This window comes from Cupriavidus basilensis, assembly GCF_000876015.1.
Classification (GTDB): domain Bacteria; phylum Pseudomonadota; class Gammaproteobacteria; order Burkholderiales; family Burkholderiaceae; genus Cupriavidus; species Cupriavidus basilensis_B.
Genome location: NZ_BBQM01000019.1, coordinates 1 through 56,320 on the forward strand (window position 1 = coordinate 1; position 56,320 = coordinate 56,320).

The following is a 56,320-nucleotide window of genomic DNA, read 5'->3' on the forward strand; positions in this document are numbered from 1 at the left end:
CGGAATGGCTCTTGTAGCCGTCTCCACCGATGGGGCTGCCCCTGAGATGTACTCGGTTTGGGGCGAACCGCGGCCTACCTATCGTGCTAGGAGGAAGTCATGATGATTGACGAAAAGGATATGCAGAGCGAGCCGAGCGCCGGCGCGCAACAGGCGGAGCCGGTAGCGCCCTCAGCAGGCGATAACTATCTCTGCAAGGCTTGGGGTGAGACCGATTTTCCTGCGGCGGCAATCGTCACCGGCCTGGACGGTGTGCGCGCTTTCCTGGTCGCGGAATGGCTTGGCTCGGAAGATCATCAGGACGACGATGGAACGAACTCGCTCGATGCCGCACTGCAAGATATGCAAGAGCAGTGGGCACTGGAGGGCGAAGCCTGGGAATGGTCCATCGAGTTCGAGATCGGCGGCGTCAGCGTGCAGAAGGTCGGTCATGCCGCCCCTGCGCCGAGCGCATCGCCTGCTGCGCTGACGGATGCACTGGCACAGATTGGCGCGATCCTCGGCCCGGGCTCTAATGAGCTTGGCACCCTTCTGGTGTGCATTCGCAACGTCAAGCATTTCGCTGACTGTCTCGATGCGGTCGAGCGCGAGTTCTTCATGGTGCCGGGTGAGCCGGACGAGGACGATCCTGACAGCGAGCCAAGCGACGAATGCCTGCTGAATCGTTGGGGTTCCACGGTTGAGCAATACGTCGAGCAGTTCCGCACCGCCATCCCCCACCTGCTCGCCGCATCGCCTGACTACAAAGCGCGCTTTGAGACGATGGTCTACATGATCGGTGAGATTTCCAACGCGCTTGGCATCCCCGACGACGAAGCGTCCTGCGCAAATGGTAATGACCTGATCTTGTCAGCTATAGCAAAGCTTCGTGCCACGGCACCCGCTGCGCAGGCGCATGCGTGGATTGTTGTAAAAGAACACGTGTGGGAACATGGGGATGGACAGCGGCCAACGCTGGCGTATTTGTGGCCCAGCGAATTTGGGCAAGAAGTATTTCCGTCTTACGAGGCAGCGATCAAGTTCATTCGTGACGGGGACTGGCCGCTAGGATTCGTAGCAATGCGCATTGGCGTGCCGGCCGCACAGCAATCCGCCATCCGGGCAGAGGCCACTACCCCACAACCGAGCGCCAAGGCGCTGACGGATGCGCTGCATTATCTGCGTATGGGCATGGAAAACCTGGCGCTGAACAATGGCGTACACATGGTTGACTTCCGGAATGCTGAACGGGCCCTTCTGGCCGCAGAGCAGCCCAGCGAGGACAAGCGCGATGCGGGGCGGTATCGGTGGCTGCGAGAGCGCAACTGGAACGAATCGGCGCTCTTCGTAGTGCAGGGCCTCACTCCCTGGTCCGGCTGGGCACGGACTGCCCCAGTGGCGAGCGCCTGGACGCCGCCATCGACGCCGCAATCGCCAAGGGAGGCCAGCCATGACTGAGAGCGCAGAGCTGAAGCCGTGTCCGTTTTGCGGTGCTCGGCCGACCCTGAAGCGGCTGGATGAAATCGTCGGAATCTCATGTGGCGAGGAATCCGGTTGCGACAACACTGGACTATTCATTGCCTTCGCCGCAAGCCAGGAGACAGAAGCCATCGCTGCCTGGAACCGCCGACCCGCTGTCGATGCACCAGAGGGCTGGCGCACCCTCGTTAAAGACCTGGCCGACGAACTCGAAGAACAAGTGTGCTATCGCTACCAAGGCTACCCACCCGACGACCGCCGCTTCGTTCGCGACATGCTGACGGTGAAGGAAGCGAGGGCCATGCTTGCGGGAGGGGCAGCCCCATCCAACATCACCACCAGCCAAGCGGAAGGCGGTGCAGCATGAGCGAGAGCAGCAAAATCGAGTGGGCCGACTACAGGAGGTTCAAAGCATGAAATCCTTCGACCAGTGGATGGCGGATCAGACGCTCGCCGACGAGCCTGAGGTTTGGTTGAAATGCCATTGCGGCGCGCGCGAGACGGTGAAGATCGCCGCGCTGCACAACAGCGATTCACGCTGGCACACCGCCGACGACCTCGACACCCTGACAGGTGGCGACGTGGTGCGCGGCATGTGCTGCGGCAACCCGCGGTGCATGCCATGAAGCACCTGACCGAAACCACCCTCGACAGCGCGCCATACTTCCCGTTCACACCGCCGCTCGGCCGACTGGGCTTCTTCGATGTACCGCCCGAAATCGCAGCAATGGCAACCAGCCCGGCAAAGACCGTGGCCGCCATCGCGTAGGCGCAAAGCATTCAGAAATTGGGGTTCTCCGGGTCTGCAGCATTCCGCCAAGCACGGCGGATCGGAGAAGAAAATGAGCGAAGTTGATTTGATTGAGCGCTTAGCTGCCGCCGTCGCGGAGCGTGTACAGCCAAGCGTGCCATTCAACGTGCAGTTGTGGAGCACCGAAGCGATCGCAGCGTACCTTCAGCGGCCGGCGCAAGTAGTGCGCGAGCGCATCGTTTGCCTCCCGGGTTTCCCGACGCCCATCCGCCTTCCGGTATCTGCTGGCAGCAAGGCAACAGCGCACCCGCGGTGGAAAGCCTCCGAGGTGATCGCATGGACCGAATCACATCGTGAGAAGACAGTTGGCCGCCCACGCAAGGCGGTCTAGCCCAGCCGCTTCGCAATATCGGAGGCGGTGGCGTTGTAGTAGGTCAGCAGTTCGGAGAGGTTTGTGTGCCCGGTCATTCGGGCTAGATCCAGCGGCTGGAGCTTCATTGCCAGCCGCGTGATGGCCTCATGGCGCGTGTCATGGAACGTCAGACCCTTGATTCTAGACCTGTCACGGCCCTTTCGAAACAGCACGTCACGGCTGAAGTCGGTAAGATCAAAGAGGGGCTTACCGGGCTCGACAGTAGGCAACATGCCGAGCAACTCGACCGCGCGCACTGACAGCGGCACGTCACGCGCACCGCCATTCTTCGTGAGGGGAAGGTGTGCGACCTGCTTTTTCTTGTCGACGGTCATGCTGGTCAACCCCAGGATTTCGCCAGACCGCATAGCCGTCTCGATGGCAAACAAGAAGGCCACGGCCACTCTTTGGATCGGCAGCACAACCGGTTGCCCCTCTATGAACCCAAGGGATTGGATAATGGCCTCGATCTCGGCATCGGAAATCCTGCGCTCGCGTGGTGGACCTTCTGCCGGCCTGGTCACATTCTTCATCGGGTCAGTCGTGATCCAACCCCATTCCTCGCGGGCAACTTTGAACGCGTGCGACAGCAGCGACATCTCCCGAGATACAGATGATCCGGATACCTCGCGCTCGCGCGCGTCGCGCCATGCAGCGATGTGGTTGGGCTTGAGATCGGCGAGGCGGATTTCGCGGAATGGATTACCCTCGATCTCCTTTCGGCCAATCAGTTCAAGCCGGATGATTTCCCATCGGCTGCCGCGCTTCTTCGGGCTGACATCTTTTTGGTAAGTGTCGAGCACATCTCCGACCGTGTGCGTCTTGCTACCATGCCCATCTGCTAGCGAGCGGATCTCGGTCTCACGCTTCGCCGCCCAAGCCTGCGCTTCGGCCTTGGTGTGAAATGTGCCTGTATCCCGCACACCATTCACATGCACCGATGCTCGCCAGGATGTTCCTCGCTTCGTAAATGAAGCCATCGCGTCGCTACCCCGTAGAGTTGGAGAGGCGTGGGGCAGCCCAAGCTATCGCCCACGCAATGTGGCGGCGAGTATAGCAGTTGGTGTAATGGTGGTGCAGATTTGGTGTAACGCGAAGAATTTTGGTGTGGTTTTGCGTGGTGTTTCAGTGTCAACAAACGACGACAAAAACCAAGGAAAACCCAATAAAATCAATGTCTTGTGTTGCTGATTGGCATACCTTGGAATTGGGTGGTGGTGCGAGGGAGGGGACTCGAACCCCTACACCATTGCTGGCGTCAGGACCTAAACCTGGTGCGTCTACCAATTCCGCCACCCTCGCAGTCCCTGCGGGCGCATCCCTGGCGGGAGGCCGCTTTGCTCGCTAGCGTGCCGGGCGGCATGTGAAGCCACATGAGCAAGGAGAAGCCCAAAGCAAAACAGGCGGCTTGGACTGCCCGCCTGGCTTGTGTTCCTGTGCTGCCGGCGCACTTTGCGCATGCAGCGCAACGAGGCAGCGGATTCTAGCGCAAAGCGCGCGGGGAATCCAGCCCTCCCCGCGGTCCTCGCCGGGGTCTTCCCCGCGCGGGCGCGCCGGGCGCCGGTTTCAGCGCTTGACCTTGATGCAGGCCAGCACCAGCACGGTGGCGCAGGCTTCCAGCGCGGCGACGAAGTACAGGCCGGAGGAAAGCTGGCCGGTGCTGGTCTTGAACCAGCCGATCATGTACGGGGCGACGAAACCGGCGAGGTTGCCGATGGAGTTGATCAGGGCGATGCCGCCGGCGGCCGCGGTGCCGGCCAGGAAGGCGGACGGCAGCGACCAGAACACCGGGAAGGCGGCGAGGATGCCGATCGAGGCGATGGTCAGCGCGATCAGCGCCAGCACCGCGCTGTGCAGCCACATGCCGGTGAGCACGAGGCCGGCGGCGGCCATCAGGGTGGCCAGGGCGCAGTGCAGGCGGCGTTCGCCGGTGCGGTCGGAGTGGATGCCGTTCCAGATCATGGCTAGGGTGCCGGCGATGAACGGGATGGCGGAGACCAGGCCGATCTGGAGGTTGCCTTGCACGCCGAGCTCCTTGATGATCGACGGCGACCAGAACGCGATGGTGGCGTTGCCGCTGACCACGCAGAAGTAGATGGCGGCGCAGATCCAGACGCGGGCGTTGGCGAAGGCGTCGCGCAGCGACGAGTGCTTGGCGGGGTCGCGGTTCTCGGCGTCGATCTCGCGCGTGACGAGGTCGCGCTCGCCCGCCGTGAGCCAGCCGGCGCCGGCCGGCTTCTCGGGCAGGAACATGAGCACGGCGATGCCGGCGAGCACCGACGGGATGCCTTCGATGACGAACAGTCATTGCCAGTTGGCTAGACCCTCGACGCCTTCCATGCGGCTCATGATGAAGCCGGCCAGCGGGCCGCCGATCACGCCGGCGATGGCGAACGAGGTCATGAACAGGCCGTTGATGCGGGCGCGGCGATGGGCGGGGAACCAGTAGGTGAGATAAAGCACCACGCCCGGGAAGAAGCCGGCCTCGAAGATGCCGAGCAGGAAGCGCAGCGCGTAGAACTGCATGGGGGTCTTGACGAAGATCATCGCCATCGACGCCAGGCCCCACAGGATGGTGATGCGCGCGAGCGTGCGGCGCGCGCCGATCTTTTCCAGCAGCAGGTTGCTGGGCACTTCGAACAGGAAGTAGCCGATGAAGAAGATGCCGGCGCCGAAGCCGTACACGGCTTCGCTGAATTGCAGGTCCTGCAGCATCTGCAGCTTGGCGAAGCCGACGTTGACGCGGTCGATCCAGGCGAGCACGAACAGGAAGACCAGGAAGGGAACCAGCCGCGCCGCGATCTTGCGGTAGGCATGGTCGCGCTCGGCGGCGCTGGGCGCGGCGTGCCCTGCGGTGTCGGGGGTGTCGGGGGCGCCGGTCATCACGGTAGTCATCGGTACAACTCCTTGGATAGGGATGGCGGGGCCGCGCTGCGTCGGCGCGGCCCTCTCGGTTCGTCGTGGCTGGCTGGATTGCTGGCGGGGTTGCTGGTGAGGTTGCCGAACTACCGGAGCACGGCCTCGATGGCGCCGGCCACCTGCAGCACGCGCGCATCCTGGCCGCCGAGCCCGCACACGCCGAGGCCGATGCCCCGCTCCGCCGCTGGCAGCGGCAGCGAAACCGCGCAACCGTCGAGGAAATTGATCACGCTCGGGTTGCGCAGCACCAGGCCGTTGGTGGCGAAGAAGGCTTCGTCGCTGTCCAGCGCGTCGAGCCGCGGCGGGCGCACCGCCACCGTGGGCATCAGCCAGGCATCGGCTTCGCGCAGCAGGCCGGCGGCGCGCGCCTGCATGGCGCGGCGCGCGGCCAGCAGGTCGAGGTAGTCGGCGGCGCCGAGCTTTTCGCCGCGGCGGATGCGCATGGCCACGCGCGGGTCGTAGGCGTCGCCGCGTTCGGCCAATAGCTGTTTGTGCCAGTGCCACGACTCGGCCGCGGTCAGGCCACCGCCGGCGTTGATGTCCGGCAGGCGCCTGAGTTCGGGAAAGTCGAACGGCACGATGCGCGCGCCGAGGCGCGACAGCGTTTCCAGCGTGGCCTCGAACGCCTGCGCGACCGCCGCCTCCAGGCTGTCGCAGACGAAGTCGCGCGTGACCAGCAGGCGCAGCCCGGCCAGCGGCGCGGGATGGCTGTCGAGCGTCTCGCCGCTGAGGATGGCGTCGAGCGCGGCGCAGCAGGCCACCGAGCGCGCCAGCGGGCCGGCGGAATCGAGCGAGGTGGACAGCGGCACGCCACCGTCGAGCGGCACGCGGCGCGCGCTGGGCTTGAAGCCGGTCAGGCCGCAGAACGCGCTGGGAATGCGGATGGAGCCGCCGGTGTCGGTGCCGAGCGCGGCCACCGCCATGCCCTGCGCCACGCTGACCGCGCCGCCGGAGGTCGAGCCGCCGGCGATGCGCGCCGGGTCGAACGGGGTGCGCGGCGTGCCGTAGTGCGGGTTCAGGCCAAGCCCGGAGAACGCGAACTCGCTCATGTTGGTGCGCCCGATCAGCACGGCGCCGGCCGCGCGCAAGCGCGCCACGGCGACAGCGTCGGCGCTGGCGGGCGCGCCGGCCAGCGCCTTCGATCCGGCCCGCGTCACCTGCCCTTTGACGTCGAACAGGTCCTTGACGGAGACCGGCAGCCCCGCCAGCGGCGAGGCCACCAGCCCGGCGGCGCGCGCCTGGTCGGCCGCGCGCGCGGCGGCCAGCGCGCCGGCCGCGTCCACTTCCAGGAAGGCCGTGCCGCCCTGGCGGCGATGGTCTGCGATGCGCGCCAGCGCCTGTTCGGTCAACGCCACGCTGGTGGCGCGCCCCGCGGCGAGGTCGGCGGCGAGCGCGGCGATGGTCGGGTGCGCGCCGCTCATGGCGCCACCGCCAGGCAGGCCACGCGATAGGCATGGCGCAAGGTGCGCTGGCGCACCGGGTCGTGCAACTCCACTTCGAACGCTTCGCCGCTGCCGAGTTCGCCGATCACCGCCTGGGTGCCGCAGAACATGGCGGTGCCGGGCGGCAGCGCGTCTTCGCCGGTCAGGCGCCGGATCAGGTCGCGCGGGTCGAGCAGGCGCGTCACCAGCCCTTCCTGGTACAGCTCGCGCCGGCCGCCGCGGGTGCGCCAGCAGCGCATCTGCAACTGGTCCCAGTGGTCCGCCACCTCGGCGAAGCGCCACAGTTCGGTGCCGAGCGGCTTGGCGCACATCTGCTTGGAGACGGTGACGTCGTAGGCCTCGACCTTGCGGTCGGTATGGTCCGAGCCGACGCCGATGTAGAGATCGTCCGGACCGGCCAGCAGCACGAATTCGATCTCGCCCGAGGAATCCTCGCGCGGCACCTCGAGCAGCGTGCCGGTGGTCAGCAGCGAGGCCGCCAGCGGGTAGAAGCACGGCACGGTCGAGGGTGGCCTGACGCCGATCGCCTCGAGCTCGCGGATGTGATGGTTGACGGCGTCGGCGTCGCGGCCGGTCCAGCCGGCGATGATGAGGCGCTGGATGTCGAGGGCGAGCGCGCCCTCGCCGGCGACCTGGAATTGCAGTGTCGGCATGTTCGTACTACCTGTTACCTGTGGCGGAAGAAAACTGTCGGTGGTTCAGATGGTCCGGATGATGTTCTTCCGGAATTCGTCGATGTGTTCGCGGATGGCCTCGCGCACGGCCGGGATGTCGCGGCGTTCGAGCGCGTCGACGATCTCCAGATGTTCCTGGTAGACCTTCTCGAGGTGCTGCGGGTCGGACAGCGAGAGGAACCAGAAGCGCGCCTGCTTCTCGTGCAGGTTGCGCAGCAGGTCGGCCAGCACGCGGTTGCGCGAGGCGGCCGACATGGCGGTATGAAACTTGAGGTCGAGCGAGGCCAGCCCGGCGATGTCGCGCCGCGCCAGCAGGTCGGGCGTGCGGTCCACGATCTCGCGCATGGCCATGAAATCGCTCTCGTGGCCGCGTTCGGCGGCGAGCGTGGCGCACAGGACCTCGTTGGTCGCGCGCACCTCGATCATGTCGAGCACTTCGTTGAGCGACAGCGGCGTCACCAGCACGCCCTTGCGCGGCAGGATCGACACCAGCCCTTCCACTTCCAGCCGGTGCAGCGCCTGGTGGACCGGCGTGCGGCCCAGCCCGAGCAGGCCGGCGACCTGGGCTTCGTTGAGCGGCTCGCCGGGGCGGAACTCGCAGGCGATGATGCGGCGCTTGATCTCGGCGTAGGCCTGCTCGCGCATGGCGGCGCCGGTGGCGGCGCGGCTCGTGCCGCCGTCCGCCGCGGCGCCGGTGCCGGTGCCGGCGGTGCCGACCAGCCTGATCGGATGGGCCATGATGCGTTCCACGGGTGTTGAAGTTGTTGTAATACTAGTCTGATATTTCACTGATCGTCAACACGGCCAGGATTGGGGTAAACGCTAGAGCGAGATGACTGGTTTCCCGGCAGGCATCTGGAACAGGCTCGATAGCGAACGGCCCCGAAACACCAGTTCACGCCTCGCAAAGCCTTTGCGGACAAGGCTTTTCGGCCTGCTTGCCGGCCTCCCGCCCATCGCCGCGCCACAGCGCGCCCTCGCCCGCTATTCCCAAAACAACGCCATCCTTTTATGATGGACGCATCGGCGACGAATCGATAATCGATTCAGTCGTATATTGGTGCAATATGCATTCATCGTGGTGCAGGGCATCCCAGCGTTGGTGCCGGGCGCCGGCGCCGCGGACTCGACGGAACAGCGGAAATGACCGTGCAGGACATCGAATACCAGGGCGGCGGCGTGCCGCCGCAAGCCGCGGAAAGCGGCGAATACACCACCCGGCCCGACCCTTTGTTCAACCAGTCGCTGGAGAAGGGCCTGGACGTCCTGCGCGCCTTCAGCGTCGTCCACCGCACGCTCACGCTGGCGGAGCTGGCCGCGCTTACCGGCATGACCAAGAGTTCGGCGCAGCGCACCGTGCATACGCTGGAAAAGCTCGGCTACGTGGCCAAGCACCCGCAGACGCGGCGCTTCCGCCTGACGCCCAAGGTGATGGAGATCGGCTACAACTACCTGTCCGCCGACGCCCTGATCCAGGCCGCCAGCCCTTACCTGTCGCAGCTTGCCAATGCCAGCGGCGAGACCGCCAACCTGACCGAGCCGGTCGGGCTGGACATGGTCTACGTGGCGCAGTTGATGACGTCGAAATACATCCCGGTCCTGACCCCGGTAGGCATGCGCATTCCAATGTACTGCACCAGCAGCGGCCGCGCCTACCTGAGCACGCTGCCGGACGAGCAGGTCATGGCCATGCTGGAAAGCTCGGCGCGCGTGGCGCGCACGCCGGCCACGCTGACCGACGTGCGCGCGATCTTCGAGACCGTGGCGGCCTGCCGCAAGGTGGGTTATGCGTGCAACAACGAGGAGCTGTTCCTCGGCGACATGGGCATCGGCGCGGCCATCGTCAACAGCCAGGGCCAGCCGGTGGGCGCCGTGCACGTGTCGCCGCCGGCCAGCCGCTGGAGCATGGCCGAGGCGCAGAAGAAGCTGGCGCCGATGGTGATCGAGTGCGCGTGGGCGATTTCCCGCTCCATCGCGCACTGAGAGCGCGGCCAGATTACCGCGCGTGCTCCAGCATGGCCTGCAGCAGCACGTTGGCGCCGGCCTCGATATGCTCGGGCAGCGCGTCTTCCAGCTCGTTGTGGCTGATGCCGTCCTTGCACGGCACGAAGATCATGCCGGTCGGCGCGCGCTGCGCCACGTAGACCGCGTCGTGGCCGGCGCCGCTGACCACGTCCATGTGCGGCAGCCCCAGCGCCGCGGCCGCGCGCCGCACGCTGTCCACGCAGGCGGGCGCGAATGCGCACGGCTCGAACTTCACCACCTGGCGGATCTCCACCGCGACTCCGCCCTGCTGCGCGATCTGCCCGAACGCCGCGCGCATGGCCGCGTCCATGCGGTCCAGCCCCGGCTGCGACAGGTTGCGGAAGTCCACCGAGAAATCGACGCGGCCCGGGATCACGTTGCGCGAGTTGGGCGCCACGTTCACGTAGCCGACCGTGCCGCGGCCGTGCGGGGCCTCCGCCACGGCGATGCGGTTGACCTCTTCGATCATGCGCGCGGCCGCCAGCATGGCGTCGTGGCGCAGCGCCAGCGGCGTGGGGCCGGCGTGGGCGTCCTGCCCGGTCACGGTCACGTCGTACCACTGCTGGCCGAGCGCGCCCGAGACCACGCCGATCGGCAGCCCGGCGGCTTCCAGCACCGGCCCCTGCTCGATATGGGCCTCGAAATAGGCCGCGAACATGCCGCCCGGCACCTCGCCCGCCGCGTGCTCGCCGCGGTAGCCGATCTGCTCGAGCGCCTCGCCCACGCTGATGCCGTCGAGGTCGCGCTGGGCGCGCACGAATTCGGCCTCGAACACGCCGGCGAAGGTGCCCGAGCCCATCATCACGGGCGTGAAGCGCGTGCCTTCCTCGTTGGTCCAGAACGCCAGCTCCAGCGGCGCGCGCGTGACGACGCCGTGGTCGTTGAGCGTGCGCATGACCTCCAGGCCCGCCAGCACGCCGAAATTGCCGTCGAACTTGCCGCCCGAGGGCTGGGTGTCGATATGGCTGCCGGTGGCCACGGCGGGCGCGTCCGGGTCGCTGCCGGCGCGGCGCGCGAACACGTTGCCCACTTCGTCGGTCCGCACCGCGAGCCCGGCCTCGCGGCACCAGCCCGTCACGAGGTCGCGGCCCTGCTTGTCGAGCTCGGTCAGGGCGATGCGGCACACGCCGCCCTTGGGCGTCGCGCCTATCCTGGCGAGTTCCATCAGCGATTGCCAGAGGCGGTCTGCATTGATGCGGGGGAGGTGTTGCTGGTCCATGTCGGAAAACCGGTTGGTTGGGAAACGAAAGGACAGGTCAGCAAAAAGCAGGCCATGAGAAAAGCGCGGCCGGGACGCGCCCGGCGCCCCGCCCGGACGGCAACTGGCACATGACTTGCTTGGAGGAATTCGTCCGTCTCCCCTTCCCCCACCCAGGAGTCCTGCCCGTGACCGTTTTTTCTTCCTCCGCCACCGGAAGCACGAAACCCAGCCTGAAAACCGTCGCCACGACCACCGCGCTCGCCGCGCTCGCCTCGCTGTCCCTGCTCGCGCTGCCCGGCGCGGCCCACGCCGAGAAGGTGCTGCGCATCGGCATGACCGCCGCCGACATCCCGCGCACGCTGGGCCAGCCCGACCAGGGCTTCGAAGGCAACCGCTTCACCGGCATCCCGATGTACGACGGCCTGACCCAGTGGGACCTGTCCAAGGCCAACGGCCCGAGCCTGCTGATCCCCGACCTGGCCACGGAATGGAAGGTGGACGCCAAGGACAAGACCAAGTGGGTCTTCAAGCTGCGCCCCGGCGTCAAGTTCCATGACGGCTCCGCGTTCAACGCCGACGCCGTGGTGTGGAACGTCAACAAGGTGCTCGACAAGACCGCCAAGCAGTTCGACCCCAGCCAGGTCGGCGTGACCGCCTCGCGCATGCCCACGCTGCGCTCGGCGAAGAAGATCGACGACCTGACCGTCGAGCTGGTCACGTCGGAACCCGACTCGTTCCTGCCCTACAACCTCAGCAACCTGTTCATGGCCTCGCCCACGCAGTGGGAGAAGAAGCTGGCCGCGGTGCCGGCCTCCGTGACCGACGCGGCCGAGCGCAGCAAGCAGGCCTGGGTGGCGTTCGCCGCCGACGCCTCCGGCACCGGCCCGTTCAAGATGAGCCGCTTCGTGCCGCGCGAGCGGCTGGAAGTGGTGAAGAACGCGAGCTACTGGGACGCCAAGCGCGTGCCCAAGATCGACAAGGTGGTGATGCTGCCGATGCCGGAAGCCAACGCGCGCACCGCCGCGCTGCTGTCCGGCCAGGTGGACTGGATCGAGGCGCCGGCGCCCGACGCCGTGGCGCAGATCAAGAGCCGCGGCTTCGAGGTCTACGCCAACGCGCAGCCGCACATGTGGCCGTGGCAGGTGTCGTTCGCGCCCGGCTCGCCCTGGCTCGACAAGCGCGTGCGCGAGGCCGCCAACCTGTGCGTCAACCGCTCCGGCCTGAAGACGCTGCTGGGCGGCTACATGGCCGAGGCCAAGGGCATCGTCGAGCCCGGCAACCCGTGGTGGGGCAATCCCAAGTTCGACATCAAGTACGACCCCAGCGCCGCGCGCAAGCTGATGACCGAGGCCGGCTACTCGGCCGCCAAGCCGGTCAAGGTCAAGGTGCAGGTATCGGCCTCGGGCTCGGGCCAGATGCAGCCGCTGCCGATGAACGAGTACGTGCAGCAGAACCTGAAGGAGTGCTTCTTCGACGTGGACTTCGACGTGGTCGAGTGGAACACGCTGTTTACCAACTGGCGCATCGGCGCCAAGGACCCGAGCGCGCACGGCGCCAACGCCATCAACGTGAGCTTCGCGGCGATGGACCCGTTCTTCGCGATGGTCCGCTTCGTCAGCACCAAGACGCAGCCGCCGGTCTCCAACAACTGGGGCTACTTCGGCAACGCCGAGTTCGATAAGCTGATCGAGACCGCGCGCACCTCCTTCGACGACAAGGCGCGCGACGCCGCGCTGGCCAAGCTGCACGCGCGCATCGTGGAAGAGGCGCCGTTCGTGCTGATCGCGCACGACGTGGGCCCGCGCGCCATCTCGAAGAAGGTCAAGGGCGTGGTGCAGCCGCAAAGCTGGTTCATCGACATGGCCACCATGTCGATGGACTGAGCGGCATTGACGGCGCAGGCGCACGGACAGATGCGCCGAGCCGGTCAGGCCGCCCTGGCTGTCTCCCCTTTCCCGCCCGCGGGAGAAGGGAGACAGCCGGCGCGTTGCCGCGATTGCATTGCCTTGCCCCACCCATTCGTTTTCTCTAGCCGGCCAAGCCCATGACTTACCTGCTCCGCCGCATCGTCTACGCGATCCCCATCCTGCTCGGGGTCGCCCTGCTGTGCTTCTCGCTGGTCCATATCGCGCCGGGCGACCCGCTGGTGTCGGTGCTGCCGCCCGACGCCTCGGAAGAACTGCGCCGCCAGCTCACCGCGCTGTACGGCTTCGACAAGCCCTTCCTCGAACAATTCGTGCACTGGCTCACGCGCGCGCTGCACGGCGACCTGGGCACCTCCATCGCCACCAACCGGCCGGTCATGAGCGAAGTGATGACGGCGGTGATCAACTCGGTGCGCCTGGCCGCGGTGGCCACGCTGATCGGCTTCACCTTCGGCTGCCTGTTCGGCTTCGTGGCCGGCTACTTCCGCGATTCCGCCGCCGACCGCACCGCCTCGTTCCTGTCGGTGTTCGGCGTCAGCATGCCGCACTACTGGCTGGGCATGGTGCTGGTGATCGTGTTCTCGGTGTTCCTCGGCTGGCTGCCGGCCACCGGCGCCGGCCCCGGCGGCTCGGGCGACTGGCAGTGGGACTGGGAGCATATCCAGTACATGGTGCTGCCGGCGGTCACGATGTCGGTGATTCCGATGGGCATCGTCGCGCGCACCATCCGCGCGCTGGTCGCGGAAATCCTCTCCAACGAATTCATCGTCGGCCTCAAGGCGCGCGGGCTGTCCGAGCTCGCGGTGTTCCGCCACGTGCTCAAGAACGTGGCGCCGACCGCGCTGTCGGTGATGGGCCTGCAGCTCGGCTACCTGCTGGGCGGCTCGATCCTGATCGAGACCGTGTTCTCGTGGCCCGGCACCGGCTTCCTGCTCAACTCGGCCATCTTCCAGCGCGACTTCCCGCTGCTGCAGGGGACCATCCTCGTGCTGGCCGTGTTCTTCGTGCTGCTCAACCTGCTGGTGGACGCGCTGCAGACGCTGTTCGATCCCCGCATCCAGCGCAACTGACCGGGAGCCCCACATGGAAATGACCCTGAAGAAGCCCGCCGCGGCGCCGCTGGTGCAGCGCTCGCCCGGCTACTGGACCACGGTCGGCCGGCGCCTGCTGCGCAACAAGCTGGCCATGCTGGCCGCGCTGATCCTGCTCGCGCTGGTGCTGATGGCGCTGTTCGCGCCGGCGCTGATGCCGTCCGACCCCTACGCCGCCTCCATCCTCAAGCGCCTCAAGCCGGTCGGCACCGAGCACTATCCGCTCGGCACCGACGAGCTCGGCCGCGACATGCTCTCGCGCCTGATGCTGGGCGCGCGCCTGTCGCTGTTCATGGGCATCACGCCGGTGCTGATCGCCTTCGTGATCGGCAGCGCGCTGGGCATCGTGGCCGGCTACGCGGGCGGCTGGACCAACACCGTCATCATGCGCCTGGTGGACATTCTCTACGCGTTCCCGTCCGTGCTGCTGGCGATCGCGCTGTCGGGCACGCTGGGCGCCGGCGTGGGCAACGCGCTGCTGTCGCTGACCATCGTGTTCGTGCCGCAGATCGTGCGCGTGGCCGAGAGCGTGACCACCCAGGTGCGCAACCGCGAGTTCGTCGACGCGGCGCGCGCCTCGGGCGCCTCGTCGCTGACCATCGTGCGCGCGCACGTGCTCAACAACGTGCTGGGCCCGATCTTCGTCTACGCCACCAGCCTGATCTCGGTGTCGATGATCCTGGCCTCGGGGCTGTCCTTCCTCGGCCTCGGCGTCAAGCCGCCCGAGCCGGAATGGGGCCTGATGCTCAACACGCTGCGCACCGCCATCTACACGCAGCCGTGGGTGGCCGCGCTGCCCGGCGCCATGATCTTCATGACCTCGATCTCCTTCAACCTGCTGGCCGACGGCATCCGCTCGGCGATGGAAATCAAGGACTGACGCCATGACCGATACCACATTGCCCGAAGCCCTGCGCAACCCCGACGTGGGCGGCCCGGCCCAGCCGCTGGTAATCGCCCGCGACCTGGTCAAGCACTTCCCGCTCAAGTCGAAGATCCCCGGGCGCCGCGCCGGCGTGGTGCGCGCCGTCGACGGCGTCGGCTTCGAGGTGCGCAAGGGCGAGACGCTCGGCGTGGTGGGCGAGTCGGGCTGCGGCAAGTCCACCACCGCGCGCCTGCTGATGCAGCTGATCGAGCAGGACAGCGGCGAGCTGATCTTCGACGCCCAGGGCGTGGGCTCGGCGCAGTTGCCGATGAAGCGCTTCCGCAGCCAGGTGCAGATGGTGTTCCAGGACAGCTATTCCTCGCTCAACCCGCGCCTGACCATCGAGGAATCGATCGCCTTCACCGCGCGCGTGCACGGCATCGGCGCGGCCGAGGCCAGCGCGCGGGCGCGCGCGCTGCTCGACCGCGTGGGCCTGGAGCCGGCGCGCTTCGCCGGGCGCTATCCGCATGAACTGTCGGGCGGGCAGCGCCAGCGCGTGAACATCGCGCGCGCGCTGGTGCTGCGCCCGCGCCTGGTGATCCTGGACGAAGCCGTGTCCGCGCTCGACAAGTCGGTCGAGGCCCAGGTGCTGAACCTGCTGCTGGAGCTCAAGGCGGAATTCGACCTCACCTACGTCTTCATCAGCCACGACCTCAACGTGATCCGCTACCTGTGCGACCGCGTGATGGTGATGTACCTGGGCAAGGTGGTGGAGGTGGGCGACACCGAGACGCTCTACGCCAATCCCGCCCATCCGTACACGCGCGCGCTGCTGGCCTCGATGCCGGCCACCGACCCGGACCACCGCACCCTGGTCGCGCCGCTGGCGGGCGACCCGCCCAACCCGATCAACCCGCCGTCCGGCTGCAGCTTCCACCCGCGCTGCGCGATGGCCGAGGCGGTCTGCGCGCGCCGCGCGCCGGCGCTGTCGGACGCGCTGGCCGGGCATCCCGTGGCCTGCCTGATGGCCCATGCGGACGGCGGCCACAGCCGCCAGCTGGCCGCAACGACCTGAGCGAGGCTTACCGTGACCACCCCACAAGACAACCACGCCGAAGCGCAAGCCGCCGCCCCGATGGTATCGGTGCGCGACCTGCGCGTGACCTTCTCCGGCGGCGGCAAGACCATCCGCGCCGTCAACGGCGTCTCGCTCGACGTGGCGCCCGGCGAGGCGCTGGCCCTGATCGGCGAATCCGGCTCGGGCAAGAGCGTGACGCTGCGCGCGCTCATGCGCCTGCACCCGCCGCGCCGCACCCGCATGGAAGGCGCCATCCGCATCGACGGCGCCGACGTCATGGCGCTCGACGCGCGCGCGCTGCAGCGCCTGCGCGGCGGCACCGTGGCGATGGTGTTCCAGGAGCCGCTGCTGGCGCTGGACCCGGTCTACACCGTCGGCCAGCAGATCATCGAGTGCATCCGCACCCATGCCAGCGTGTCCGCCAGCGAGGCGCGCCAGCGCGCGCTGCGCGCGCTGGAGTCGGTGCGCATTCCCAGCCCCGAGCGGCGCCTGGCGGCCTACCCGCACGAAATGTCGGGCGGCATGCGCCAGCGCGCCATGATCGCGCTGGCGCTGTCGGCCAGCCCCAAGGTGCTGCTGGCCGACGAGCCCACCACCGCGCTCGACGCCACCGTGCAGATCCAGGTGCTGATCCTGCTGCGCGAACTGCAGCGCGAGCTCGGCCTGTCGATCGTGTTCGTCACGCACGACATCGGCGCGGCGGTGGAGATCGCCGACCGCGTGGCGGTGATGTACGGCGGGCGCATCGTCGAGGAAGGCCCGATCCGCACGCTGCTGCGCGCCGCGCGCCATCCGTACACCATCGCGCTGCTGCAAAGCCGCCAGCACGGCATGGACCGCGGCCAGCGGCTGCAGACCATCGCCGGCTCGCCGCCCGACCTCGCCGCGCTGCCGCCCGGCTGCACCTTCGCGCCGCGCTGCCCGCACGCGCGCCCGGCCTGCCTGGCGCAGGTGCCCGCCACCACCGATCTCGGGCAGGGACACCGCGTGAGCTGTATCCTCGCATCCGAACCGGCCGTTGCCGAAGCCGCCGCCTGAACACCCCAACGTTAGGAAGCCCAACCCCATGTCCCTGGCTACCCACCCCGCCCGTGCCTTCATGCCCTACCCCGTCGCCGCCGTCTCCAGCGCGTCGTCCGGCCCGCTCCACGGCCTGACCTTCGCCGCCAAGGACCTGTTCGACGTGGCGGGCTATCCCACCGGCGGCGGCAATCCGCACGTGCTGGCGCGGTCCGGCATCAAGACCGCCACCGCGCCCGCGGTGCAGTGCCTGCTCGACGCCGGCGCCACCTTCGTCGGCAAGACCCACACCGACGAGCTCGCCTTCTCGATGAACGGCAAGAACGCCCACTACGGCTCGCCGGTCAACGGCGCCGCGCCCGGGCGCATCACCGGCGGCTCGTCGTCCGGCTCCGCCTCGGCGGTGTCCAACAAGCTGTGCGACTTCGCGCTCGGCAGCGACACCGGCGGCTCGGTGCGCGCGCCGGCCAGCCATTGCGGCCTGTTCGGCATCCGCCCCTCGCACGGCCGCGTCTCGCTCGAGCGCACCCTGCCGCTGGCCGAGAGCCTCGACACCTGCGGCTTCTTCGCGCGCGACATCGCCACCTTCTCGCGCGTGGCCGACGTGCTGCTCGGCGCCGATGCGCGCGCGCTGCCGGCCGCGCCGCGCCTGCTGCTGGCCGAAGACCTGTTCCGCCTGCCCACCGCGCCCGCGCTGGACGCGCTGCTGCCGGTGGTCGGCCGCATCGAGTCCGCGCTCGGCAAGGCCGCGCCGGTCACGGTGATGAACCAACCGCTGCTCGACATCTGGTGGGCCTTCCGCTACGTGCAGGGCTGGGAAGCCTGGCAGGCCGACGGCGAACTGATCGAGCAATACGGCCTGCATCTCGGCCCCGACGTGGCCGGCCGCTTCGCCTTCTCCAAGAGCGTCACCGCCGGGCAGTTCGAAGCCTCCACGGCGATCCGCCGCGCCGTCACCGCGCACGTCGGCGCGCTGCTCGGCGAGGACGGCGTGCTGCTGATGCCGACCATGCCCGACATCGCCCCGCTGTCCGGCGCCGACGACGACACGCTCGAGGACTACCGCAACCGCTCGTCCCAGATCCTCTGCCTGGCGCCGCTCACCGGCTTCCCGCAGATGAGCCTGCCGCTGTCCGGCCGCGACGGCGCGCCGCTCGGCCTCTCGCTGATGGGCCCGGCCGGCAGCGACCGCAGCCTGATCGCCTTCGCGGAACACCTCCTCGAGGCGCTGGGCTAAGCTACGCCTCTCGCCAGCATGCGCGCGCGCCGCCGGCCAGCCCGGCGGCGCGCGCGTTTCTGCCCGTGCGTTTTATCCCCGTTTTCTTTCGACCAGTTCCGACCAGACCAGGAGAGCCTCAATGGCCCGTATCCGCATCACCGCCGGCGGCTACCAGTTCGTCGCCGAGACCAATCCCGACGCCCCGCTCACCGTAGCCGCCTTCACCAAGCTGCTGCCCTATCGCCAGAAGCTGATCCACGTGCGCTGGAGCGGCGAAGGCTGCTGGATTCCGCTGGGCGAGTTCAAGCTCGGCGTGGGCTTCGAGAACCACACCAGCCACCCCTCCGTGGGCGACATCCTGTTCTACCCGGGCGGCTACAGCGAGACCGAGATCATCCTCGCCTACGGCAGCTGCTGCTTCGCCAGCAAGATGGGCCAGCTCGCCGGCAACCACTTCCTGACCATCGTCGAAGGCAAGGAAAACCTGCGCGCGCTCGGCACCAAGGTGCTGTGGGAAGGCGCGCAGGATGTGGTGTTCGAGGCGATGTAAGACAACAAACGCCAGGCAGGCGTAACGTCAAAACTTGCAGTCGATTCGCAAGCAATCATTCGTGCGTAGTCAGCGTACGCCTGCCTATTCGAGTCAATTTATCGGACCCGTACCAAATTAACCGGGCGCTCGATACATTAATAACCATTCAATTCCCATCTTTCTGAAACTTCCCCAACAATCTCCATTTTCCCTTTGCTAGCCTACGCAAAGCATTTCCTCGGGAATGTGAAATCCTGAATCCCTGATATAACCGGCCATAGCGAGACTATTTCCTGGTTCAGCTTGCTTGCGCATTCGCAAATGGCCTGCTTTCGGATGAGAGAATTGGCATGATAATTTCGGAAAATGGTGAAATCGTCGACGGACGTGTACTTGGACGCATACAGAAATCCATCGAACGTGGCCAGATGTCCTCGATCGTGGGCATCGTTGTTCATCAGACCGGCAGCAGCTCGGCTGACTCCACCTTTCATAGCTATGCCAACGCATCGGCCAATGGCGCCCACTTCCTGATTGACAAGGACGGAACCATCTATCAGACGGCATCGGTCTACCGCAAGACAGCCCATGTTGGCAGACTCAAGGCCAGGTGCCTGGCTGAACATCGATGCAGTCCCGCCGAAATCAAGTCCTTGAAGGCATTCAATCCAGCGGCAGAACACGCCAAGGAAAAGAAAAAGACCGCACCGGATCGCTTCCCGTCAAACGAAGACGCGATCGGCATAGAACTTGTGGGAGAAGCGCTCCCTCGAGGCAATCTCGTACCTGACCACAAGAAAGTGTACGAGACAGTGACACCGTCGCAAAACGAAGCACTTCAATGGCTGATACGGAACCTGTCGCAGACCTTGGGAATATCGGCCCAGGAAGTGTTCAGGCATCCCGACATTTCCCGAAAGAATCACACGGAAGCGAGCACCGCGCAATGGTGAGAATCCTGGTCTTCCTGGCCGCGGCGAGCGCCATCATTCCCAACGCTCTCGCCAAGACCGAATGCGTCCCCGCAACCGAGTTCGAACCGCGCACCTGCCTCATCCACCTGCCGCAGATCCGGTCGGTCACGATCACGGAGAATGCGCGGCGCTCGCCGCTGGCCACCGATGCCGACTCCACCTGCAAGGATTTCGTCGTCACCGCGCGCACGGTGCGCCGCTTCCTGACTGGCGCAAGAGAGATCAGTCAGCAGGATGCGCTTCACGCCGTCGACTGGTCGCCGTGCTCGGCCGCCGGCGAGGTGTCGTTCAAGGACGGGAAACGGGGCACGTGGAGTGTCACGCAGTATCGGTCGGGCAATCTGGTCATCGAGGGCGAGCCCGGCGTGTCGCTCTATTGCCCCACGTGCCATTTCAAGCCGTTCCGGTGACGGGGGAATAGTCCCGGGCGAATAGTCCCCGTCCCGGCACGAAACAGGGCCGCGCAGGCTTGCGCGGCCCTGCCGGCTGCATCAGCGCGCCACCACCGCCCCCGCCTCCGGCGCCTTCACCCTGAACCACGCCGCGTACAGCGCCGGCAGGAACAGCAGCGTGAGCGCCGTGGCGACGATCAGGCCGCCCATGATGGCCACCGCCATCGGGCCCCAGAAGGCCGAGCGCGAGAGCGGGATCATGGCCAGCACGGCGGCCGCCGCGGTCAGGATGATGGGGCGGCAGCGGCGCACCGCCGATTCGACGATGGCTTCCCAGGCCGGCGCGCCGCCGCGGATGTCCTGCTCGATCTGATCGACCAGGATCACCGAGTTGCGGATGATCATGCCGAGCAGCGCGGTGATGCCGAGCTGGGCGACGAAGCCCATCGGCGCGCGCAGCAGCAGCAGCGTGGCGGCGGCGCCGATCAGGCCGAGCGGGCCGCTCAGGAACACCATCAGCGCGCGCGAGAAGCTGTGCAATTGCAGCATCAGCAGCGTGAAGATGATGAAGATGCACAGCGGCAGCTGCGCCGCGATGGAGGCGCCGGCCTTGCCGCTTTCTTCCTCGGCGCCGGCGACCGTGATGCGGTAGCCGGGCGGCAATTGCGCGCGCAGCGCGTCGAGCCTGGGATTGATCTGCGCGGTCACGGTGGGGCCCTGGATGCCTTCGACCACGTCGGACTGCACGGTCACGCCGAAGTCGCGGTTCTCGCGCCAGACCACGCCGGGCTCGGAGCGGAACGCGATGCGCGCCACCTGGGTCAGCGGCACCACGCGGCCGCTGGCGGTGGGCACCTGCACGTTCTGCAGGTCGGACATGGCGTCGCGCTCGTTGCGCGGGGCGCGCATCAGGATGTCGATCAGCTTGTCGCCGTCGCGGTACTGGCCGACCGCCACGCCGGTGAGCACGGTCTGGGTCACGCGCGCGATGGCGGTGCTGCTCACGCCGAGCGCGCGCGCCTTGTCCTGGTCTATGTCCAGGCGCAGCACCTTGACGCTCTCGTTCCAGTTGTCGTTGACGCCCAGCGTGTTGGGGTTGGCGCTCATCACCGCCTTGACCTCATCGGCCAGCTTGCGCACGCCGGCCGCTTCGGGGCCGATCACGCGGAACTGCACCGGATAGGCCACGGGCGGGCCGTTGGGCAGCAGCTTGACACGCCCGCGCAGGTGCGGGAAATCGCTGGCCAGCAGATCGGTCACGCGCTGGCGCACGCGCTCGCGCAGGGCCACGTCGGCCGGCAGCACGATCACCTGCGCCACGTTGCTCTGCGGGAAGATCTGGTCGAGCGGCAGGTAGAAGCGTGGCGCGCCGGTGCCGACGAAGCTGGCCAGGCTGGCGATTTCGCGGTCGTCGCGCAGCGCGCGCTCGAAGCGCCGGGTCTCGGCCTCGGTCTGGGCGAAGCTGCTGCCTTCGGGCAGCCACAATTCCACCATCAGCTCGGGGCGGCTGGAGTCGGGGAAGAACTGCTTCTCGACGAACTTGAAGGCATAGAGGCCGAGGCCGAAAGCCACCAGCGTGACCGCGATCACGCTCTTGCGCCAGGTCACGCACCAGTGCACCAGCCGCCGGAAGCGGTTGTAGAACGGCGTGTCGAAGACCTCGTGCTGGGCGCCCTCGCCGGCCGGGCGGGCCTTGAGCAGCAGGTAGCCCAGGTAGGGCGTGAAATAGACCGCGGCCAGCCACGACAGCACCAGCGCCAGCGCCGTCACGGCGAAGATGGCGAAGGTGTATTCGCCCACCGTCGAGCGCGCCAGCCCCACCGGCAGGAAGCCGGCGGCGGTGATCAGCGTGCCGGTCAGCATCGGCATGGCGGTGGAGGTGTAGGCGAAGGTGGCGGCCTCCATCTTGGAGAAGCCTTCCTCCAGCTTGCGCACCATCATCTCCACCGCGATGATGGCGTCGTCCACCAGCAGCCCGAGCGCCACGATCAGCGCGCCGAGCGAGATCTTGTGCAGGCCGATGCCGAACAGGTTCATGAACAGGAAGGTCACGGCCAGCACCAGCGGGATGGTCAGCGCCACCACCAGCCCGGGCCGCGCGTCCAGGCGCAGCGGCCGGGTGTGCAGGCCGAGCGAGACGAAGCTCACGCCCAGCACGATCACCACCGCCTCGATCAGCACGTGCACGAACTCGCCCACCGAGCGTTCCACCGCCTCGGGCTGGTTCTGCACCTGATCGAGCTCGATGCCGACCGGCAGCTGCCCGCGCAGGCCGTCCATCGCCGCGCGCAGGTTCTTGCCCAGCGCGATGATGTCGCCGCCCTTCTCCATCGAGATGCCGAGGCCAATCACTTCCTTGCCCTGGAAGCGCATCTTGCTCTGCGGCGGGTCCACGTAGCCGCGGTAGACGTGGGCGATGTCGCCGAGGCGGATGTTGGCGATGCCGCTGGGCCCGCGCAGCACCAGGTTCTCCAGGTCGGCCACGTCGGCGAACTGGCCCGACAGGCGCACCTGCAGGTTGTCGCCGGGCGTCACCAGCACGCCGCTGGCGTTCATGCTGTTCTGCTGCGAGATCTGGTCGGCGATGGCGTTGATGTCGAGCCCGAGCTGGGCGAAGCGGGCCTGGTTGAACTCGATGAAGATCTTCTCGTCCTGCAGCCCGATCAGCGCCACCTTGGCCACCGCGGGCACGCGCAGCAGCTGCTGGCGCACCAGGTCGGCGTACTCGCGCAGTTCCTTGTAGTTGAAGCCGTCGGCGGACAGCGCGTAGATCGAGCCGTACACGTCGCCGAACTCGTCGTTGAAGAACGGCCCGCGCACGCCGGCCGGCAGCGTCTGCGCGATGTCGCCGACCTTCTTGCGCACGGTGTACCAGATCTGCGCGGTCTCTTTGGCCGGCGAGGTGTCCTTGAGCTGGAAGATCACCGTGGTCTCGCCGGGCTTGGAGAAGCTGCGGATCTTGTCGGCGTAGGGCACTTCCTGCAGCTGGCGCTCGATCTTGTCGGTGACCTGCACGGCGATCTGCTCGGCGGTGGCGCCGGGCCAGTAGGCCTGCACCACCATCACGCGGAACGTGAACGGCGGGTCTTCGTCCTGGCCGAGCTGAAAGTAGGCGAACAGGCCGCCCAGCAGCAGCACCACCAGCAGGTAGCGCGTCAGCGGCTGGTGCTCGAGCGCCCAGCGCGAGAGGTTGAAGCGGGAATGTTCCATGCCGCGCGCCTCAGTTGCGCGCGGTGGCGGGCGCCACCGACGGCAGCGGCTTCACCTTCTGGCCGGGCTTGAGCAGGTGCACGCCGGCCGTGACGATGGTCTGCCCCGGCGCCAGCCCCCGCGTGACCTGCACCTCGTTGCCCTGCGGCTCGCCCAGCGTCACGCTGACCGGCCGCACGGTGCCGGCCACCGCGTTAGCGGCGGCCTCGTAGATCCAGACCTGGTTGCCGCCGCCCTGTTGCAGCAGCGCGGACAGCGGCACGCGCAGCGCGGCGCTGTCGCCGGTGCGCGTAAACGTCACCACCGCGGTCATGCCGAACTTGAAGTCGGCCGGCGGGTTGGGCACGCTGACGCGCGCGGCGTAGGTGCGCGTGACCGGGTCGGCCATCGGCGCGATCTCGCGCACGCGGCCCGGCAGCGGGCGGCCCGGCTCGGCCCAGGTGCGCACCGTCACGTCCGAGATGCCGCGCAGGCGCTCGACCTGGTCTTCGGGCAGCCCCACGGCCACTTCCTTCTCGGCGGTCTGCGCCACGCGCACCACCGGCTGTCCGGGCGTGACCACCTGGCCGACCTCGGCGTCGATGGCCGTGACCACGCCGTCGGCATCGGCGGGCAGCACGGCATAGGCGGTCTGGTTGGACTGGTTGCGCAGGCCGGCCTCGGCCTGGCGCAGGCGCGACACGGCGGAGTCGAAGGTGGCCTGGCGGCGCTGCTGCTCGGCGGCGCTGATGAAGCCCTTGGCGAACAGGTCGTTGTAGCGCTTGAGATCGGCCTCGGCGAGGTCGCGGTCGGTCCGGGCGGCGTCGAACTGCGCGCGCGAGCCGGCCTCGGCCAGGCCCAGGTCGGTCGGGTCGAGCCGGGCCAGCGGCTGGCCCTTGCGCACCGTGGCGCCCACGTCGACCAGCCGGGCGGCGATCTTGCCGCCCACGCGGAAGCCCAGGCGCGACTCGATGCGGGGCCGCACGTCGCCGGAGAACTCGAAATCGGTCTTGCCGGCGCCCGCCTGCAGGCGCATCAGGCGCACCGGGCGGACTTCCGGGGCCGGCTCCGGCTTGGGGCTGCAGGCCGCCAGCACCGACAGCAGGCCAGCCGCGGCCAGGCAGGCAGCCAGGCCGCGCGCGCTCCGGGCGGCTCGGCCGACTCGGCCGGCGGGCGCGGAAAGCGAGGAAGAAAGCACTTTGGCGGCCGCGACGTCCGGCCTGGGGCAAGGCACTGGCATGAATTGAGCGTGAGATCGGTGGGACTGCGGGCACAGCGAGAGCCGGCGGGGCAATTAATAACCCGCCGGTCAGCAATATAGCGGGGTGGACCCGAATGCGTCAAACGGCGCTCCGTGGGGGAAGCCCTCTAAAGCGCCCGCGGCGGCGCTTGCCGACCGTCCCGGACACCACCGGCAGGCGATGGCGGCAAGCGCGGCGGATTGTCGCAGCGGCGCGCCCGGCGCATGCGGGCCGGCGCGGGCGCGGTGCTACAATCCGCCGCGTTCCCCGGGCGGCCCCGCCGTCCGGCGCGGATGCCCCCACTTCACCGACCGAGACCGGCGTGACGCCCGATCAGTATTGCCAAGACAAAGCCGCCCGCAGCGGCTCCAGCCTCTATTACAGCTTCCTGTTCCTGCCGCCCGCGCAGCGCCAGGCGATGACGGCGCTGCACGCCTGGTGCCGTGAGATCGGCGATGCCGTCGACGACACCCAGGACGCCAGCGTGGCGCACCAGCAACTGGCCTGGTGGCGCAACGAGATCGGCCAGATGTTCATGGGCGCGCCCAGCCATCCGGTCACGAAGGCGCTCCAGCCCCACGCGCAGGCCGCCGGGCTGACGCAGGCGATGTTCGGCGAAGTGCTCGAAGGCATGGAGATGGACCTCGCCCAGTCGCGCTACCTCGACGACATCGCGCTGGCCCGCTATTGCCATCACGTGGGCGGCGTGGTCGGCACCATGAGCGCGCGCCTGCTGGGCTGCCAGGACCCCAGCACGCTGGCATTCGCCGAAAAGCTCGGCCTGTCGCTGCGGCTGGTCGACATCCTGCGCGACGTGGGCGAGGACGCCCGGCGCGGGCGCATCTACCTGCCCGTCAACACCATGCAGCGCTTCCAGGTGCCGGCGGCCGAGATCACGCGCGGCACGCATTCGGAGCGCTTCGCCGCGCTGATGCGCGAGCGCGCCGGGCAGGCCCGCGCGCTGCACCGCGAGGCGCTGGCGCTGCTGCCGCGCGCCGACCGCCGCGCCCAGCGCGCCGCGCTGGTGATGGGCGCGATCCACCAGGCGCTGCTCGACGAGCTGGAGGCGAGCGACTTCCAGGTGCTGAACCAGCGCATCTCGCTCACGCCCATGCGCAAGCTGTGGATCGCGTGGAAGACGTGGCTGCGCAACCGCTGACGCGCGCCGGGCGCGCCAGGCGCATGGCTTGCCGCGAGAATTGAGCGCGCCGGGCGCGCGCCGCGCGGCGTTATCATCCCGGTTTCACCCCCATTTCGCCATTCCCGCTTCGCGCCGCCCGCCCGCCGGGGGCGCGCCGCTGCTGGCACGCTTTTCTTCCCTGCCATGACCCAGTCCACTCCGCTCCCGCAAGCCGGCGCCCCGCTCGGCCAGACCATCCTCGACCAGGCCGACGCGCTGGCCCGCTTCTCGGACATGGAAGGCGGCCTGACCTGCGCCTACCTGACCCCGGCCCACCGCGCCGCGCAGGCGCAACTGGCCGAGTGGATGCGCGCGGCCGGCATGGCGGTGCGCATCGACGCCATCGGCAACGTGATCGGCCGCTACGCCGCCGACCCCGCCGCGGGCGAGGCGGCGCGCGTGCTGATGACCGGCTCGCACTTCGATACGGTGCGCAACGGCGGCCGCTACGACGGCCGGCTCGGCATCCTGCTGCCGGTGGCGGTGGCGGGCGCGCTCAACGCGGCCGGCATCCGCCTGCCCTATCACTTCGACGTGGTCGCCTTCGCCGAGGAAGAAGGGCTGCGCTTCAAGACCAGTTTCCTGGCCAGCAGCGTGCTGGCCGGCCGCTTCGACCCGGCCCTGCTGGCGCGCGCCGACGCCGACGGCGTGACGCTGCGCGAGGCGCTGGCCGCCTCCGGCCTGCCGGGCGCGGGCAGCCTCGACGCGCTGCGGGCCGCGGCGGTCGATCCCGCCACGCTGCACGGCTTCGTCGAGGTCCACATCGAACAGGGCCCGGTGCTGCTGCACCACGAACTGCCGCTGGGCGTCGTCACCCAGATCGCCGGCAGCAGCCGCTTCCAGGTGCGCGTGCGCGGTCTGGCCAGCCACGCCGGCACCACGCCGATGACCATGCGCAAGGACGCCGCCGCCGCCGCGGCCGAGATGGTGCTGCTGGTGGAGCGCCGCTGCGGCGAGGCGCCCACGCTGGTGGGCACCGTGGGCCAGTTGCAGGTGCCGAATGGGTCGAGCAACGTCATTCCCGGCGAGTGCGTGTTCTCGATGGACATCCGTGCCGGCGAGGACGGCATCCGCGAAACCGCCATCGCCGACATCCTGGCCGGCATCGAGGCCATCGCCGCGCGGCGCGGCCTGGCCGCCGAGGTGGAGCGCGTGGCGCCGGTCAACAACGCGCCGTGCGCGCGCTGGCTGATGGACCAGTTCGGCGCGGTGCTGAAAAAGCGCGGGCTGGAAGCGTTCGAGCTGCCCTCGGGCGCCGGCCACGACGCCATGATGATGCAGCGCATCACCGACGTGGCCATGCTGTTCGTGCGCTGCGGCAACGGCGGCATCAGCCACAACCCGCTGGAGACCATCACCGCCGCCGATGCCCAGCTCGCGGCGGAAACGTTCGTGGATTTCCTGCGGCATTTCCAGCCGCGCGGCTAGGCGCCGCGGGCCGGATCGGTAAGAGGCATGCCAATCACAACGCCCCGCCGGAAGGCCGGCAAGCCCGCGCAGGCATGGTGCGGGCATGCGGCGGGCGCGGCGTCAGCCGCCCTGGTACATCTCCCGCCCGAGGTCGTAGAGGTTCTGGCGCAGCTTGCGGCGCTCGTCGGGCGAGAGCTTGTCGTTGGACTGGTCGCGCGACAGCCGTTCGTTGAGATCGCGCTCGGCGCGGTACTTGCCGGCGCGGGCGCGCGCCTCGTCCTGGCCGAAGCGCTCGCGCTCGTTGCGCGCGAAGCCGTCGCGGGCGGGGGGATTGGGCGCGGCGGCCCGCCCCGGACTCTGCAGCAGATGCGCCATGCCCGGCGACTGGGCATGGCCGGCGCCGGCGGCGAGCAGCAATGCCACCGCCGCGCCGGTACGATAAAGAGAAATCCCGGCGCGCTTGCGGGTAACTTTCATTGATAATGGCGGTTTTCGCTTCTGGAACGGCGGCCGGCCGGCCTGCCGGAAGCAGGAGATCCCGTTGCCCCGCCGCGCGCATCCTCCGGTATTGCCGGGGTCGTGCACGGCGACACCCGCGCAAGCGGCACGAACTGCGGCAAAACCCGCGGTGCGAGCCGCAGTACAAGCCGCGGCAAAGCCGCGGCAAAGCCGCGGTATGAGCGCGCGCGGGCGCGGCTGCGGAAACGGTATGCGGCAGTGTACAAGGACGCCGGATGCGCGCCGCCATGCCACGGGGTAAAGTATGTAACCTTTTGTTAAGCCATTTTGAGCGAAAGCGATTGTCGCTAAGATACCGCCATGGAAAATACCAGCCACAAGATTCTCGTCGTGGACGACGATCCCCGTCTGCGCGACCTGCTGCGCCGCTACCTTGGCGAACAGGGCTTCACGGTACTGGTAGCGGAAAACGCCACCGCGATGAACAAGCTCTGGCTGCGCGAGCGTTTCGACCTGCTGGTCCTCGACCTGATGATGCCCGGCGAGGATGGCCTGTCGATCTGCCGCCGCCTGCGCGGGGCCAATGACCAGACCCCGATCATCATGCTCACCGCCAAGGGCGAGGACGTGGACCGCATCGTCGGCCTCGAGATGGGCGCCGACGACTACCTGCCCAAGCCGTTCAACCCGCGCGAGCTGATCGCCCGCATCCACGCCGTGCTGCGCCGCAAGGGTCCGGCCGAGGTGCCCGGCGCGCCTTCGGAAACGCCGGAGACCTTCGCCTTCGGCGACTTCGTGCTCAACCTGGCCACGCGCACGCTGACCAAGAACGACGAGGAGATCACGCTGACCACCGGCGAATTCTCGGTGCTCAAGGTGTTCGCCCGCCATCCGCGCCAGCCGCTGTCGCGCGAGAAGCTCATGGAAATGGCGCGCGGGCGCGAATATGAAGTCTTCGACCGCAGCCTCGACGTGCAGATCTCGCGCCTGCGCAAGCTGATCGAACCCGATCCGGGCAACCCGAGGTTCATCCAGACCGTCTGGGGGCTCGGCTACGTATTCATTCCCGATGGCGTGAAGTAAGGCGCCGCGCATGGCGACCGCCCTCGGCCGCGCGGCCACACGCCTGTTCGGTTCGCTGTTCTGGCGGACCTTCATGCTGATCGCCCTCCTGCTGGCGCTTTCGCTCGGTATCTGGTTCCAGAGCTACCGGCTGTTCGAGCGCGCGCCGCGCGCCCAGCAGATCGCCATGCAGGTGGTCAGCGTGGTCAAGCTCACGCGCGCCGCCCTGCTCTATTCCGACCCCGCGCGGCGGCGCTTCCTGCTGCTCGACCTGGTGCAGAACGAAGGCATCAAGGTCTACCCGCGCGAGAAGGACGACGATTTCTCCCGGCCCACGACCAACCCGTTCCTGACCCAGCTGGTGCAGCAGGAGATCCGCGGCCGGCTCGGCGAGGACACCGTGATCGCCACCACCGTCAACGACATTCCCGGCGTGTGGGTCAGCTTCGAGATCGAGGGCGACGACTACTGGGTGGCGATCAGCCCCGAGCGCTTCGAGCGCGTGCCCGGCATCCAGTGGCTGTGGTGGAGCATCGCCGCGCTGCTGCTGTCGATCATCGGCGCCGCCTTCATCACCTCGCTGGTCAACCATCCGCTCAAGCGGCTGGCCAACGCGGCGCGCGCCATCGGCGGCGGCGGCGACCCGCCCACGCTGCCCGAGCACGGCGCCAGCGAAGTGGCGCTGGCCAACCACAGCTTCAACCAGATGGTGCGCGACCTGCGCCAGCTCGACGACGACCGCGTGGTCATGCTGGCCGGCATCTCGCACGACCTGCGCACGCCGCTCACGCGGCTGCGGCTGGAGACCGAGATGTCGCCCGTGGACGACGCCACGCGCGAGGCCATGATCGCCGACATCGAGCAGATGGACGCGATCATCGGCCAGTTCCTCAACTACGCCCGCCCCGCGCTGGAAACGGTGGAGCCGGTCGACCTGTCGGCGCTGGTGCAGGACGCGGTGGGCGTCTACGGCGCGCACGACGACGTGCAGGTGCACGTGCGCGCGGGCGAGCCCGTGATGGCGGTGGCCAACCGCATGGAAGTGCAGCGCATCCTCGACAACCTCGTGGAGAACGCGCGGCGCTACGCCAAGGCCGAGGACAACGGCGTGGCGGTGGTCGAGATCAGCACCCGCATCGAAGACAAGGAAGCGGTGCTGACCGTGGCCGACAACGGCAGCGGCGTGCCCGAGGCGCAGCTGCCGCTGCTCACGCGCCCGTTCTACCGGCTCGACGGCGCGCGCAGCGAGGCCAAGGGCGCGGGGCTGGGGATGTCGATCGTCAACCGCATCCTGCAGCGCAACGGCGGCCGGCTGATGCTGGCCAACCGGCCGCCGCCCGAGACCGGGCTGGTGGTGAGCGCATTTTTCCGGCGCGCCTAGCAGCCGTTTCAAGAGGATCCTGGCGTCGTCGCATCGAAGGCCATTTCGCCGTGCCCCGCGCGGGCATCGCGAAATGGCCTTCCGCATTTCCGCCCCAGCCCTGCGCCCGGAAAACCCGCCGCAAGTGCCCCTCCCCACACCCGCGCCGGCGACTGACAGGTTTTCGACAGCCGCTGATATCAATTTGAAAGGCCTTTGACAGCGGATTGACAGCGCCCCGGAGCAAACTCCCGCCATCAGCCGGACCGCCGCCCACGGCACCGCGCAGCCACGTGCGCGGCCTCCCCGCAAGGCTGACAGAAACCACCACAATCAAGCCGCCGGGACTGACCGGCGGCGCCTGCGAGAGACAGCCACATGTCAAGCTCCACGTCCCAGCAGCACGGGTTCCGTACCGTGTTCCGCGTTGTCAGCGGCAACTTCCTGGAAATGTACGATTTCATGGTGTACGGCTTCTACGCCGCCGCCATCGCCAGGACGTTCTTCCCGAGCGGCAACGAATTCGCTTCCCTGATGCTTTCGCTCGCGACCTTCGGCGCGGGCTTCCTGATGCGCCCGCTCGGCGCGATCGTGCTGGGCGCCTACATCGACCACCACGGCCGCCGCAAGGGCCTGATCCTGACGCTGGTGCTGATGGCGTGCGGCACCTTGCTGATCGCCTGCGTGCCGGGTTATGCCTCGATCGGCGTGGCCGCGCCGCTGCTGGTGCTGGCCGGGCGCCTGCTGCAGGGCTTTTCCGCCGGCGTCGAACTCGGCGGCGTGTCGGTCTACCTGGCGGAAATCGCCCAGCCCGGCAAGAAGGGCTTCTACGTGGCCTGGCAGTCGGCCAGCCAGCAGGTCGCGGTGATCTTCGCCGGTCTGCTGGGCGTGGCGCTGCACGCGCTGCTGTCGCCCGAGCAGATGGGCGAATGGGGCTGGCGCGTGCCGTTCGTGATCGGCTGCCTGATCGTGCCGTTCCTGTTCCTGATCCGCCGCTCGCTGGAAGAGACCGAGGAATTCAAGGCGCGCAAGCACCGCCCGAGCGTGGGCGAGATCTACCGCTCGATGGCCGCCAACTGGCGCATCATCGTGGCCGGCTGCCTGCTGGTGGTGATGACCACGGTGTCGTTCTACATGATCACGGCCTACACGCCGACCTTCGGCAAGACCGTGCTCAAGCTCGACGACGTGGACAACCTGATCGTCACCATGTGCATCGGCCTGTCCAACTTCATCTGGCTGCCGCTGATGGGCGCCGTGTCGGACCGCGTGGGCCGCAAGCCGATGCTGATCCTGTTCACCGTCCTCACGCTGGCCACGGCCTATCCGGCGGTATCGTGGCTGGTGGCCGAGCCGTCGTTCGGCCGCCTGCTGATGGTGGAGCTGTGGCTGTCCTTCCTGTACGGCGGCTATAACGGCGCGATGGTGGTGGCGCTGACCGAAGTGATGCCGCCGGCGGTGCGCACGGCCGGCTTCTCGCTGGCGTACAGCCTCGCCACGGCGCTGTTCGGCGGCTTCACGCCGGCGATCTCCACCTACCTGATCCACAGCACCGGCAACAAGGCCGCGCCCGGCCTGTGGCTGATGTTCGCCGCCGCGTGCGGGCTGGCCGCCACGCTGACGATCTTCCGCGCCGGCCGGCAGCAGGCCTACGTGGAAGCGGCCGGCAAGGCCGCCTGAACACGGCCGCCATGCGGCACCGGCGCGCCGGCCGCGCGCCGGTGGAGTAGACTTCCGATGCCGGCCGGCCTGGCCTGTGCGATGCCCCTGCATGGCACGCGCGGCGCGTGTCCCGGCTGACATGGCGCCGCAACATGCGGCGGCCACCATCGTTGGCCGGCGCGCATGGCCGGTGCGCGCCGGCGCCACCCCGGGCTATCGGGCTCTTTGAGATTTTCAATTAGCCCGGCCTCCGGGGATGACGCATAATCCATGTTCGTTGCGCTGCTGTTCTGCCCCCCGGCGGATGGCGGCGCGAGCGTCTCTCCTCAACCGCATCCAGGAGCAGTCTATGAAGACCGTTGGTGACAAGATCGAAGCCTTCCACGTCGTCGGTGTCAAGCCGGGTTTCAACAACCATGAAGAGAATGGCCAGTCGGCATTCGAAGACATCACCGAGAAGTCGTTCGAAGGCAAGTGGAAGATCATTTACTTCTACCCGAAGGACTTCACCTTCGTGTGCCCGACCGAAATCGTTGCCTTCGCCAAGCTCAACGGCGACTTCGCCGACCGCGACGCGATCGTGCTGGGCGGCTCGACCGACAACGAATTCGTGAAGCTGGCATGGCGCCGTGAACACAAGGACCTGAACAAGCTGGACCAATGGCAGTTCGCCGACGTGACCGGCTCGCTGATCGACCAGCTCGGCGTGCGTGACCACGCCGCCGGCGTCGCCCTGCGCGCCACCTTCATCGTCGACCCGGACAACGTGATCCAGCACGTGTCGGTGAACAACCTGAACGTCGGCCGCAACCCGGACGAAGTCCTGCGTATCCTGGACGGCCTGCAAACGGACGAACTGTGCCCGTGCAACCGCGCCGTTGGCGGCGCCACGCTGTAAGCTTCAGTACGGCTTGCATGCAGCGCAAACTGCCGGTGCCACAAGGCCGGCGGTTTGCGGCGATCTGCGCGCGGGCTACGGCCTGCGTCTCGAAACCCGCCCCGGCGGGTTTTTTGAGCCCCTACCGATAGGAGATTTGTATGGAATTCATCAGCACGATTAAGGGCCTGATTCCCGACTACGTCAAGGACATCCGCCTGAACCTCGACGGCACCATCGCGCGCTCCTCGCTCGAGGGCAACGATGCCGTGGCCGTGGCCCTGGCCGCCGCCTTCGCCGCCAAGAGCCGCGTGCTCGTCGACACGATCCGCAACTCCGGCGTGCTGTCGCCCGAGGAAACCAACGCGGTGCTGACCGCCGCCGCGCTGATGGGCATGAACAACGTCTGGTATCCGTACATCGAGATGGCCGACGACCCCGATCTGGCCAGCCAGCCCGCGGGCCTGCGCATGAACGCGTATGCCACGCACGGCGGCGTGGACAAGCGCCGCTTCGAGATGTACGCGCTGGCCGCGTCCATCGTCGGCAAGTGCCATTTCTGCGTCAAGTCGCACTACCAGCTGCTCAAGAACGAGCAGGGCATGACCGCGCAGCAACTGCGCGACGTGGGCCGCATCGCCGCCGTGATCGTGGCGGCCGCCAACGTGATCGCCGCGGAATAAACTCCCCGCAAAACGCCCCCGCAGCTCGCCACGGGCGGGAAGGCAGGCGCCTTCCCGCCATGTTGGCCACCGCATCGGCCAACATGACGGCCACCGCACCGGCGCCTGTTGCCGGCGCGCCAAGTCGGTAATTCACTGACTGCTTTTGTGCTCCGAAGGGCCTACAATCCAGCAAGGTCACAGCCTTCGCCCCACCATGAGCACCCTGCCTTCGCATACTTCCCCGCGCTTTCGCTACCGTCTTGCCGCCGTGCACGACTGGGGCGACATCGCCGCCGTGACCCAGCAGGCCTACGGGCAGTATGAGCTGGAGATCATGGAGGACTGCCGCGCGTCGTTCCAGCAGGGCATGAAGTCCGTGCTGGCGGCGAACACCTCGGAAATGGAATGGTGGGTGGCGGAGACCGATCACGGCGTCAGCGGCGCCGTGCTGTTCTGCCATCCCGGCGCGACCGTGCCGGTGCTCGACGGCAGCACCGTCACGCTGGCCCTGCCCGAGGCGCGGCTGCTGGCGGTCAGCCCGCAGGCGCGCGGGCTGGGCCTGGGGCGCACGCTGATGCAGGTCTGCATCCAGCGCACGCGCGACATCGGCGCCGGCGCGCTGCTGGTGCGCACCATGCCCGAGATGAAATCCGCCAACCGCCTGTGCCAGCAGATGGGCTTCGTCAAGCGCACCGAGGCCGGCGCGCGCGCGGGCGCGATGGCCCGCCTGATCGACTACGTCTACGCGGTGCCGCCCGAAGGCGCGGCGGCGCCCAAGGGCTGAGCGCGCGCGTCGCTCCTCCGTTTTCCCTCGATCCTTCAGTCCTGCTGCTGCGTGATCGTGCCGCGCCAGATCAGCACCACCGCCTGCGCCACGATGCCTTCCTGGCGCCCCTCGAAGCCGAGCTTCTCGTTGGTCTTGGCCTTGACGTTGCAGCTCGCGGGCGGCAGCCCGAGGTCCTCGGCCAGGTTGGCCACCATGCCGCCGACGTGCGGCGCCAGCTTCGGCGCCTGCGCGATCACCGTCGCGTCCACGTTGCCGATCTCGTAGCCGGCCTCGCGCACGCGCCGGGCCGCCTCGCGCAGCAGCACGCGGCTGTCGGCGCCGGCGAAGCGCGCGTCGGTGTCGGGGAAATGGCGGCCGATGTCGCCCAGGCCGGCCGCGCCGAACAGCGCGTCGGTGATGGCGTGGAGCAGCGCGTCCGCGTCGGAGTGGCCCAGCAGGCCGCGGTCGTGGGGAATGTCCACGCCGCCCAGGATGAGCTTGCGCCCGGGCACCAGGGCATGTACGTCGTAGCCTTGGCCGACACGGATATCGAATGGGGTCATGGAAGCGTCACTCCTTCAGGGACAGGGGTTCGAATGGGCAAGGCGGATCAGGACCGCGCGGCGGCGTCGCCCAGCAGCAGCTCGGCCAGCGCGAAGTCTTCCGGATACGTCACCTTGAAGTTGCGCAGCGAGCCGTTCACCAGGCGCGGATGCAGGCCCAGCCGCTCGATGGCGCTGGCCTCGTCCGTCACCACCGCGCCGGCCGCCAGCGCTTCCTGCAGGGCCTGGCGCAGCACGCCGATGCGGAACATCTGCGGCGTCTGCGCCTGCCACAGGCCTTCGCGCGGCACGGTGGCGCCGATGCGCACCGCCGCGCCCTGGCCCGGCGCGTCGCTGGCGCGCTTGAGCGTGTCGGGCACGGGGATCGCGAGGATGCCGCCGATGGCGGCGTCGGGGCCGTCTTCCTCACCGCCCTCGCCTTCCACCGCGCGCACCAGCGCGTGGATCATGGCGGGCGTCAGGCCGGGGCGCGCGGCATCGTGCACCAGCACCCAGTCGCGCTCGGTGGCGCCGAGCTGCGCCAGGTGATGCAGGCCCGCCAGCACCGAGGCGTGGCGCGTGTCGCCGCCCACGAAGGCGGTATCGAAGCGCAGCCCGGCAAACGTGCCGGCGCCGAAGCGCGACTCCAGCGGCATGTCGTCCGGCGCCAGCACCAGCGCGGTCGCGCTGACGGCATCGCAGGCGGCGAAGGCAGCCAGCGCGTACCAGATCATCGGCCGGCCGGCCACGGTCTGGTATTGCTTGGGCAGGCTGCCGCCGGCGCGGCTGCCGGTACCGGCACAGGGAATCAGGGCAAAGCGGCGGACGGACACGGATGGCGCAAGGAAACGAAGTGGGTGCGCGGGGCACGGGACGCGCGGCAAGGCCAGCGGATGCTGGCCGCCGGGGGGAAGGCGGGCAAACGCGGCTCCTGATGCGCAGCTCTTGGAACGGCTGTTGAAACGTGGATTCGGTGCGCATTCTATAATACGGCCTTCGCTCGCGGACAAACGGGCGATGAAAGCACAATGCCGAAGCGCGACGCCGCCTGCTTCGGCACGGATTGCATGCAGCGACACCCCGCCCGCGATGCCGGCGGGGTGTCGCTGCTGCGCGGCCCGCGCTTTCTCGTTCGTCTTGCCGCCGTCCTGCGTTCGTTTCGCGTTCGTTTCGCGTTCGTTGTGTGGCCCGTTGTGTAGCCCGCCGCGTGCCCGCCGTGCGTTGTGCGTGGCGCCGCATGCGTGCGTCACATGTGTCCACTAACGTGCCCATGCCACCGATGCGCGACGATACGCGCGCGTTTGCTCGATTGCCCGATTGCCCGTGCCCTGCCGCCCCGGTGTCCCGGTGTCCGTTTGCCGAATGCCCGCCGCAGCAAGGCCTCCGCACCCAACCGCCAGTCCGTACCTGATGCCCGAAGCCAATCGTCCCGTCCCTTTCGCCAGCCTGCCCTTGGTCAAGGCCGGCCTGCGCCACACCATCGCCGGCCTGCCAGGCTCCGCCGACGCGCTGGCGCTGGCCGCCTACGCGCGCCAGCACCGCGCGCGCGTGCCGATGCTGGCGGTGGTCTGCGCCAACGCGACCGACGCGCAGCGGCTGGCCGACGAGATCCCGTGGTTCGCGCCGGAGCTGCGCGTGCGCCTGCTGCCGGACTGGGAAACGCTGCCCTACGACAGCTTCTCGCCGCACCAGGACCTGGTCTCCGAGCGGCTGGCCACGCTGCACGACATCCAGGGCGGCCAGTGCGACATCATGCTGGTGCCGGCGCAGACCGTGCTCTACCGGCTGGCGCCGCCGGCCTTCCTGGCGGCCTACACCTTCTTCTTCAAGCAGGGCGAGCGGCTCGACGAAAACGCGCTCAAGGCGCAGTTCACGCTGGCCGGCTACGAGCACGTCAGCGCGGTGATGCGCCCCGGCGAGTACAGCGTGCGCGGCGGGCTGATCGACCTCTATCCGATGGGCTCCGCGCTGCCCTACCGCATCGACCTGTTCGGCGACGAGATCGAGACCATCCGCGCGTTCGACCCCGACACGCAGCGCAGCCTCTACCCGGTCAAGGAAGTGCGTCTGCTGCCGGGCCGCGAATTCCCGCTCGACGAAGCCGCGCGCACCGCCTTCCGCGGCCGCTGGCGCGAGCTGTTCGAGGGCGACCCGACCAAGTCGCCGATCTACAAGGACATCGGCAACGGCGTGCCGTCGGCCGGCATCGAATACTACCTGCCGCTGTTCTTCGAGCAGACCGCGACCGCCTTCGACTACCTGCCGGCGGGCAGCCAGCTTGCCTTCGTGGGCGACGTGCCCGACGCCATCCGCCGCTTCTGGGCCGACACCACGCAGCGCTACAACTTCATGCGGCACGACCGCGAGCGCCCGCTGCTCACGCCGGCCACGCTGTTCCTCTCCGACGAACAGTTCTTCACCGCCGCCAAGCCGCTCGCGCGCCTAGTGCTGCAGGCGACCAACGACAACACCGCCGCCGCGCCGCTGGCCGAGGCCCTGCCCGACGTCTCGGTCAACCGCCGCGCCGAAGACCCGCTGGTCAACCTCGAGGCGCTGCTGCTCAGGAAGGACCGGCGCGTGCTGATGTGCGCCGACTCCGCCGGCCGGCGCGAGACGCTGATGCAGCTGTTCGGCGAGAGCGGCCTGCGCCCGCTGCCGGTGGACGACTTCGCCGCGTTCCTGGCCGGCGACTCGCATTTCTCCATCGCGGTGGCGCCGCTGCAGAGCGGCTTCGCGCTGCCGGCCGCCGACGGCGGGGCGCCGCTGGCCTTCGTCACCGAGGCCGAGCTCTACGCCGGCGTGGCGCGCCGCACCGGGCGGCGCAAGCAGGAACAGGCCAGCGCGGTCGATTCGATGGTGCGCGACCTGGCCGAGCTCAAGATCGGCGACCCGGTGGTGCACAGCGAGCACGGCATCGGCCGCTACCAGGGGCTGGTGACGCTGGACCTGGGCCAGGGCAACGAGGAATTCCTGCATCTGGACTACGAGAAAGGCAGCAAGCTCTACGTGCCGGTGCACCAGCTGCACGTGATCTCGCGCTACTCCGGCGCCGACCCCGACACCGCGCCGCTGCACTCGCTCGGCTCCGGCCAGTGGGAGCGCGCCAAGCGCCGCGCCGCGCAGCAGATCCGCGACACCGCCGCCGAGCTGCTCAACCTGTACGCGCGCCGCGCCGCGCGCGAGGGCCATGCGTTCCCGCTCTCGCCCAGGGACTACGAGAAGTTCGCCGAGAGCTTCGGCTTCGAGGAAACGCCGGACCAGGCCGCCGCCATCTCCGCGGTGATCGCCGACATGACCTCGGGCAAGCCGATGGACCGCCTGGTGTGCGGCGACGTGGGCTTCGGCAAGACCGAGGTGGCGCTGCGCGCGGCCTTCGTCGCGGTGATGGGCGGCAAGCAGGTGGCCATGCTGGCGCCCACCACGCTGCTGGCCGAGCAGCATTTCCAGAACCTCTCCGACCGCTTCGCCGAATGGCCGGTGCGCATCGTCGAGCTGTCGCGCTTCAAGACCAGGAAGGAGATCGACGGCGCCATCAAGATGATCAACGACGGCACCGCCGACATCGTCATCGGCACCCACAAGATGCTGTCCGACGACGTGCGCTTCCAGCGCCTGGGCCTGGTCATCATCGACGAGGAACACCGCTTCGGCGTGCGCCAGAAGGAGGCGCTCAAGACGCTGCGCGCCGAGGTCGACGTGCTGACGCTGACCGCCACGCCGATCCCGCGCACGCTGGGCATGGCGCTCGAGGGCCTGCGCGACTTCTCCGTGATCGCCACCGCGCCGCAGAAGCGCCTGGCCATCAAGACCTTCGTGCGGCGCGAGGAAGACGGCGTGCTGCGCGAGGCCATCCTGCGCGAGCTCAAGCGCGGCGGCCAGGTCTACTTCCTGCACAACGAGGTCGAGACCATCGAGAACAAGCGCGCCAAGCTCGCCGAGCTGGTGCCGGAGGCGCGCATCGCGGTGGCGCACGGGCAGATGCACGAGCGCGAGCTGGAGCGCGTGATGCGCGATTTCGTCGCGCGGCGCGACAACATCCTGCTGTGCACCACCATCATCGAGACCGGCATCGACGTGCCGACCGCCAACACCATCCTGATCCACCGCGCCGACAAGTTCGGCCTGGCGCAGCTGCACCAGCTGCGCGGGCGGGTCGGGCGCTCGCACCACCAGGCCTACGCCTACATGCTGGTGCACGACGTGGACGGCCTGAGCAAGCTGGCGCAGCGCCGGCTCGAGGCGATCCAGCAGATGGAGGAACTGGGCTCGGGCTTCTACCTCGCCATGCACGACCTGGAGATCCGCGGCGCCGGCGAAGTGCTCGGCGACAAGCAGTCGGGCGAGATCCACGAGATCGGCTTCCAGCTCTACACCGACATGCTCAACGCCGCCGTGAAGGCGCTCAAGGCCGGCAAGGAGCCGGACCTGATGGCGCCGCTGGCGGCCACCACCGAGATCAACCTCGGCACGCCGGCGCTGCTGCCCAGCGACTACTGCACCGACGTGCACGAGCGCCTGTCGCTGTACAAGCGGCTGGCCAACTGCGAGACGGCCGAGCGCGTGGACGACATCCAGGAAGAGCTGATCGACCGCTTCGGCCGGCTGCCGGACCAGGCCCAGGCGCTGATCGAGACGCACCGCCTGCGCATCGCCGCGGTGCCGCTGGGCGTGCGCAAGATCGACGCGAACGAGACCGCCATCAGCATGCAGTTCCTGCCCAACCCGCCCATCGACGCGCTCAGGATCATCGAGCTGGTGCAGAAGAACCGCCACATCAAGCTGGCCGGCCAGGACAAGCTGCGCATCGAAGGCAAGATGGCCGACGTGGCCGTGCGCGCGCAGACCATCAAGCACACCCTGCGGCAACTGGCCTGATCATTGCTCGCTTCCCGGGTCCGCCACGCGGCGGCCCCGGGATGGTGCGCCACGCATGGACCCCGGTCCGCGCGCGGTGTAGCATCACCCGCTTGACACCTTATCCAAAGCCATACCAAAGGCACCCCGCCATGCAAGCCGACACCCTCAGCAAGCCTGCCGACGCCGCCCCCCGCGGCAGCGCCCTCGACTGGATCCAGCGCCTGGTCAGCTACGACACCACCAGCCGCCATTCCAACCTCGGCCTGATCGAGACGGTACGCGACCATTTCCTCGCCAAGGGCCTGCGTCCGCACCTGAGCTACAACCCGCAGAACGACAAGGCCAACCTGTTCGTCACCGTGCCCGCCGCCAACGGCGCCACCAACGGCGGCATCGTGCTGTCCGGCCACACCGACGTGGTGCCGGTGGACGGCCAGAACTGGACCACCGACCCGTTCAAGCCGGTGATGCGCGACGGCCGCCTGTACGGGCGCGGCACCTGCGACATGAAGGGCTTCATCGGCACCAGCCTGGCGCTGCTGCCCACCATCCTGCAGGCCAAGCTGCGCGAGCCGGTGCACTACGCGCTGTCGTTCGACGAGGAAATCGGCTGCATGGGCGCGCCCTACCTGCTGGCCGAGCTGCGCGAGCGCGGCGTGCGCCCGGCCGGCTGCATCGTGGGCGAGCCCACCAGCATGCGCGTGATCGTCGCGCACAAGGGCATCAACGCCTACCGCTGCTGCGTCAAGGGCCAGGCCGCGCATTCGTCGCTCACGCCCAGGGGCGTCAACGCCATCGAATACGCCGCGCGCCTGATCTGCTTCATCCGCGACATCGCCGACGAGTTCAAGGCCAACGGCCCCTACGACCAGGCCTTCGACGTGCCGTTCACCACCGCGCAGACCGGCACCATCCAGGGCGGCATCGCGCTCAACACCATCCCGGCGCTGTGCGAGTTCGTGTTCGAGTTCCGCAACCTGCCCGGGGTCGACCCGGAAGCGATCTTCGCGCGCATCCAGGCCTACGCCAACGACGTGCTGCAGCCGAAGATGCGCGCCGAGCATGCCGACGCGGGCCTGGCCATCAGCAAGATCGCCGCCGCGCCCTCGCTCGACGTGGCCGAGCAGGAAGCCATCACGCAACTGGTGCGCGCGCTGACCGCCGACCGCGACGTCAACAAGGTGGCCTACGGCACCGAGGCCGGCCTGTTCCAGCGCGCCGGCATCCCGGCCGTGGTGTGCGGCCCCGGCGATATCCAGCAGGCCCACAAGCCGGACGAGTACGTCGAGCTGACGCAGCTCGCCGCGTGCGAGTCGTTCCTGCACAAGGTGATCGACAGCCTGCGCGTGAGCTGAGCGGAATCGGCTCCGCGGGGTTGTGGGGCCGGCGGGCGCGCGGACGTTTACAATACGGGTCCTTGCCGCCACGGCGGCCTGCCATTCCGCATCCAACGCCACCCGGCGCGCCGCGCGCGCCCGCATCCACGCCATGCCCCTGATTCTCCAAAGCCTCGCGCCGATCGGCGCCGCCGACCTCGACGCGCTGCGTTCCCTGGCCCAGGCGCCGCAACTGGCCGCGCGCACCGGCCTGGTCGCCGCCGCCGACGACTGCGCGCCGCTCACGCCCGCGCTACGCGAAGCGCTCGACGCCTTCTGCGGCCCGCGCGCCATCGACTGGGCCATCGTGCCGGCCGGGCGCAGGCTGTCGGACTTCAGGCTGGTGGCGATGGACATGGACTCCACGCTCATCACCATCGAGTGCATCGACGAGATCGCCGATTTCTGCGGCCTCAAGGCCGAGGTCTCGGCCATCACCGAGGCCGCCATGCGCGGCGAGATCACCGATTTCAACGAGAGCCTGCGCCGCCGCGTGGCGCTGCTCAAGGGCCTCGACGCCAGCGTGCTGGAGCGCGTCTACGAGGAGCGCCTGCGCCTGTCGCCGGGCGCCGAGAACATGCTGCGGGCCGTGCAGGCGCTGGGCCTGCGCACGCTGCTGGTGTCGGGCGGCTTCGTGCATTTCACCGACAAGCTCAAGCCGCGGCTGGGGCTCGACTTCACGCGCGCCAACACGCTGGAGATCGTCGGCGGCAAGCTCACCGGCCAGGTGCTCGGCGAGATCGTCAACGCCGACGTGAAGGCCCGCACGGTGCGCGAGGTGTGCGCGCAGATCGGCGCCGATCCGGCCCAGGCCATCGTCATGGGCGACGGTTCCAACGACCTCAAGATGATGGCCGTGGCCGGCCTCTCGGTGGCGTTCCGCGCCAAGCCGGTGGTGCGCGCGCAGGCCAGCGTGGCGTTCAACCACGTCGGGCTCGACGGCCTGCTGCAACTGTTCCCGCACTGATTTCCGCGCGTTGATCCGCCCCGCCCCGGGGCGCGCGCAGCCTGCCCTGCCCCGGCGCCCGCCGGGGTTTCCCCTCCGTCCCGCCGCCTGATCGTCCCTGCCCGCCCGCGCGCAGGGCGCCTTGTCACGCACCGTTGCGGGGCAAAATTCTCTCTCCAGGCTTGCAAGTACAAATCGTAATCATTATCATTTGTCTTTTCCAGAATAATCCCGACCCGCCATGCAAGTGCTCGCCGTGCTGCTTGGGTTGGGCGGCGCCTGTGGTTTTTATCTTGCATCGCCCAACCAGCGCCTTCTTTCTCCCCTGCCATCCGCCGCCACCGCCTGGCTGTGCCGGGCAGCGGCAGTAGCCGTCGCCGTGTCGGCCTGGGCATGGAGCACGGCGCAGGGCTGGCCCTGCGCCATTGCCGCGACGCTGGCCACGGTCGGCACCGGCCTGTCGCTGTGGCCGTTCGCGGGCGCCTGCCTCGATGCGCGGCGCCGGCGCCAGGAGCGGCAACCGGCGGGAGCCGCCCGATGACGGCGGCGAGCCTGCGCGGCGCGCGCAAGCCCCGGCCCGGCATGGGCACCAGGTGGCTGGCCGGCACGCTGCTGGGCCTGCCGCTGTCCGTGGCGCTGTGCGCGCTGTCCGTGATGTGGCTGCCGGGCGGCTGGCAGAGCGGCGCCGTCGGCGCCATGCTGGCGTGCCTGCCGCTGTGGGTGGCCATCATCAGCGCCTCGGTGCTGTTCCGCAGCAGCCTGGCCGCGTGGTCGTGGCTGGCGGCCGGCAACGCGGCCGCGTTCGGCGCGCTGTGGGCCTGGCGCCTGCTGGCGGGCGGCGCGGCATGACCCCGCGCAACAGGAGCGACACATGAAAGCCGCCACGCTGCGCCTTTACCAGACCCTGCATACCTGGGTCGGCCTGATGGCCGGCTGGGCCCTGTTCATCGCTTTCTTCGCCGGGGCCATCACGGTCTTCCACGAGGAACTGCACACGTGGCAGTCGCCGGACCGCGCGCTCGCCGACCGCCCGGCGGCGCAGGGCGCCGATCCCGCCGCGCTGGACCATTTCATGCGCGCGCTGGTGGCGGCGCATCCCAGGAGCGCGGAAAGCGCCTACGTCACGCTGCCGACCGTGCACGAGCCCGAGTTCACCGCCTACTGGCTGGACCAGGACGGCAACTGGCAGACCAGCAGCTCCGGCAAGCTCGAAGCCGGCCGGAACACGCCCGGGGACACCTCGCTCGATGCCGCGCACGGCGAGCTGGCGGCGTTCATCGACAGCCTGCACTACACGCTGGGCGTACCGGTGGCGGGCAACTATTTCATGGGCGCGGTCTCGGTGCTGTACGGCCTGGCGCTGGTGTCCGGCGTGCTGCTGCACCTGCCGCGCCTGAAGGCGGACCTGTTCGCGGTCCGGCCCGGGCGCAACCTCAAGCGCTTCTGGATGGACGCGCACAACGTGATCGGCCTGTTCAGCCTGCCCTTCCATCTCGTGTTCGCCATCACCGGCGCCGTGCTGTGCCTGGCGATGGTGCTGATCACGACGTTCAACGTGCTGGCCTTCGACGGCAAGCTGTTCGAGGCGCTGCCGCGCCTGACCACCGCCTCGCCCGAGCTGAAGGCGGCGGGCCGGCCGGCGCCGATGCTGCCGGCGGCCACGCTGATGGAGGCCGCGCGCGCCAGCGCCGGCGCGCGCTTCACGCCGCTGTCGGTACGCTACCAGCACTACGGCGACGCCCGCGCGCTGATCGAGATCCGCGGCAACAGCGCGCGCGCGCTCGGCAACTATGGCTCGGTCTCCGTGCACGCCGCCGCCGGCCAGCCCGACAGCGGCCGCGTGCTCGCGGACCAGACCGCCGGGCGGCGCGACGCCAACCACGCCATCTACAGCGCCATCTACGCCCTGCATTTCGGCACCTACGGCGACCTCGCGCTGCGCCTGGTCTACCTGATTGGCGGGCTGGCCGGCGCCTTCCTGTTCTACTCCGGCAACCTGCTGTGGATCGAATCGCGCCGCAAGACCCGCCAGGCAGAGCAGCCGCGCGTGCACCGCCTGCTGGCGCAGGCCACCGTGGGCGTGTGCATCGGCTGCTGCATTGGCGTGGCCGCGGCCTTCTGCGGCGCGCTGGTCTGGCCCGGGCGCGTAGCCGGCTGGCACTACTTCCCGGTGTTCTTCGCCGCGCTGGCCTGGGCGCTGCTGCGCGCGCCGGCGCGCGCGGCCATCGAACTGCTGTGGGCCGCCGCGGCCGGCGCCGCGCTGGTGCCGGCGGTCAACGCGGCGATGACCGGCGACTACCTGTGGCAGGCGGCGCTGGCCGGCCACTGGGCCGTGGCCGGCTTCGACTTTGGCGCGCTGGCGCTGGCCTGCGGCTTTGCCGTGCTGGCCCTGGCCACGCGCCGGCGCGCGCGCAACGGGCCGCCGCATTCGGTGTGGGCCCTGCCGGCGCGCGGCGACCCCGCCACCGCGGCCAAGGTGGCCAAGGTGCCGGCGTCGCTGGCCGAGCCGTCCTGAGCGCCGCGGCCCCCGCCTTTCATCCGCTTTCGTCGTAGCCATCCAGGCCCGCCAGCGGGCTGGCCTGGCCTCACTTTTCCTAAAGAACCGTCCTTATGCCTTCTCCTCGCCCATCGCAAGGGTGCGCCGCCGCATGCGCGCCCGCTCTCCGGCTCTCGCCTGTCGCCAGCGCGGTGCTGGGCCTGACCGTCGCCTTCGCCGCGCTGCCGGCGCTGGCCCAGGCCGAAGCCACCTTGCCGACCGCCACCGTGTCCGCCTCGCGCGACGCGGAGCCGGCCAAGGTCGAACGCGTGAGCGGCGGCGCGCTGGGCGACCGCAAGCCGGTGGACACGCCGTTCTCCGTGGTCGGCGTCACCAGCGAGGAGATCCAGGAGCGCATGGCGCAGACCGCCAACGACGTCTTCAAGTACGACCCGTCGGTATCCATCCTGGGCGACAACACGCGCACCGAGAATTCGTATTTCGCCGTGCGCGGCATGCGCGTGGACCCGCTCAACGGCACCAAGGTGGACGGCCAGAATTTCGTGGCCTGGGACACCGAACTGCCGCTGGAGCCGTTCGAGCAGGTGGAACTGCTCAAGGGCCTGTCCGGCTTCATGTACGGCTTCGGCACGCCCGGCGGCATCGTCAATTACGTGGTCAAGCGCCCCACCGACACGCTCTATCGCCAGTTCACCTTCGGCTACCAGGCCAACAACATCTGGAGCGAGAAGCTCGACCTCGGCGGCCGCTTCGGCGTCGACGACCGCTTCGGCTACCGCATCAATGCCGTCAACGAGGAAGGCAACTCGGTGGACCCGAACGTGCGCGTGCGCCGCCAGGTCTTCTCGCTGGCCACCGACTTCCGCATCACGCCGGACCTGACCTGGTCGGCCGACGTCATGTACTGGAAGCGCAAGACCAGCGGCACGCTCTTCGGCATGTCCTTCGCGCCCGGCGTGGACGTGCCCGGCGCCAGCAAGGTCGCGCGCAACATCGTGCAGCCCTACTCCTCGCACGAGACCGACACCACCACCGTGGGCACCGGCCTGGACTACCGCATCAACGACGCCTGGAAGGCCAGCTTCAAGTACCGTTTCGCGCGCGAGAACCGCCTGAACGCGGACAGCTTCCTGTTCGTCGAGGACGCCGCCGGCAATTTCTCCGACACGCAGTACCGCTGGAAGACGGCCTACTACTACCAGGCCTACGACGCGATGGTGCAGGGCAAGTTCGACACCGGCGGCATCAAGCACGAGGTGGTGGCCGGCGTCGGCTACCAGACCCAGGTGCGCGAGCTGGATTCCGGCCTCGGCGGCAACGGCATCTACCTCGGCGAGAGCAACCTGTACAACCCGGTGCCGCTGCCCGAGCAGGCCGGCGTGGGCAAGGACTACGTGCCCTACCGCGACTACAAGATCACGCAGAAGTCGCTCTACCTGAGCGACACCATCCAGTTCACGCAGCGCTTCTCGGTGCTGGCCGGCCTGCGCTACACCGACTTCGCCCAGAGCAGCTACGACACCTCGGCCCAGACCACCTCGCGCTACAAGGCCAGCCCGGTCTCTCCGACGGTGGCGCTGATGTACAAGACCGACGACTTCTCCACCGCCTACTTCAGCTACGTGCAGGCGCTGGAGCAAGGCGGCTCGGCCGGCATCACCAACGCCAACTACCCGGCCGTCTACGGCCCGCTCAAGAGCAAGCAGTACGAGATCGGCTTCAAGACCGAGCGCCGCGACTGGGGCGCCAACGTGGCGCTGTTCCGCGTGGACCGCGGCTACGAGTACACCAACACCGCGAACGTGTTCGTGCAGGACGGCACGCAGCGCTTCACCGGCCTGGACACCAGCGGCTGGCTGCGCATCGCGCGCGACGTGCGGCTGCTGGGCGGCGTGATGTGGCTCAACGCCAAGGCGCACGGCGTGGACGATCCCGCCATCGACGGCAACCGCGTGTACGCCACGCCGCGCTACATCGCCACCGCCCGCGTCGAGTACGACACGCCGTTCCTGCGCGGCCTGACGCTGTCGGCCGGTGCCAAGATCACCGGCGACATGTACGTGAACTCGGCCAACACGCAGAAGGTGCCGTCCTACACCACCGTGGACCTGGGCGCGCGCTACCTGACCAAGGTCGCCGGCAAGGCGGTGACGCTGCGCGCCGGCGTCAACAACGTGGCCGACAAGCGCTTCTGGACCACCACCTACGACGGCTTCGTGCTGCCGGGCGCCTCGCGCACCTTCCTGGCCAACGCCAGCGTGCAGTTCTGACCGCGCTGCCGGCGCCTTCCGCGCGCGCCATGAAAAACGGCCCCGCCGAAGCCTCGGCGGGGCCGTTTTCGCATGCGCGCCGGACTCAGGCGCGCAGCGTCGCTTCCATCGCCGCGCGCAGGTCGGCGATCAGGTCGCGCGTGTCCTCCAGGCCGATGTACAGGCGCACCAGCTCGCCCGTGCCTTCCCAGCCGGCCGGCGGCCAGCTGCCCGCCGGCCGCATGGTCTGCACGTGGTACGGCACCGCCAGGCTGTGCGCGCCGCCCCAGGACCAGCCGATGGCGAACAGGCGCAGCGCCTCGACGAAGGCGTCGACCTGCGCGCGCGTGTAGCGCTCGCGCAGCACGATCGAGAACAGGCCGCTGGCGCCGGTGAAGTCGCGCCGCCAGAACTCGTGCCCCGGGCAGTCGGGCAGCGCCGGGTGCAGGACCTTGGCCACTTCCGGGCGCCGGCACAGCCATTCGGCCACCTCGCGCGCGGCGCGGTCGTGCGCGGCCAGCCGCACCGGCATGCTCGGCAGCGAGCGCAGCACCAGGTAGCAGTCGTCGGCGGACACGCCCCAGCCCATCAGCATGCGGGAGCGCCTGATGCGGTCGTGGAGCTTGTCGTCGCGGGTCAGCACCGCGCCCATCAGCACGTCGCTGCCGCCCGACTGGTACTTGGTCAGCGCCTGCACCGAGATGTCGATGCCCTTGTCGAACGGCCGGAAATACACGCCGGCCGACCAGGTATTGTCGATGGCGGTGAGCACGCCGCGCGCGCGCGCCGCGGCCACGATGGCTTCGGTGTCGGGGATTTCCATCGTCACCGAGCCGGGCGACTCCATCCAGATCAGCTTCGTGTTCTGGCGGATCAGGCCCGCGATGCCGGCGCCGATCATCGGATCGTAGTAGCGCACCGACACGCCGAAATCGCGCGCCAGCCATTCGCCGTGCTCGCGGTTGGGGCCGTAGACGTTGTCGGGCACCAGCACGTCGTCGCCCGACTTGACCAGCGCGAAATACACCTGCGAGATCGCCGCCAGGCCGGACGGCAGCAGCAGCGTGTGGCGCGCGCCCTCGATCAGCGCCAGATGCTGGCACAGCGCCTCGCTGGTGGGCGTGGCGTGCAGGCCGTAGCGCCAGTAGGTGGTGGCGCCGTCGCCGTGCGCGCGCAGCTCCGCGAGGTTGCGGAAGACCACGGTGGAGCCCCGGTGCGTGGGCGGCGAGAACGAGGCGAAGCCGGGCGCGAGGTCCAGCTCCGGCTGGACGGCCACGGTTTGCAGGAAGGCGGGTTGGGGAGCGGGCTGAGAAGCGGAGGGCTCCGGCGGCTGGCGGTCGGACACGATGGTTCCTTGTCTGGCGATGACTCGATAAGCATTCGAGCTTACCAGCATTCGGGCGCGCGTTGGCCCGGGGTGCCTTCTTCGCCTCCGCCCGCGCCCGGCTGGCTAGTGGTCGGAGATCGACGACTTCGGCGGCGGCGGCGCGTAGGTGATGCCGCTGCCGGGCCTCATGTCGAACGGCGGGATCACCAGCACGCCGAGCGGCCGGATCATGAAAGGCAGCACGATGGCCGGGTTGGCCGGGTCGGTCCAGTTGCCGCGCACCGCGCCGGTGGCGTCGATGGCGCCCTCCCAGTTGCCGGTCACGTGGGTGCCGTCGCTGGATTCTTCCATGAGGAAGCCGCCGTTCTCGTATTCGCCGGCCAGCAGGCGCACGCCGCCGCCGCCCGCGCTGTATTCGCCGTGCACGCTGTCGCGCTCGTCCGGCTTGGGGCCGATGCGCAGGCGCACCGGCTGGTCGCCCAGCGTGCCCACGTAGACCGGCAGCGAAGCGTATTCAGGGCGCGGCGCGAGCGGCCGGGGCGCGCCCGTGGAAAGCTGCGCGCCGCGCTTCGCCTCGCCGTCGCGGATCGCCTGGTTGATGCCGAAGCCCTTGCCGTCGCCAGCGGGCGGCACCGTGGACAGCTCGGTGCCGCCGGCGGCCAGCGCGGCGCCGGCCAGCATGGCCGCGGCCATGCCGGCCGCCAGCGGCAGCCGGGCGCGGAACGATCGGTTCGCGGGACGACGCACTGCCGCTGCCTCAGATGCGCTCGAAGATGGCCGCGATGCCCTGGCCGCCGCCGATGCACATCGTCACCAGCGCATAGCGGCCCTGCACGCGCTGCAGCTCGTACAGCGCCTTGACCGTGATCAGCGCGCCGGTGGCGCCGATCGGGTGGCCGAGCGAGATGCCGGAGCCGTTCGGGTTGACCTTGGCCGGATCGAGGCCGAGCGCCTTGGTCACGGCGCAGGCCTGCGCGGCGAACGCCTCGTTGGCTTCGATCACGTCGAGGTCCGCCACGCTCAGGCCGGCGCGCGCCAGCGCCTTCTTCGTGGCCGGCACCGGGCCGATGCCCATCGTCTTCGGGTCCACGCCGGCGTGCGCGTAGGACACCAGGCGCGCCAGCGGCTTGAGGCCGCGCTTCTCGGCCACGCCGCGCTCCATCAGTACCACGGCCGCGGCGGCGTCGTTCAGGCCCGAGGCATTGCCCGCGGTGACGGTGCCGTTTTCCTTGACGAAGACCGGCTTGAGCTTGGCCATGTCGTCGATGGTGACGTCGTGGCGCACGTGCTCGTCGGTGTCGAAGGTCACGTCGCCCTTGCGGGACTTGAGCGTGATCGGCAGGATCTGGTCCTTGAAGTGGCCGGCGCGGATGGCCGCCGAGGCGCGGCGGTGCGACTCCAGCGCGGTCTCGTCCTGCTGGCCGCGGCTGATGTCGTATTCCTTGGCCACGTTCTCCGCCGTCACGCCCATGTGGATGCTGTGGAACGGGTCGTGCAGCGCGCCGAGCATCATGTCGAGCAGCTTGGCGTCGCCCATGCGCGCGCCCCAGCGGGCCGACTGCGCCAGGTACGGCGCGCGGCTCATGCTCTCGGCGCCGCCGCCGATGGCCACGTCGGTGTCGCCCAGCAGAATGGTCTGCGCGGCGCTCACGATGGCCTGCAGGCCCGAGCCGCACAGGCGGTTGACCGTCAGCGCGGGCGCGTCGATGCTCACGCCGCCCTCCACCGCCGCCACGCGCGACAGGTACATGTCGCGCGGCTCGGTCTGGATGACGTTGCCGAACACCACGTGGCCGACCTCGTCGCCGCCGACCTGCGCGCGGGACAAGGCCTCGCGCACGACCAGGGCGCCCATCTGGGTCGGGGAAAAATCCTTCAGGCTGCCGCCGAAGGTACCGATCGCGGTCCGGACGCCGCTCACCACCACCACTTCACGTGTCATCTTGTGTCTCCTGGGCTGATGTTGCAGCGCACAGTATAGCGGCGCGCCGGGCAAAACGAACGACCGTACTTTTACCTAAGCCTCGCCGGGCGGGTCAGACCTCGCCCCACAGGTCGTGGCCGTCGGCGCCGGTGATCTTGACCTCGACGAACTCGCCGGCCTTGTAGCGCTGCCCCGCGCCCGCCGGCGGATCGATATAGACCAGCCCGTCGATCTCCGGCGCATCCGCGGCCGAGCGGCCGATGCCGCCATCCTGGTTGACCTCGTCCACCAGCACGCGCAGCGTCTGCCCCACCTTGCGCTGCAGGCGGCGCGCCGAGACTGCCTCCGCCACCTCCATGAAGCGCGCGCGGCGCTCCTCGCGCACCTCGTCCGGCAAGGCGCCCGGCAGGTCGTTGGCGGTGGCGCCGTCCACCGGCGAATAGGCGAAGCAGCCCACGCGGTCCAGTTCGGCCTCGGCGATGAAGTCCAGCAGCGTCTGGAACTCCGCCTCGGTCTCGCCGGGGAAGCCGGCGATGAAGGTGCTGCGGATGGTCAGCTCCGGGCAGATCTCGCGCCACGCGCGGATGCGGTCCATCGTTTTCTCGGCATTGGCCGGGCGCTTCATGCGCTTGAGCACGTCCGGGTGCGCGTGCTGCAGCGGCACGTCCAGGTAAGGCAGCACGTGGCCCTGCGACATCAGCGGAATGATCTCGTCCACGTGCGGGTACGGGTACACATAGTGCAGGCGCACCCAGGCGCCGTAGCGGCTCGCCAGCTCGCCCAGCGCCGCCACCAGCTCGGTCATGCGCGTCTTGAGCGGGCGGCCGTCCCAGAAGCCGGTGCGGTACTTCACGTCCACGCCGTAGGCGCTGGTGTCCTGCGAGATCACCAGCAGTTCCTTCACGCCCGACTTGAACAGGTTCTCCGCCTCCAGCATGACCTCCGCCACCGGGCGCGACACCAGGTCGCCGCGCATCGACGGGATGATGCAGAACGAGCAGCGATGATTGCAGCCCTCGGAGATCTTCAGGTAGGCGTAATGCTTGGGCGTGAGCTTGATGCCGGCCGGCGGCACCAGGTCGGTAAACGGATCGTGCGGCTTGGGCAGGTGCGCGTGCACCGCCTGCATCACCTCGCCCAGCGCGTGCGGGCCGGTCACGGCCAGCACCTTGGGATGCACCGAGGTAATCATGTCCTCGCCATTGGCGTTCTTCTTCGCGCCCAGGCAGCCGGTCACGATGACCTTGCCGTTCTCGGTCAGCGCCTCGCCGATGGCGTCCAGGCTCTCCTGCACCGCCTCGTCGATGAAGCCGCAGGTATTGACCACCACCAGGTCCGCGCCGTCATAGGTGCCGCTGATGGCGTAGCCCTCGGCGCGCAGCTGGGTGATGATCTGCTCGGAGTCGACCAGGGCTTTCGGGCAGCCCAGGCTGACGAACCCCACATTCGGAATACGGTCTTTGTTGGTCGTTGATTCTGCAGGGTTTTTCACGGTTACTTCCAGATGTGGGGCGGGCCGGGCGGGACATGGCCGCCGGGCCGTACGAAGCCAATCGCGCATTTTAACCGTTCGCCGGCGTTTGCCGGCGGCTAAGGCCACACATCTCCATTCACCCGAAGTCTCTCCCCATTTGACGCCTAAGAAGTCGTTTCAAAATGGAGCGAAGCGGTCCTGGCTAAGGCCGAGCAGGGAATTCGGTGATCCGCCTGCGCAGCGACGCGCCCTGCAAGGGTGCGGCCGCAGACAGTACAAGTGGTACTTGCCGTGCCGCGCAACGATGCCAGGACCCTTTTGAAACGGCTTCTAGAGCCTCACGGCCGTGAGGCCGTGCACCCACCCTCCCACTTGCGAACAGCTGAAATCGTTCGAGACTCCACTTCGACGGCAGCCACCAAGCTGGTGACTGCTCTTGCACCTGCGACAGATCGCTTGCCAGTCCCTACGAAAAGCTACTCTTAATTAACATTAACATTATGCCAATGCCATATCAGCGAGCGCCGGTTCCTTTTTTGTTCTTGCCGTACCGAACTATGGCCAGATCGGGCAGCCACAAGCAGCATGTTTGCCGAGGGGCGGTTGCCCAGCTCCAATGCCATATGCACATTGCTTTTCTGCCTCACGCTCGTCAGGGAGCCCGTAATCGGGACAGGGTCCACTGGTCCACTATCTCAGTTCACTCATGCCGACGTCAGCCGTCGGCGGATATGCAGCCCCTTATGCGCCTCCTCACCGATACCCTCTATTGCAGGCTCAGTTCCAGCCCTCCTTTGCAGTCCACCAATGCCAAGTATTTCTGCCCGCCTTTGCGGAATGCAATGCTCGACAGCGTGGAGTCATACACCGAGCCGGGGACAAATTCGATATCGTCAGCTCCTTTTCCGTTGCGGATAAAATAATCGCGTACGGCTGATTCATAAAACTGCGGAGTCGCATCTGGGCAAGTCCCCATATTACCATCATAGTGGCGCAACCCTATTACAAATGGGACCAAGAAGATCGCCAACACAGCAGCAACCAGGACACCGACAAGAGCAACCCCCATCCGATTTAATATTTTCAATATTATTTTCATTTGCTATAAATAAATTATCCACATAAGTATAAAATAAACAAATAAAATAATATCCCTCCCCCGAAGAAGAACTTTTGCTTCTCTATTTCTTACCAGGACCGGGCGGGGGATCCTTCGGTGTGGGATACTTGATCGGCGGCATCGATTGGTTACTCAAAGGACCATCGAATTCGAGCAGAGCGGCTCCAGTGAATTCGATGGTGTAGTCAGTATGGCCAAAGGTATCGCCAATCCAGCGAAGGAAGGTAGTCAGAGCCTCCTGATAAAATTTGCGCACATTCGGGTCCGCATCGTAGCGATCCGGATTCAGGGTGTAGCGCCCCCTGAACGAATAGTGACCGTTTTCCGTAACGGTTACGATGCCGTCGATTCGACCGGAAACCCGACCAAGCGTACCGCCGACCCAACCATTCTGCAGCATTGGCTCGAAGGTATTGTATGAAAAGGGCACGTTGATGGCATATTGACCGGGTGTGCGGTTCAATTGCACAAGGGCTTTGAAATCACCATGAATTCTATCGAGTGCGAGAGAAAGCTGCAGACCTTCGACCGGGACGCGCACGCTCTGGCCACCACCGTCAATCCAGTGCCACAACGCCTTGATTGGTAGCAGCGGATTACCATACCAGCTTCGCCCTGGATCCGCTGAGGTCAAGCGGCCATTTGCCTGCCATTGATACAACCCCGCGAGTTCGGCCACGAAATTTGGGCGCATGGCCTGCTCCAATGTCAGACCATATTGCGAACCACCAACGATATCCAGCGAGTGAGCCGCCATGTGATCAGTAAACTCGCCCCACGAGCGAATCTGCCCCCACGCAAAGGGACCAGGTCGGCCACTCAAGCCCTTGCAGAATTCCTCAAGGACGCCTTGAGGGTTACCCAATTGGGCCTGGTCAAAAACCTTCACGCCGTTGTACATTAAGCCGTAGGCCAACTGCGCCGGATTAGTAGGAGGCGAACCCGGGGGTGGCATGACGGGCGAGGTACCGCTGCTACCAGTACCCCAAAATGGATCACCTTGTGGCGGATTTGCATAGACCGTGACGGTCGGGAGAGTACCAATATCAATTGACATGAAATTTCTCAGCAATAATTGAATTCGATATAGAGAAACAAAAATCCGTCTAAATCCACCTTGACAGGCATGAACCCACTGAACAAGCAGAGGCTGCCTGTTCACGTCGCCCGGCCCGAGCTAGGAAAAATCTCTTCGCTCCGACGCGCGCAACGCGACGGACTGGCCTCTCCACTCCAACCACGCACCTCTCTTGACTTTCTTGATTCCCCTTATCCCCAATCGAGTCAATAATGGCATCTCCAGTCATGGATTAACAAGAGACAGCCGTGCACAATGGGACAGCATACCGATTCTGCAATCGCGATAAAATCGGCCAACTCCTAATCCGACCATCTTATTTTTGTTACCGGAATTAAATATGAATTAATTATTTTTATGGAACCAATTCAACGGTAATTTGACTTCGGAAAAAACTTAGGTATATTCCGAAGTTCACAAAAATCTCAGCGCCCTGAGTCGATAAGATCACAGAGAACAGTCTTCGCACCCGATGGATTCTTCCGCACTCACTAGGTGCCGCTTTTGGGTTGCTGAGCACACGCTGACATCCAGAGTGCTGCAGTAACGCTCCGCCTATGTGACGCCGGAGGTAGTTAGCTAGCGTCGTGCTGGAGGTGGGACGGCGCCGTGACAGTAGTGAGCTGACACGCAGGCTGTGGGAGTGGGAACATTGCGGACCGTGTCGAACGGCTGATGGAAAGCGAACTCGCTCCGCAATATCAGGGGTTCGAATCGGAATGACGGCGAGACTATGCTATGGGGAGAAATACTAAGCAAACATCACTTTAACGATGACGATGCTGGCAAGGGCGCCACAGCATTTTCTATCACCCCACGTATTTCCCTCGAATCCTGCATGCGCCGGATCGCGTCATGCAGTTCGGCGGCCTGCGGCCAGGTCCGCTTCAGGTAGCTGAGCCACAGCTTGACGCGGCCGTGCTCATGGCAGGAGGCGATGCGGTCCTGCAGTTTCTTCAGGTAGTCGGCGATATGGCGGAGCACCAGCGGCCATTCCTCGCCGCAGGGCGAGCGCTCCATGCGCCCGCGTATGCGCAGGGCCAGGAAGGGATCGGACACGGCGCCGCGCCCGATCATCACGTCGGTGCAGCCGCTCACGGCCCGGCATCGCTCCCAGTCGTCCACGGTCCAGACGTCGCCGTTGGCGATGACGGGCACGTCCACCGCGTCATCGATGCGCGCGATCCATTCCCAGTGGGCCGGGGGCCGGTAGCCGTGGTCGCGCGTGCGGGCATGCACGACGATGGAGGCCGCGCCGCCTTCGGCCAGCGCGGTGGCGCAGTCGATGGCCAGCGAAGTGTCGGACACGCCCAGCCGCATCTTGGCGGTCACGGCGATGCCGGCGGGCACCGCGGCGCGGACCGACGACACGATGCGGTTGAGCAGGCCGGGGTCCGCCAGCAGCATGGCCCCTCCGCCGTGCCGGTTGACGACCTTGGCGGGACAGCCGAAGTTGAGGTCGAGGCCGTGCGGCGACAGCGCCGCGGCCTGGGCGGCATTCCGCGCCAGCCATTCGGGATCGCTGCCGAGCAACTGGATCACCATCGGCGTGCCGCCGGGCGTGCGGGCGCCGTGCAGCACCTCGGGCGTGTCCCGCTCGTAGACGCGCCCGGGCAGCAGCGAGCCCGTCACCCGGACGAACTCGGAGACGCACCCGTCATAGCCGCCCGCGGCGGTCAGCACGTCGCGCAGGACGTAGTCGGCAAGCCCCTCCATCGGGGCGAGGAAGAGCCGGCTCATGTGGGAGTGGGCGCGCAGCCGCTGCCCTTGCCCCGGCGATACGCCGGCGCCGCGGAAAACGCGAAACCGGGCGCCTGGACGGGCTCGGCCTGGGCGGCATGTGCTGCGGGAATGGCTCGGATTTCGGAGGGCATCGGGATTGGCGCTGCGCGGACGATCACGCAGATGAATCGCCACATTCGGGAGAGGCAGCCGCCGCGATCGTTGCTGGCGCTGCCCGGACCGGCGTGATTCTAACCGATCCCCCGGCGGCGGACTTCGGCGCGGGCCGTGGGGAGCCATTGCGAGATCGTAGCGCATACGCTACAGTCTGGCCATGTTCGAGATCCGGACCACGACCACCTTCGACGCCTGGTTCGCCGGGCTGCGCGACCGGCAGGCCCGGATCCGCATACAGGTCCGCATCGACCGCCTGGAGCACGGAAACCCCGGCGATGCCAAGCCTGTCGGCGGCGGCATCAGCGAAATGCGCATCGACCACGGGCCCGGTTACAGAGTCTATTTTCAGCAACGCGGCGCGGTGCTCGTGATCCTGCTATGCGGCGGAGACAAGGCGACACAGCAGGCCGACATCGACAAAGCCCATGCCATCGCCGCACGTCTCGACCTGGAGTAAGCCATGAAAGAATCCACTCGCCCCTGGGACTCCGCCGAACACCTGAAAACGGACGAGGATATGGTCGCCTATTTCGAGGCCTGCCTGGCCGAAGCCGGCGACGATCCCAGTTTCATCGCGCATGCGCTGGGCGTCATCGCCAAGGCGCGGGGCATGTCGAAGCTGGCGCGCGACACGGGGCTGTCGCGCGAGAATCTCTATCGTTCCCTGTCAGGCGAAGGCAACCCCGAATTCAGCACCATCTGGAAGGTGATGCGCGCACTGGGAATCCGTCTGCACGCCGGCCCGGCCTGAGGCCAGCCATTTCGACGATCGTCCGGCCAGCCCTTGCGCGAAAACCTGCCGCCCGTGGCCGGGGCGGAGATGGTGGCAGGCCAGCCGGCAGGCACCCGCCCTACTTCTTCTCCGGCTGATTGAACGGGAACGTGCCGAACATGTTCTTGGCCTGGCTCTGCATCTGTTCCTGCATCTGCACGAACAGGTTCTTGCTCTGCTCGATGTAGTTGCTCATCATCCCCTGCATCATCGGGCCCTGCATGTTCATGAACTGGGACCACATGTCGGGGCTGAACGGCTCGCCCGAGTACAGGCCCTTGGAGTTCTCGGCCAGCTTGCTCTGGATGTCGATGAAGGCCTGGATGTTCTTCTCCAGGTAGGTGCCCATCATGCCCTGCATCGCATGGCCGTAGAAGCGGATGATCTGCGAGAGCATCGCGCTGGAGAAC

General features: G+C 67.9%; 51 protein-coding genes, 1 tRNA gene and 1 pseudogene (1 of these 53 cut by a window edge). 33 read left to right on the plus strand and 20 right to left on the minus strand.

From position 1 onward, the window contains the following. The first annotated feature begins 99 nt into the window (after positions 1 to 99). The 5 genes from KF708C_RS20320 (at position 100) to KF708C_RS34755 (ending at position 2,600) form a co-directional block, all read left to right on the plus strand. Positions 100 to 1,437, plus strand: a complete 1,338-nt coding sequence (locus KF708C_RS20320) for a hypothetical protein (RefSeq protein WP_059413058.1) — start codon at positions 100 to 102, stop codon at positions 1,435 to 1,437. Continuing rightward, positions 1,430 to 1,825 (plus strand): Lar family restriction alleviation protein, encoded by a 396-nt coding sequence (locus KF708C_RS34750; protein ID WP_082079655.1) that lies wholly within the window; start codon positions 1,430 to 1,432, stop codon positions 1,823 to 1,825. The genes KF708C_RS20320 and KF708C_RS34750 overlap by 8 nt, the downstream gene beginning before the upstream one ends. Before the next feature lie 46 nt (positions 1,826 to 1,871). Beyond that, a complete protein-coding gene (locus KF708C_RS20325; protein ID WP_059413059.1) occupies positions 1,872 to 2,084 on the plus strand; it encodes a hypothetical protein in 213 nt (70 codons plus the stop codon). Continuing rightward, positions 2,081 to 2,227 (plus strand): hypothetical protein, encoded by a 147-nt coding sequence (locus tag KF708C_RS35785; protein WP_156173888.1) that lies wholly within the window; start codon positions 2,081 to 2,083, stop codon positions 2,225 to 2,227. The genes KF708C_RS20325 and KF708C_RS35785 overlap by 4 nt, the downstream gene beginning before the upstream one ends. A gap of 73 nt (positions 2,228 to 2,300) precedes the next feature. Beyond that, positions 2,301 to 2,600 carry a hypothetical protein gene (locus KF708C_RS34755; protein ID WP_082079656.1) on the plus strand — a complete coding sequence of 100 codons (300 nt, stop codon included), beginning with the start codon at positions 2,301 to 2,303 and terminating at the stop codon, positions 2,598 to 2,600. On the opposite strand, the gene KF708C_RS20330 is transcribed toward KF708C_RS34755, so the two are convergent. The 6 genes and pseudogenes from KF708C_RS20330 to KF708C_RS20355 all read right to left on the minus strand — a co-directional run bounded on the left by KF708C_RS20330 (position 2,597) and on the right by KF708C_RS20355 (position 8,394). After that, entirely contained in the window at positions 2,597 to 3,601 is a 1,005-nt protein-coding gene (locus KF708C_RS20330) for a tyrosine-type recombinase/integrase (RefSeq protein WP_059413060.1), read from the minus strand. The genes KF708C_RS34755 and KF708C_RS20330 overlap by 4 nt on opposite strands. Before the next feature lie 235 nt (positions 3,602 to 3,836). Continuing rightward, positions 3,837 to 3,923, minus strand: a tRNA-Leu gene (locus KF708C_RS20335). A 264-nt stretch (positions 3,924 to 4,187) separates the two neighbouring features. After that, a pseudogene (locus KF708C_RS20340) lies at positions 4,188 to 5,504 on the minus strand (MFS transporter). A 122-nt stretch (positions 5,505 to 5,626) separates the two neighbouring features. Continuing rightward, entirely contained in the window at positions 5,627 to 6,961 is a 1,335-nt protein-coding gene (locus tag KF708C_RS20345; RefSeq protein ID WP_059413061.1) for an amidase, read from the minus strand. After that, positions 6,958 to 7,635 carry a DUF2848 domain-containing protein gene (locus tag KF708C_RS20350; protein WP_020201264.1) on the minus strand — a complete coding sequence of 226 codons (678 nt, stop codon included), beginning with the start codon at positions 7,633 to 7,635 and terminating at the stop codon, positions 6,958 to 6,960. The genes KF708C_RS20345 and KF708C_RS20350 overlap by 4 nt, the downstream gene beginning before the upstream one ends. Before the next feature lie 45 nt (positions 7,636 to 7,680). Then, complete coding sequence (locus KF708C_RS20355) at positions 7,681 to 8,394, minus strand: GntR family transcriptional regulator (protein WP_059413062.1); 714 nt, start codon at positions 8,392 to 8,394, stop codon at positions 7,681 to 7,683. Between the two features lie 405 nt (positions 8,395 to 8,799). Between KF708C_RS20355 and KF708C_RS20360 the strand changes: the two genes are divergently transcribed. After that, positions 8,800 to 9,639 carry an IclR family transcriptional regulator gene (locus tag KF708C_RS20360; RefSeq protein ID WP_231586541.1) on the plus strand — a complete coding sequence of 280 codons (840 nt, stop codon included), beginning with the start codon at positions 8,800 to 8,802 and terminating at the stop codon, positions 9,637 to 9,639. Positions 9,640 to 9,652: 13 nt separating this feature from the next. On the opposite strand, the gene KF708C_RS20365 is transcribed toward KF708C_RS20360, so the two are convergent. Beyond that, a complete protein-coding gene (locus tag KF708C_RS20365) occupies positions 9,653 to 10,900 on the minus strand; it encodes a Zn-dependent hydrolase (RefSeq protein ID WP_029043241.1) in 1,248 nt (415 codons plus the stop codon). 167 nt (positions 10,901 to 11,067) lie between these two features. Between KF708C_RS20365 and KF708C_RS20370 the strand changes: the two genes are divergently transcribed. The 9 genes from KF708C_RS20370 to KF708C_RS20405 all read left to right on the plus strand — a co-directional run bounded on the left by KF708C_RS20370 (position 11,068) and on the right by KF708C_RS20405 (position 19,996). Continuing rightward, complete coding sequence (locus KF708C_RS20370) at positions 11,068 to 12,765, plus strand: ABC transporter substrate-binding protein (protein ID WP_020201260.1); 1,698 nt, start codon at positions 11,068 to 11,070, stop codon at positions 12,763 to 12,765. Between the two features lie 161 nt (positions 12,766 to 12,926). Continuing rightward, on the plus strand, positions 12,927 to 13,877 hold the full coding sequence (locus KF708C_RS20375) for an ABC transporter permease (protein ID WP_020201259.1): 951 nt from the start codon (positions 12,927 to 12,929) through the stop codon (positions 13,875 to 13,877). Between the two features lie 13 nt (positions 13,878 to 13,890). Beyond that, entirely contained in the window at positions 13,891 to 14,778 is an 888-nt protein-coding gene (locus tag KF708C_RS20380; RefSeq protein WP_020423667.1) for an ABC transporter permease, read from the plus strand. Positions 14,779 to 14,782: 4 nt separating this feature from the next. Further along, entirely contained in the window at positions 14,783 to 15,838 is a 1,056-nt protein-coding gene (locus KF708C_RS20385; protein WP_059413063.1) for an ABC transporter ATP-binding protein, read from the plus strand. A gap of 60 nt (positions 15,839 to 15,898) precedes the next feature. Then, a complete protein-coding gene (locus KF708C_RS20390; protein ID WP_020201256.1) occupies positions 15,899 to 16,879 on the plus strand; it encodes an ABC transporter ATP-binding protein in 981 nt (326 codons plus the stop codon). Positions 16,880 to 16,907: 28 nt separating this feature from the next. Continuing rightward, complete coding sequence (locus KF708C_RS20395) at positions 16,908 to 18,098, plus strand: amidase (RefSeq protein ID WP_059413064.1); 1,191 nt, start codon at positions 16,908 to 16,910, stop codon at positions 18,096 to 18,098. Positions 18,099 to 18,219: 121 nt separating this feature from the next. After that, on the plus strand, positions 18,220 to 18,630 hold the full coding sequence (locus KF708C_RS20400; RefSeq protein ID WP_059413065.1) for a DUF3830 family protein: 411 nt from the start codon (positions 18,220 to 18,222) through the stop codon (positions 18,628 to 18,630). A 332-nt stretch (positions 18,631 to 18,962) separates the two neighbouring features. Further along, positions 18,963 to 19,565 (plus strand): peptidoglycan recognition protein family protein, encoded by a 603-nt coding sequence (locus KF708C_RS34760; protein WP_081651316.1) that lies wholly within the window; start codon positions 18,963 to 18,965, stop codon positions 19,563 to 19,565. After that, positions 19,559 to 19,996: a hypothetical protein gene (locus KF708C_RS20405; protein WP_020201253.1), complete on the plus strand. Its 438-nt coding sequence runs from the start codon at positions 19,559 to 19,561 to the stop codon at positions 19,994 to 19,996. The genes KF708C_RS34760 and KF708C_RS20405 overlap by 7 nt, the downstream gene beginning before the upstream one ends. A gap of 81 nt (positions 19,997 to 20,077) precedes the next feature. Here the strand turns inward: KF708C_RS20405 and KF708C_RS20410 are convergent, their stop codons facing one another. Both KF708C_RS20410 and KF708C_RS20415 read right to left on the minus strand, forming a co-directional pair. Then, positions 20,078 to 23,188, minus strand: a complete 3,111-nt coding sequence (locus tag KF708C_RS20410) for an efflux RND transporter permease subunit (RefSeq protein ID WP_059413066.1) — start codon at positions 23,186 to 23,188, stop codon at positions 20,078 to 20,080. 10 nt (positions 23,189 to 23,198) lie between these two features. After that, positions 23,199 to 24,407, minus strand: coding sequence for an efflux RND transporter periplasmic adaptor subunit (locus KF708C_RS20415; RefSeq protein WP_059413067.1), 1,209 nt, complete (start codon positions 24,405 to 24,407; stop codon positions 23,199 to 23,201). A 323-nt stretch (positions 24,408 to 24,730) separates the two neighbouring features. On the opposite strand from KF708C_RS20415, the gene hpnD reads away from it, so the two are divergent. Both hpnD and KF708C_RS20425 read left to right on the plus strand, forming a co-directional pair. Continuing rightward, entirely contained in the window at positions 24,731 to 25,567 is an 837-nt protein-coding gene (gene hpnD, locus KF708C_RS20420) for a presqualene diphosphate synthase HpnD (RefSeq protein WP_020201250.1), read from the plus strand. A 165-nt stretch (positions 25,568 to 25,732) separates the two neighbouring features. Then, positions 25,733 to 27,016, plus strand: a complete 1,284-nt coding sequence (locus KF708C_RS20425; protein WP_059413068.1) for a Zn-dependent hydrolase — start codon at positions 25,733 to 25,735, stop codon at positions 27,014 to 27,016. A gap of 102 nt (positions 27,017 to 27,118) precedes the next feature. Here the strand turns inward: KF708C_RS20425 and KF708C_RS20430 are convergent, their stop codons facing one another. Then, the gene (locus tag KF708C_RS20430; protein ID WP_029043237.1) at positions 27,119 to 27,475 is read right to left on the minus strand and encodes a hypothetical protein; all 357 of its coding nucleotides are present in this window, start codon (positions 27,473 to 27,475) and stop codon (positions 27,119 to 27,121) included. 342 nt (positions 27,476 to 27,817) lie between these two features. Here KF708C_RS20430 and ompR point away from each other — a divergent pair, with 342 nt between their 5' ends. The 6 genes from ompR to KF708C_RS20460 all read left to right on the plus strand — a co-directional run bounded on the left by ompR (position 27,818) and on the right by KF708C_RS20460 (position 33,867). Beyond that, entirely contained in the window at positions 27,818 to 28,540 is a 723-nt protein-coding gene (gene ompR, locus KF708C_RS20435; protein WP_006576352.1) for an osmolarity response regulator transcription factor OmpR, read from the plus strand. A gap of 10 nt (positions 28,541 to 28,550) precedes the next feature. Next, positions 28,551 to 29,900: an ATP-binding protein gene (locus KF708C_RS20440; RefSeq protein WP_020201247.1), complete on the plus strand. Its 1,350-nt coding sequence runs from the start codon at positions 28,551 to 28,553 to the stop codon at positions 29,898 to 29,900. 357 nt (positions 29,901 to 30,257) lie between these two features. After that, positions 30,258 to 31,559 (plus strand): MFS transporter, encoded by a 1,302-nt coding sequence (locus KF708C_RS20445; protein ID WP_029043236.1) that lies wholly within the window; start codon positions 30,258 to 30,260, stop codon positions 31,557 to 31,559. Between the two features lie 331 nt (positions 31,560 to 31,890). Then, complete coding sequence (locus KF708C_RS20450) at positions 31,891 to 32,439, plus strand: peroxiredoxin (RefSeq protein WP_020201245.1); 549 nt, start codon at positions 31,891 to 31,893, stop codon at positions 32,437 to 32,439. A 140-nt stretch (positions 32,440 to 32,579) separates the two neighbouring features. Further along, positions 32,580 to 33,101: a carboxymuconolactone decarboxylase family protein gene (locus KF708C_RS20455; protein WP_059413069.1), complete on the plus strand. Its 522-nt coding sequence runs from the start codon at positions 32,580 to 32,582 to the stop codon at positions 33,099 to 33,101. Positions 33,102 to 33,297: 196 nt separating this feature from the next. After that, complete coding sequence (locus tag KF708C_RS20460) at positions 33,298 to 33,867, plus strand: GNAT family N-acetyltransferase (protein WP_020201243.1); 570 nt, start codon at positions 33,298 to 33,300, stop codon at positions 33,865 to 33,867. A 35-nt stretch (positions 33,868 to 33,902) separates the two neighbouring features. Here KF708C_RS20460 and ispF read toward each other — a convergent pair whose 3' ends face one another. Next, a complete protein-coding gene (ispF, locus tag KF708C_RS20465) occupies positions 33,903 to 34,412 on the minus strand; it encodes a 2-C-methyl-D-erythritol 2,4-cyclodiphosphate synthase (protein ID WP_020201242.1) in 510 nt (169 codons plus the stop codon). Positions 34,413 to 34,459: 47 nt separating this feature from the next. Further along, positions 34,460 to 35,224, minus strand: coding sequence for a 2-C-methyl-D-erythritol 4-phosphate cytidylyltransferase (ispD, locus tag KF708C_RS20470; RefSeq protein ID WP_020201241.1), 765 nt, complete (start codon positions 35,222 to 35,224; stop codon positions 34,460 to 34,462). Between the two features lie 195 nt (positions 35,225 to 35,419). On the opposite strand from ispD, the gene KF708C_RS35790 reads away from it, so the two are divergent. The 8 genes from KF708C_RS35790 to KF708C_RS20500 all read left to right on the plus strand — a co-directional run bounded on the left by KF708C_RS35790 (position 35,420) and on the right by KF708C_RS20500 (position 46,337). Continuing rightward, a complete protein-coding gene (locus KF708C_RS35790) occupies positions 35,420 to 35,590 on the plus strand; it encodes a hypothetical protein (protein WP_156173889.1) in 171 nt (56 codons plus the stop codon). A gap of 211 nt (positions 35,591 to 35,801) precedes the next feature. Further along, a complete protein-coding gene (gene mfd, locus KF708C_RS20475) occupies positions 35,802 to 39,266 on the plus strand; it encodes a transcription-repair coupling factor (protein WP_059413070.1) in 3,465 nt (1,154 codons plus the stop codon). A gap of 131 nt (positions 39,267 to 39,397) precedes the next feature. Continuing rightward, the gene (gene argE / locus KF708C_RS20480; protein WP_059413071.1) at positions 39,398 to 40,603 is read left to right on the plus strand and encodes an acetylornithine deacetylase; all 1,206 of its coding nucleotides are present in this window, start codon (positions 39,398 to 39,400) and stop codon (positions 40,601 to 40,603) included. Positions 40,604 to 40,736: 133 nt separating this feature from the next. Next, positions 40,737 to 41,591 (plus strand): phosphoserine phosphatase SerB, encoded by an 855-nt coding sequence (gene serB, locus KF708C_RS20485; RefSeq protein ID WP_059413072.1) that lies wholly within the window; start codon positions 40,737 to 40,739, stop codon positions 41,589 to 41,591. Positions 41,592 to 41,811: 220 nt separating this feature from the next. Beyond that, a complete protein-coding gene (locus KF708C_RS34765; protein WP_082079657.1) occupies positions 41,812 to 42,111 on the plus strand; it encodes a hypothetical protein in 300 nt (99 codons plus the stop codon). Continuing rightward, positions 42,108 to 42,419, plus strand: a complete 312-nt coding sequence (locus tag KF708C_RS20490) for a hypothetical protein (RefSeq protein ID WP_020201237.1) — start codon at positions 42,108 to 42,110, stop codon at positions 42,417 to 42,419. The genes KF708C_RS34765 and KF708C_RS20490 overlap by 4 nt, the downstream gene beginning before the upstream one ends. A 22-nt stretch (positions 42,420 to 42,441) precedes the next feature. After that, positions 42,442 to 44,085 carry a PepSY-associated TM helix domain-containing protein gene (locus KF708C_RS20495; protein WP_059413073.1) on the plus strand — a complete coding sequence of 548 codons (1,644 nt, stop codon included), beginning with the start codon at positions 42,442 to 42,444 and terminating at the stop codon, positions 44,083 to 44,085. A 95-nt stretch (positions 44,086 to 44,180) separates the two neighbouring features. Continuing rightward, positions 44,181 to 46,337 carry a TonB-dependent siderophore receptor gene (locus KF708C_RS20500; protein WP_059413074.1) on the plus strand — a complete coding sequence of 719 codons (2,157 nt, stop codon included), beginning with the start codon at positions 44,181 to 44,183 and terminating at the stop codon, positions 46,335 to 46,337. Between the two features lie 85 nt (positions 46,338 to 46,422). Here the strand turns inward: KF708C_RS20500 and KF708C_RS20505 are convergent, their stop codons facing one another. From KF708C_RS20505 to KF708C_RS20525, 7 genes are all read right to left on the minus strand, one after another. Then, a complete protein-coding gene (locus tag KF708C_RS20505) occupies positions 46,423 to 47,661 on the minus strand; it encodes a cystathionine beta-lyase (RefSeq protein ID WP_059413075.1) in 1,239 nt (412 codons plus the stop codon). 105 nt (positions 47,662 to 47,766) lie between these two features. Continuing rightward, the gene (locus tag KF708C_RS20510) at positions 47,767 to 48,336 is read right to left on the minus strand and encodes a hypothetical protein (protein ID WP_059413076.1); all 570 of its coding nucleotides are present in this window, start codon (positions 48,334 to 48,336) and stop codon (positions 47,767 to 47,769) included. A gap of 64 nt (positions 48,337 to 48,400) precedes the next feature. After that, positions 48,401 to 49,585, minus strand: coding sequence for a beta-ketothiolase BktB (gene bktB / locus KF708C_RS20515; RefSeq protein ID WP_059413077.1), 1,185 nt, complete (start codon positions 49,583 to 49,585; stop codon positions 48,401 to 48,403). Positions 49,586 to 49,679: 94 nt separating this feature from the next. After that, positions 49,680 to 51,059 carry a 30S ribosomal protein S12 methylthiotransferase RimO gene (gene rimO, locus KF708C_RS20520; protein ID WP_059413078.1) on the minus strand — a complete coding sequence of 460 codons (1,380 nt, stop codon included), beginning with the start codon at positions 51,057 to 51,059 and terminating at the stop codon, positions 49,680 to 49,682. A gap of 748 nt (positions 51,060 to 51,807) precedes the next feature. After that, positions 51,808 to 52,140: a hypothetical protein gene (locus tag KF708C_RS35795; RefSeq protein ID WP_156173890.1), complete on the minus strand. Its 333-nt coding sequence runs from the start codon at positions 52,138 to 52,140 to the stop codon at positions 51,808 to 51,810. An 82-nt stretch (positions 52,141 to 52,222) separates the two neighbouring features. Continuing rightward, entirely contained in the window at positions 52,223 to 53,218 is a 996-nt protein-coding gene (locus KF708C_RS35800) for a lipid II-degrading bacteriocin (protein WP_156173891.1), read from the minus strand. A 783-nt stretch (positions 53,219 to 54,001) separates the two neighbouring features. After that, complete coding sequence (locus KF708C_RS20525) at positions 54,002 to 54,979, minus strand: tRNA dihydrouridine synthase (protein ID WP_059413079.1); 978 nt, start codon at positions 54,977 to 54,979, stop codon at positions 54,002 to 54,004. A 316-nt stretch (positions 54,980 to 55,295) separates the two neighbouring features. On the opposite strand from KF708C_RS20525, the gene KF708C_RS20530 reads away from it, so the two are divergent. Together KF708C_RS20530 and KF708C_RS20535 are read left to right on the plus strand one after the other, a co-directional pair. Beyond that, the gene (locus KF708C_RS20530; RefSeq protein WP_020201229.1) at positions 55,296 to 55,595 is read left to right on the plus strand and encodes a type II toxin-antitoxin system RelE/ParE family toxin; all 300 of its coding nucleotides are present in this window, start codon (positions 55,296 to 55,298) and stop codon (positions 55,593 to 55,595) included. A 3-nt stretch (positions 55,596 to 55,598) separates the two neighbouring features. After that, positions 55,599 to 55,889, plus strand: a complete 291-nt coding sequence (locus KF708C_RS20535; RefSeq protein WP_029043227.1) for an addiction module antidote protein — start codon at positions 55,599 to 55,601, stop codon at positions 55,887 to 55,889. A gap of 100 nt (positions 55,890 to 55,989) precedes the next feature. Here KF708C_RS20535 and phaR read toward each other — a convergent pair whose 3' ends face one another. Beyond that, on the minus strand, positions 55,990 to 56,320 hold the 3' portion of the coding sequence (gene phaR / locus KF708C_RS20540) for a polyhydroxyalkanoate synthesis repressor PhaR (protein WP_017229831.1). Its footprint extends 221 nt past the window's final position; only the last 331 of its 552 coding nucleotides appear in the window; the start codon falls outside the window, past its right edge — the gene reads right to left on this strand; its stop codon occupies positions 55,990 to 55,992.

Coding starts and splice junctions, on each gene's coding strand:
- KF708C_RS20320 (WP_059413058.1), top strand. CDS start 100: ATGATGATTGACGAAAAGGATATGCAGAGCGAGCCGAGCGCCGGCGCG.
- KF708C_RS34750 (WP_082079655.1), top strand. CDS start 1,430: ATGACTGAGAGCGCAGAGCTGAAGCCGTGTCCGTTTTGCGGTGCTCGG.
- KF708C_RS20325 (WP_059413059.1), top strand. CDS start 1,872: ATGAAATCCTTCGACCAGTGGATGGCGGATCAGACGCTCGCCGACGAG.
- KF708C_RS35785 (WP_156173888.1), top strand. CDS start 2,081: ATGAAGCACCTGACCGAAACCACCCTCGACAGCGCGCCATACTTCCCG.
- KF708C_RS34755 (WP_082079656.1), top strand. CDS start 2,301: ATGAGCGAAGTTGATTTGATTGAGCGCTTAGCTGCCGCCGTCGCGGAG.
- KF708C_RS20330 (WP_059413060.1), bottom strand. CDS start 3,601: ATGGCTTCATTTACGAAGCGAGGAACATCCTGGCGAGCATCGGTGCAT.
- KF708C_RS20345 (WP_059413061.1), bottom strand. CDS start 6,961: ATGAGCGGCGCGCACCCGACCATCGCCGCGCTCGCCGCCGACCTCGCC.
- KF708C_RS20350 (WP_020201264.1), bottom strand. CDS start 7,635: ATGCCGACACTGCAATTCCAGGTCGCCGGCGAGGGCGCGCTCGCCCTC.
- KF708C_RS20355 (WP_059413062.1), bottom strand. CDS start 8,394: ATGGCCCATCCGATCAGGCTGGTCGGCACCGCCGGCACCGGCACCGGC.
- KF708C_RS20360 (WP_231586541.1), top strand. CDS start 8,800: ATGACCGTGCAGGACATCGAATACCAGGGCGGCGGCGTGCCGCCGCAA.
- KF708C_RS20365 (WP_029043241.1), bottom strand. CDS start 10,900: ATGGACCAGCAACACCTCCCCCGCATCAATGCAGACCGCCTCTGGCAA.
- KF708C_RS20375 (WP_020201259.1), top strand. CDS start 12,927: ATGACTTACCTGCTCCGCCGCATCGTCTACGCGATCCCCATCCTGCTC.
- KF708C_RS20380 (WP_020423667.1), top strand. CDS start 13,891: ATGGAAATGACCCTGAAGAAGCCCGCCGCGGCGCCGCTGGTGCAGCGC.
- KF708C_RS20385 (WP_059413063.1), top strand. CDS start 14,783: ATGACCGATACCACATTGCCCGAAGCCCTGCGCAACCCCGACGTGGGC.
- KF708C_RS20390 (WP_020201256.1), top strand. CDS start 15,899: ATGGTATCGGTGCGCGACCTGCGCGTGACCTTCTCCGGCGGCGGCAAG.
- KF708C_RS20395 (WP_059413064.1), top strand. CDS start 16,908: ATGTCCCTGGCTACCCACCCCGCCCGTGCCTTCATGCCCTACCCCGTC.
- KF708C_RS20400 (WP_059413065.1), top strand. CDS start 18,220: ATGGCCCGTATCCGCATCACCGCCGGCGGCTACCAGTTCGTCGCCGAG.
- KF708C_RS34760 (WP_081651316.1), top strand. CDS start 18,963: ATGATAATTTCGGAAAATGGTGAAATCGTCGACGGACGTGTACTTGGA.
- KF708C_RS20405 (WP_020201253.1), top strand. CDS start 19,559: ATGGTGAGAATCCTGGTCTTCCTGGCCGCGGCGAGCGCCATCATTCCC.
- KF708C_RS20410 (WP_059413066.1), bottom strand. CDS start 23,188: ATGGAACATTCCCGCTTCAACCTCTCGCGCTGGGCGCTCGAGCACCAG.
- KF708C_RS20415 (WP_059413067.1), bottom strand. CDS start 24,407: ATGCCAGTGCCTTGCCCCAGGCCGGACGTCGCGGCCGCCAAAGTGCTT.
- KF708C_RS20425 (WP_059413068.1), top strand. CDS start 25,733: ATGACCCAGTCCACTCCGCTCCCGCAAGCCGGCGCCCCGCTCGGCCAG.
- KF708C_RS20430 (WP_029043237.1), bottom strand. CDS start 27,475: ATGAAAGTTACCCGCAAGCGCGCCGGGATTTCTCTTTATCGTACCGGC.
- ompR (WP_006576352.1), top strand. CDS start 27,818: ATGGAAAATACCAGCCACAAGATTCTCGTCGTGGACGACGATCCCCGT.
- KF708C_RS20440 (WP_020201247.1), top strand. CDS start 28,551: ATGGCGACCGCCCTCGGCCGCGCGGCCACACGCCTGTTCGGTTCGCTG.
- KF708C_RS20445 (WP_029043236.1), top strand. CDS start 30,258: ATGTCAAGCTCCACGTCCCAGCAGCACGGGTTCCGTACCGTGTTCCGC.
- KF708C_RS20450 (WP_020201245.1), top strand. CDS start 31,891: ATGAAGACCGTTGGTGACAAGATCGAAGCCTTCCACGTCGTCGGTGTC.
- KF708C_RS20455 (WP_059413069.1), top strand. CDS start 32,580: ATGGAATTCATCAGCACGATTAAGGGCCTGATTCCCGACTACGTCAAG.
- KF708C_RS20460 (WP_020201243.1), top strand. CDS start 33,298: ATGAGCACCCTGCCTTCGCATACTTCCCCGCGCTTTCGCTACCGTCTT.
- ispF (WP_020201242.1), bottom strand. CDS start 34,412: ATGACCCCATTCGATATCCGTGTCGGCCAAGGCTACGACGTACATGCC.
- KF708C_RS35790 (WP_156173889.1), top strand. CDS start 35,420: ATGCCGAAGCGCGACGCCGCCTGCTTCGGCACGGATTGCATGCAGCGA.
- mfd (WP_059413070.1), top strand. CDS start 35,802: ATGCCCGAAGCCAATCGTCCCGTCCCTTTCGCCAGCCTGCCCTTGGTC.
- argE (WP_059413071.1), top strand. CDS start 39,398: ATGCAAGCCGACACCCTCAGCAAGCCTGCCGACGCCGCCCCCCGCGGC.
- serB (WP_059413072.1), top strand. CDS start 40,737: ATGCCCCTGATTCTCCAAAGCCTCGCGCCGATCGGCGCCGCCGACCTC.
- KF708C_RS34765 (WP_082079657.1), top strand. CDS start 41,812: ATGCAAGTGCTCGCCGTGCTGCTTGGGTTGGGCGGCGCCTGTGGTTTT.
- KF708C_RS20490 (WP_020201237.1), top strand. CDS start 42,108: ATGACGGCGGCGAGCCTGCGCGGCGCGCGCAAGCCCCGGCCCGGCATG.
- KF708C_RS20495 (WP_059413073.1), top strand. CDS start 42,442: ATGAAAGCCGCCACGCTGCGCCTTTACCAGACCCTGCATACCTGGGTC.
- KF708C_RS20500 (WP_059413074.1), top strand. CDS start 44,181: ATGCCTTCTCCTCGCCCATCGCAAGGGTGCGCCGCCGCATGCGCGCCC.
- KF708C_RS20510 (WP_059413076.1), bottom strand. CDS start 48,336: ATGGCCGCGGCCATGCTGGCCGGCGCCGCGCTGGCCGCCGGCGGCACC.
- bktB (WP_059413077.1), bottom strand. CDS start 49,585: ATGACACGTGAAGTGGTGGTGGTGAGCGGCGTCCGGACCGCGATCGGT.
- KF708C_RS35795 (WP_156173890.1), bottom strand. CDS start 52,140: ATGAAAATAATATTGAAAATATTAAATCGGATGGGGGTTGCTCTTGTC.
- KF708C_RS35800 (WP_156173891.1), bottom strand. CDS start 53,218: ATGTCAATTGATATTGGTACTCTCCCGACCGTCACGGTCTATGCAAAT.
- KF708C_RS20525 (WP_059413079.1), bottom strand. CDS start 54,979: ATGAGCCGGCTCTTCCTCGCCCCGATGGAGGGGCTTGCCGACTACGTC.
- KF708C_RS20530 (WP_020201229.1), top strand. CDS start 55,296: ATGTTCGAGATCCGGACCACGACCACCTTCGACGCCTGGTTCGCCGGG.
- KF708C_RS20535 (WP_029043227.1), top strand. CDS start 55,599: ATGAAAGAATCCACTCGCCCCTGGGACTCCGCCGAACACCTGAAAACG.